General features: G+C 60.4%; 52 protein-coding genes, 1 tRNA gene and 1 pseudogene (2 of these 54 only partly in view). 24 read left to right on the forward strand and 30 right to left on the reverse strand.

Annotated elements, in window-relative coordinates:
- Both EFB14_RS22780 and EFB14_RS22785 read left to right on the forward strand, forming a co-directional pair.
- Positions 1-267: the end of a hypothetical protein gene (locus EFB14_RS22780; RefSeq protein ID WP_126828976.1), read on the forward strand. Its footprint begins 1,017 nt before the window's first position; only the last 267 of its 1,284 coding nucleotides appear in the window; the start codon falls outside the window, past its left edge; it ends in the stop codon at positions 265-267.
- Between the two features lie 256 nt (positions 268-523).
- Positions 524-844: a DUF6804 family protein gene (locus tag EFB14_RS22785; protein ID WP_126828977.1), complete on the forward strand. Its 321-nt coding sequence runs from the start codon at positions 524-526 to the stop codon at positions 842-844.
- A gap of 99 nt (positions 845-943) precedes the next feature.
- Here the strand turns inward: EFB14_RS22785 and EFB14_RS32990 are convergent, their stop codons facing one another.
- The 4 genes from EFB14_RS32990 to EFB14_RS22805 form a co-directional block, all read right to left on the reverse strand.
- The gene (locus EFB14_RS32990) at positions 944-1,972 is read right to left on the reverse strand and encodes an AbiJ-NTD4 domain-containing protein (protein WP_164737565.1); all 1,029 of its coding nucleotides are present in this window, start codon (positions 1,970-1,972) and stop codon (positions 944-946) included.
- Between the two features lie 165 nt (positions 1,973-2,137).
- Entirely contained in the window at positions 2,138-3,202 is a 1,065-nt protein-coding gene (locus tag EFB14_RS22795) for a hypothetical protein (protein ID WP_126828978.1), read from the reverse strand.
- Positions 3,203-3,591: 389 nt separating this feature from the next.
- Positions 3,592-3,667 (reverse strand) — tRNA-Ala (locus EFB14_RS22800).
- Positions 3,668-3,819: 152 nt separating this feature from the next.
- Complete coding sequence (locus EFB14_RS22805; RefSeq protein ID WP_125846734.1) at positions 3,820-4,203, reverse strand: TIGR02300 family protein; 384 nt, start codon at positions 4,201-4,203, stop codon at positions 3,820-3,822.
- Positions 4,204-4,479: 276 nt separating this feature from the next.
- Between EFB14_RS22805 and aroA the strand changes: the two genes are divergently transcribed.
- The 3 genes from aroA (at position 4,480) to rpsA (ending at position 8,399) form a co-directional block, all read left to right on the forward strand.
- Positions 4,480-5,838 (forward strand): 3-phosphoshikimate 1-carboxyvinyltransferase, encoded by a 1,359-nt coding sequence (aroA, locus tag EFB14_RS22815; protein ID WP_126828979.1) that lies wholly within the window; start codon positions 4,480-4,482, stop codon positions 5,836-5,838.
- A gap of 31 nt (positions 5,839-5,869) precedes the next feature.
- On the forward strand, positions 5,870-6,523 hold the full coding sequence (gene cmk, locus EFB14_RS22820; protein WP_126828980.1) for a (d)CMP kinase: 654 nt from the start codon (positions 5,870-5,872) through the stop codon (positions 6,521-6,523).
- A 172-nt stretch (positions 6,524-6,695) separates the two neighbouring features.
- Positions 6,696-8,399, forward strand: coding sequence for a 30S ribosomal protein S1 (gene rpsA / locus EFB14_RS22825; protein WP_125846737.1), 1,704 nt, complete (start codon positions 6,696-6,698; stop codon positions 8,397-8,399).
- Positions 8,400-8,475: 76 nt separating this feature from the next.
- Here the strand turns inward: rpsA and EFB14_RS22830 are convergent, their stop codons facing one another.
- From EFB14_RS22830 to EFB14_RS22840, 3 genes are all read right to left on the reverse strand, one after another.
- Positions 8,476-10,029, reverse strand: a complete 1,554-nt coding sequence (locus EFB14_RS22830; RefSeq protein WP_126828981.1) for a hypothetical protein — start codon at positions 10,027-10,029, stop codon at positions 8,476-8,478.
- A 227-nt stretch (positions 10,030-10,256) separates the two neighbouring features.
- Entirely contained in the window at positions 10,257-10,883 is a 627-nt protein-coding gene (locus EFB14_RS22835; protein WP_126828982.1) for a ribonuclease D, read from the reverse strand.
- Between the two features lie 121 nt (positions 10,884-11,004).
- Positions 11,005-11,811 (reverse strand): MerR family transcriptional regulator, encoded by an 807-nt coding sequence (locus EFB14_RS22840; RefSeq protein WP_126828983.1) that lies wholly within the window; start codon positions 11,809-11,811, stop codon positions 11,005-11,007.
- Between the two features lie 168 nt (positions 11,812-11,979).
- On the opposite strand from EFB14_RS22840, the gene EFB14_RS22845 reads away from it, so the two are divergent.
- Entirely contained in the window at positions 11,980-13,260 is a 1,281-nt protein-coding gene (locus tag EFB14_RS22845; protein ID WP_126828984.1) for a 4-aminobutyrate--2-oxoglutarate transaminase, read from the forward strand.
- Positions 13,261-13,426: 166 nt separating this feature from the next.
- On the forward strand, positions 13,427-14,908 hold the full coding sequence (locus EFB14_RS22850) for an NAD-dependent succinate-semialdehyde dehydrogenase (protein ID WP_126828985.1): 1,482 nt from the start codon (positions 13,427-13,429) through the stop codon (positions 14,906-14,908).
- Between the two features lie 48 nt (positions 14,909-14,956).
- Here the strand turns inward: EFB14_RS22850 and EFB14_RS22855 are convergent, their stop codons facing one another.
- Positions 14,957-15,166 (reverse strand): SlyX family protein, encoded by a 210-nt coding sequence (locus EFB14_RS22855; protein ID WP_126828986.1) that lies wholly within the window; start codon positions 15,164-15,166, stop codon positions 14,957-14,959.
- A 177-nt stretch (positions 15,167-15,343) separates the two neighbouring features.
- Here EFB14_RS22855 and uxaC point away from each other — a divergent pair, with 177 nt between their 5' ends.
- On the forward strand, positions 15,344-16,759 hold the full coding sequence (gene uxaC, locus EFB14_RS22860; protein WP_126828987.1) for a glucuronate isomerase: 1,416 nt from the start codon (positions 15,344-15,346) through the stop codon (positions 16,757-16,759).
- On the forward strand, positions 16,756-18,213 hold the full coding sequence (locus EFB14_RS22865; RefSeq protein ID WP_126828988.1) for a mannitol dehydrogenase family protein: 1,458 nt from the start codon (positions 16,756-16,758) through the stop codon (positions 18,211-18,213). The genes uxaC and EFB14_RS22865 overlap by 4 nt, the downstream gene beginning before the upstream one ends.
- A 10-nt stretch (positions 18,214-18,223) precedes the next feature.
- Here the strand turns inward: EFB14_RS22865 and EFB14_RS22870 are convergent, their stop codons facing one another.
- The 7 genes from EFB14_RS22870 to EFB14_RS22900 all read right to left on the reverse strand — a co-directional run bounded on the left by EFB14_RS22870 (position 18,224) and on the right by EFB14_RS22900 (position 26,941).
- Positions 18,224-20,674, reverse strand: a complete 2,451-nt coding sequence (locus EFB14_RS22870; RefSeq protein WP_126828989.1) for a GcvT family protein — start codon at positions 20,672-20,674, stop codon at positions 18,224-18,226.
- The gene (locus EFB14_RS22875; RefSeq protein WP_126828990.1) at positions 20,675-21,550 is read right to left on the reverse strand and encodes a choline/ethanolamine kinase family protein; all 876 of its coding nucleotides are present in this window, start codon (positions 21,548-21,550) and stop codon (positions 20,675-20,677) included. It abuts the gene before it with no gap.
- A 64-nt stretch (positions 21,551-21,614) separates the two neighbouring features.
- Positions 21,615-22,691 (reverse strand): ABC transporter ATP-binding protein, encoded by a 1,077-nt coding sequence (locus tag EFB14_RS22880; protein WP_126828991.1) that lies wholly within the window; start codon positions 22,689-22,691, stop codon positions 21,615-21,617.
- Between the two features lie 26 nt (positions 22,692-22,717).
- Positions 22,718-23,815: a Gfo/Idh/MocA family protein gene (locus EFB14_RS22885; RefSeq protein ID WP_183604900.1), complete on the reverse strand. Its 1,098-nt coding sequence runs from the start codon at positions 23,813-23,815 to the stop codon at positions 22,718-22,720.
- Positions 23,815-24,699: a carbohydrate ABC transporter permease gene (locus EFB14_RS22890; protein WP_126828993.1), complete on the reverse strand. Its 885-nt coding sequence runs from the start codon at positions 24,697-24,699 to the stop codon at positions 23,815-23,817. Before EFB14_RS22890 ends, EFB14_RS22885 begins: the two co-directional genes overlap by 1 nt.
- Entirely contained in the window at positions 24,692-25,651 is a 960-nt protein-coding gene (locus tag EFB14_RS22895) for a carbohydrate ABC transporter permease (protein ID WP_164737566.1), read from the reverse strand. The genes EFB14_RS22890 and EFB14_RS22895 overlap by 8 nt, the downstream gene beginning before the upstream one ends.
- 3 nt (positions 25,652-25,654) lie before the next feature.
- The gene (locus EFB14_RS22900) at positions 25,655-26,941 is read right to left on the reverse strand and encodes an ABC transporter substrate-binding protein (protein WP_125846750.1); all 1,287 of its coding nucleotides are present in this window, start codon (positions 26,939-26,941) and stop codon (positions 25,655-25,657) included.
- Between the two features lie 197 nt (positions 26,942-27,138).
- Between EFB14_RS22900 and EFB14_RS22905 the strand changes: the two genes are divergently transcribed.
- The 5 genes from EFB14_RS22905 (at position 27,139) to EFB14_RS22935 (ending at position 32,712) form a co-directional block, all read left to right on the forward strand.
- Positions 27,139-27,816, forward strand: coding sequence for a TetR/AcrR family transcriptional regulator (locus EFB14_RS22905; protein ID WP_126828994.1), 678 nt, complete (start codon positions 27,139-27,141; stop codon positions 27,814-27,816).
- Between the two features lie 401 nt (positions 27,817-28,217).
- Entirely contained in the window at positions 28,218-29,366 is a 1,149-nt protein-coding gene (locus EFB14_RS22920) for a Gfo/Idh/MocA family protein (RefSeq protein WP_125846752.1), read from the forward strand.
- 3 nt (positions 29,367-29,369) lie between these two features.
- Positions 29,370-30,533 carry a dihydrodipicolinate synthase family protein gene (locus EFB14_RS22925; RefSeq protein ID WP_126828995.1) on the forward strand — a complete coding sequence of 388 codons (1,164 nt, stop codon included), beginning with the start codon at positions 29,370-29,372 and terminating at the stop codon, positions 30,531-30,533.
- 29 nt (positions 30,534-30,562) lie between these two features.
- On the forward strand, positions 30,563-31,393 hold the full coding sequence (locus EFB14_RS22930; protein ID WP_125846754.1) for a sugar phosphate isomerase/epimerase family protein: 831 nt from the start codon (positions 30,563-30,565) through the stop codon (positions 31,391-31,393).
- 41 nt (positions 31,394-31,434) lie between these two features.
- Positions 31,435-32,712, forward strand: coding sequence for a Gfo/Idh/MocA family protein (locus EFB14_RS22935; protein ID WP_126828996.1), 1,278 nt, complete (start codon positions 31,435-31,437; stop codon positions 32,710-32,712).
- A gap of 19 nt (positions 32,713-32,731) precedes the next feature.
- Here the strand turns inward: EFB14_RS22935 and EFB14_RS22940 are convergent, their stop codons facing one another.
- From EFB14_RS22940 to EFB14_RS22950, 3 genes are read right to left on the reverse strand one after another with little or no spacing between them, the layout of a single operon-like run.
- On the reverse strand, positions 32,732-33,742 hold the full coding sequence (locus tag EFB14_RS22940; RefSeq protein WP_126828997.1) for a hydroxyacid dehydrogenase: 1,011 nt from the start codon (positions 33,740-33,742) through the stop codon (positions 32,732-32,734).
- Positions 33,739-35,595 carry a DUF2264 domain-containing protein gene (locus EFB14_RS22945; protein WP_126828998.1) on the reverse strand — a complete coding sequence of 619 codons (1,857 nt, stop codon included), beginning with the start codon at positions 35,593-35,595 and terminating at the stop codon, positions 33,739-33,741. Before EFB14_RS22945 ends, EFB14_RS22940 begins: the two co-directional genes overlap by 4 nt.
- A complete protein-coding gene (locus EFB14_RS22950; RefSeq protein ID WP_126828999.1) occupies positions 35,585-36,631 on the reverse strand; it encodes a LacI family DNA-binding transcriptional regulator in 1,047 nt (348 codons plus the stop codon). The genes EFB14_RS22945 and EFB14_RS22950 overlap by 11 nt, the downstream gene beginning before the upstream one ends.
- 147 nt (positions 36,632-36,778) lie before the next feature.
- Here EFB14_RS22950 and EFB14_RS22955 point away from each other — a divergent pair, with 147 nt between their 5' ends.
- Positions 36,779-38,068 carry an ABC transporter substrate-binding protein gene (locus EFB14_RS22955; RefSeq protein WP_125846759.1) on the forward strand — a complete coding sequence of 430 codons (1,290 nt, stop codon included), beginning with the start codon at positions 36,779-36,781 and terminating at the stop codon, positions 38,066-38,068.
- Between the two features lie 64 nt (positions 38,069-38,132).
- Here EFB14_RS22955 and EFB14_RS22960 read toward each other — a convergent pair whose 3' ends face one another.
- From EFB14_RS22960 to EFB14_RS22980, 5 genes are read right to left on the reverse strand one after another with little or no spacing between them, the layout of a single operon-like run.
- Positions 38,133-39,101 carry a glycoside hydrolase family 26 protein gene (locus tag EFB14_RS22960; RefSeq protein ID WP_126829000.1) on the reverse strand — a complete coding sequence of 323 codons (969 nt, stop codon included), beginning with the start codon at positions 39,099-39,101 and terminating at the stop codon, positions 38,133-38,135.
- A 3-nt stretch (positions 39,102-39,104) separates the two neighbouring features.
- Positions 39,105-39,626, reverse strand: coding sequence for a DUF995 domain-containing protein (locus tag EFB14_RS22965; protein ID WP_126829001.1), 522 nt, complete (start codon positions 39,624-39,626; stop codon positions 39,105-39,107).
- A gap of 36 nt (positions 39,627-39,662) precedes the next feature.
- Positions 39,663-41,528 carry a glycosyltransferase family 2 protein gene (locus EFB14_RS22970; RefSeq protein WP_126829002.1) on the reverse strand — a complete coding sequence of 622 codons (1,866 nt, stop codon included), beginning with the start codon at positions 41,526-41,528 and terminating at the stop codon, positions 39,663-39,665.
- A complete protein-coding gene (gene galE / locus EFB14_RS22975) occupies positions 41,525-42,508 on the reverse strand; it encodes a UDP-glucose 4-epimerase GalE (protein ID WP_126829003.1) in 984 nt (327 codons plus the stop codon). The genes EFB14_RS22970 and galE overlap by 4 nt, the downstream gene beginning before the upstream one ends.
- Before the next feature lies 1 nt (position 42,509).
- Positions 42,510-43,532, reverse strand: a complete 1,023-nt coding sequence (locus tag EFB14_RS22980; protein WP_126829004.1) for a UDP-glucuronic acid decarboxylase family protein — start codon at positions 43,530-43,532, stop codon at positions 42,510-42,512.
- A 385-nt stretch (positions 43,533-43,917) separates the two neighbouring features.
- Here EFB14_RS22980 and EFB14_RS22985 point away from each other — a divergent pair, with 385 nt between their 5' ends.
- Entirely contained in the window at positions 43,918-44,241 is a 324-nt protein-coding gene (locus EFB14_RS22985; protein ID WP_126829005.1) for a hypothetical protein, read from the forward strand.
- A gap of 15 nt (positions 44,242-44,256) precedes the next feature.
- Here the strand turns inward: EFB14_RS22985 and EFB14_RS22990 are convergent, their stop codons facing one another.
- Positions 44,257-45,039, reverse strand: a complete 783-nt coding sequence (locus EFB14_RS22990) for a helix-turn-helix transcriptional regulator (protein ID WP_126829006.1) — start codon at positions 45,037-45,039, stop codon at positions 44,257-44,259.
- Positions 45,040-45,587: 548 nt separating this feature from the next.
- A pseudogene (locus EFB14_RS22995) lies at positions 45,588-46,358 on the reverse strand (SDR family NAD(P)-dependent oxidoreductase).
- 69 nt (positions 46,359-46,427) lie between these two features.
- On the opposite strand from EFB14_RS22995, the gene EFB14_RS32995 reads away from it, so the two are divergent.
- From EFB14_RS32995 to EFB14_RS23005, 3 genes are all read left to right on the forward strand, one after another.
- Positions 46,428-46,586: a hypothetical protein gene (locus tag EFB14_RS32995; protein WP_164737563.1), complete on the forward strand. Its 159-nt coding sequence runs from the start codon at positions 46,428-46,430 to the stop codon at positions 46,584-46,586.
- A gap of 422 nt (positions 46,587-47,008) precedes the next feature.
- Entirely contained in the window at positions 47,009-47,398 is a 390-nt protein-coding gene (locus tag EFB14_RS33000; RefSeq protein WP_342635066.1) for a hypothetical protein, read from the forward strand.
- Positions 47,399-47,570: 172 nt separating this feature from the next.
- Complete coding sequence (locus EFB14_RS23005) at positions 47,571-48,395, forward strand: universal stress protein (protein WP_126829007.1); 825 nt, start codon at positions 47,571-47,573, stop codon at positions 48,393-48,395.
- Positions 48,396-48,514: 119 nt separating this feature from the next.
- On the opposite strand, the gene EFB14_RS23010 is transcribed toward EFB14_RS23005, so the two are convergent.
- Both EFB14_RS23010 and EFB14_RS23015 read right to left on the reverse strand, forming a co-directional pair.
- Complete coding sequence (locus tag EFB14_RS23010) at positions 48,515-48,883, reverse strand: hypothetical protein (RefSeq protein ID WP_245438284.1); 369 nt, start codon at positions 48,881-48,883, stop codon at positions 48,515-48,517.
- Complete coding sequence (locus EFB14_RS23015; RefSeq protein ID WP_126829008.1) at positions 48,880-50,499, reverse strand: MBL fold metallo-hydrolase; 1,620 nt, start codon at positions 50,497-50,499, stop codon at positions 48,880-48,882. Before EFB14_RS23015 ends, EFB14_RS23010 begins: the two co-directional genes overlap by 4 nt.
- A gap of 126 nt (positions 50,500-50,625) precedes the next feature.
- Here EFB14_RS23015 and EFB14_RS23020 point away from each other — a divergent pair, with 126 nt between their 5' ends.
- Positions 50,626-51,459 (forward strand): universal stress protein, encoded by an 834-nt coding sequence (locus EFB14_RS23020; RefSeq protein ID WP_245438285.1) that lies wholly within the window; start codon positions 50,626-50,628, stop codon positions 51,457-51,459.
- A gap of 53 nt (positions 51,460-51,512) precedes the next feature.
- Here the strand turns inward: EFB14_RS23020 and EFB14_RS23025 are convergent, their stop codons facing one another.
- Both EFB14_RS23025 and EFB14_RS23030 read right to left on the reverse strand, forming a co-directional pair.
- The gene (locus tag EFB14_RS23025; RefSeq protein WP_126829010.1) at positions 51,513-51,971 is read right to left on the reverse strand and encodes a pyridoxamine 5'-phosphate oxidase family protein; all 459 of its coding nucleotides are present in this window, start codon (positions 51,969-51,971) and stop codon (positions 51,513-51,515) included.
- A 119-nt stretch (positions 51,972-52,090) separates the two neighbouring features.
- Entirely contained in the window at positions 52,091-52,915 is an 825-nt protein-coding gene (locus tag EFB14_RS23030; RefSeq protein WP_126829011.1) for a universal stress protein, read from the reverse strand.
- A gap of 136 nt (positions 52,916-53,051) precedes the next feature.
- Here EFB14_RS23030 and EFB14_RS23035 point away from each other — a divergent pair, with 136 nt between their 5' ends.
- Positions 53,052-53,873: a universal stress protein gene (locus EFB14_RS23035; RefSeq protein WP_126829012.1), complete on the forward strand. Its 822-nt coding sequence runs from the start codon at positions 53,052-53,054 to the stop codon at positions 53,871-53,873.
- On the opposite strand, the gene EFB14_RS23040 is transcribed toward EFB14_RS23035, so the two are convergent.
- Positions 53,874-55,742, reverse strand: coding sequence for a heavy metal translocating P-type ATPase (locus tag EFB14_RS23040; protein ID WP_126829013.1), 1,869 nt, complete (start codon positions 55,740-55,742; stop codon positions 53,874-53,876).
- Between the two features lie 276 nt (positions 55,743-56,018).
- Between EFB14_RS23040 and EFB14_RS23045 the strand changes: the two genes are divergently transcribed.
- The 3 genes in view from EFB14_RS23045 to EFB14_RS23055 are tightly spaced (at most 3 nt apart) and all read left to right on the forward strand, a layout consistent with a single transcriptional unit that may run on beyond the window.
- On the forward strand, positions 56,019-56,285 hold the full coding sequence (locus EFB14_RS23045; RefSeq protein WP_126829014.1) for a PepSY domain-containing protein: 267 nt from the start codon (positions 56,019-56,021) through the stop codon (positions 56,283-56,285).
- Positions 56,286-56,288: 3 nt separating this feature from the next.
- Positions 56,289-56,855: a cytochrome b/b6 domain-containing protein gene (locus EFB14_RS23050; protein ID WP_126829015.1), complete on the forward strand. Its 567-nt coding sequence runs from the start codon at positions 56,289-56,291 to the stop codon at positions 56,853-56,855.
- Positions 56,852-57,074: the start of a response regulator gene (locus EFB14_RS23055; protein ID WP_126829016.1), read on the forward strand. The gene runs 455 nt beyond the window's last position; only the first 223 of its 678 coding nucleotides appear in the window; the start codon lies at positions 56,852-56,854; its stop codon lies beyond the right edge, outside the window. The genes EFB14_RS23050 and EFB14_RS23055 overlap by 4 nt, the downstream gene beginning before the upstream one ends.

Raw genomic sequence — 57,074 nt, forward strand, 5'->3', positions numbered from 1 at the left:
AGTCGGGCCGCACTGCTTTACGCAAAGTCTTCCAATTGGGATACAGCAAACAGTTTCGCCACGAAAGTTGCAGTCCCGCAGGCAGCAAAGTTTTCTGAAGCTGATTTGGACTTGATTTTCGACCATGTTAACAAAGGTCTGGGCGATCTTCGCAGCAGTCATGGCTTTCACGACTTCGTTGAGGCGCTCTACGACAACCACCCGCTGGGAGAGGTAGGCGTGTCCGCCTTGCTGGATAAGCATGAGCTTCAAGACTTCAAGCGTTAGCGCTATGCCGGGCGGAAGAAGCCTCGGGCATGGGTCCCATCAGGGGGTACCCGGGGGGAAACCGCGCGGCAACTGGCACGTAGATGGCCTCTGAGATGCGCGACCCCTAGTTTTATAGGGTTCCGTCCTGCTGGCCACGACATAGCCCGAAATTGCGGAAGCAGTGTATGGACGCTAATCAACCCTTGCTTGTGCGCCGACTAGCTAATAAGCTCTGGTTACGAAGATTAATGGGCTGATGATGCGCGGAGAGCCGATGCGAAACAATCTCATTTTGGTGCCGATCGCCTTATTGATCGTTGCGATATTGCCCTTGCCATACGGCTACTATTCCTTCTTGCGGTTAGCCATCACTTTGAGCGCTGCATATCTGGCATGGGAGGCCTACAGGGAGAAGTATGCATTCAATGGCTGGGCGCTTATTCTCTCGATGGTGGCGTTACTGTTTAATCCCCTAATCCCGGTGTACTTGGATCGCGGAAGTTGGTTCGTCATCGACCTTGCAGTAGCGGGCATCTTCGCGATGCGCTGGTATGTTAGTGCTGAGGGTGACAGCGAGGAGAATTCACGGGGTTAAGTATTCGCTTCGGATTAATATGGGCGCGTGATGGATTTCTGTGTGTCGCGAGTTCCCGCCGCCCGTCGTCCCCCTCAGGTCCTCTTCGGGACCGAGATATTAGAGCCGGTTAATGAGCGACTTTATCCAACTCATGCTTACTTCTATAGCCCAGCTTGCCTGCTGCGGGGTCATCGAGGGCATCGGGGCTGTCCCCGGGCCGTGACCGAAGGGGCTGCGGGCATCGCTGAAGAGCTTATGGAGGCTTTCTTGCTCCCATACCTCAATGAACCTGCCGTTGTTCTTGCTAACAAGATTATTGACGTAGTTCACCGGTCCTACCTCGTGCCCTGTCGTCCAGCCCTTCTTGTCGGAAATAATTTTGAGGGTGCTCTCCAGTGCCTTCGATGCATACAGGCTGGCGTCCCTTTTGTTGTTGTCTCGCAGGTCAACCGCCCTAGCCATGTCGATTGCAACATTCTCCCATAGAGGGGCCGAAACCAGAGCCCAGAATGGTTTCTCAACAATCGCCGCAACTGTTGCGTCGTTTGAGATCTGGATGAAGCCTCGATGGTAGGAAAGTGGGAAATGGGCCCGGAGCATTCGCTCGTTTAACTCGATCACCGCCTCCTCAAACATTTTGTTCAGTGATTGGGTTTGAGCTTCGAGCTTATTTAGTTGTGCTACGGTAGTTGCGATTCCGCCAGACGTTTTTGCAAAGCGCGCTTTAAGGTCCGCTTTGCGGGCCGGCAACGATTCCTTGAGGGCTGCGACTTGTTCTTCCCTTATCCGAAAAGCAAGCTCCACAACACTGATGCGGATTTTCATGAACAGGTCAGGCGAGAAGGCATCTTGAAAAGTATCCATCATGAAGCCAGAAAGCTGATCGGCGATAGTTCTCTTGTGCCATTGGTTGGAGAGTTGAATCCACGGTTGGCCAAGGTGCAGTAGACCGATTTCCGTCGCTACCCTGTCGTTCACAGTTTTGAGGGAGGCGTCTGCGTTTTCCGAATCTCCCGAATAAGTCCTCGGGAATAACTGCTCCGTGACAAGTTTGGCCGCCTGGACCAAAAATCTCCGGTCTCGCTCCGTGAACGCCGACCAAATTGGAGTATCTTCATAGCGAATCGAAAAAACGTCAGTGATCATGGCTTAGCTTAGGCAAAACGCGTAGATTTGACAGCAAGTTGCAGCTACCACTCCCCCGCCAGGATTTGCTTTTCCACTGGATTAGACTGCTTATAATGTCTCCCCTCAATGCTGGCGGTGTGACGCTGTGTATTCGGCCACTTCGAAGGTAGCCGTGCATCCCCCTCAAGTCCTATCTCTGGGCGCCTCTGTAAGCACCGGGCTAGTCGGAAGCGGTTGGGTCAGCGTTGAGGGTATTCTAAAGGTCCTGTGTCGCTTCCCACCCCGCATGATGGTAATCTGCCCGCGCTCATTGTGGACCGACACGCAGCCTTGCCAGCCGTGGGCCCTAAGGGACCAAGCGTTGATAAGTTTAAGGTTGTCGGCCTCCAGAAACGCGAGAAGCGCGGCAATATCGTCCAGAGCGGTGGTGACATTGACAACTGCATCTCGGATGAACATTTCCAGGCGGATAAGGTCCTCGTCCACCTGCTCACATAGCCAAAGGACTGCATCGTTTTCAGTCTGCCAGCTTACGTGCGTTAAGGCTGCCACGACGTTCGACACGTTAGCCTCTATAGAAATGCCTCTACTGCTGCCCCGAAGGATTGAGGCCCCACGAACCGGCTGATCACCATAGACTTGTTCAACGGTGGTTAGGCCCTTTGGTGTTTCTGCGTCGTCGGTCCCGGCTCGTAGCTGGACTTTGAGGAAGCCGCCGTCACGGATGGTTCGATGGATGTCTTTGCAGACTGCATGTCGAAGACCCACCCGAAGTGCCTTAAGTACCCGGTCAAGATCGCGAACAGCCGGCTTTAGCACCGCCCAATATGCAACCAGTTCACGGGGAAGGGTCCAGTTCGCTTCGACAAGTGTTTCGGCACGGCGTCGCCGTTCGGCTCTTGCATTTCGCGTGAGTGCCCTCGCGAGACTGCCAGAAGTAAAGAACCCGTGGCCGCAACAATGCCCTACAGCATAAAGCGACTTCGACTCACTGGACCACAGCAGGTGCCCCTTGACGTACTTCGGCTTGACCGGACTACAAATGGGACAAGGGGCAAGTCCGTCCCTCGCCAATACGTGTTTTGGTATCACGAAGTCCTGGAGGATGACCTCGATGCCATCCTTGGGAGGCGTCTCATGGGTGATAAACGAACAGGTATGCGGCAGGCCGCTTCGAATGTGGTCAAGGAAACTAGCCTTGAGGTATTCTGGCTTTGCATCAAAAACACGCCTGACATTCTGGACCATGCCGCCGCCCTTCGCCGTGAACAACCAGACTCGCGCCGGTTGAATGGAATCATTCCACACACGCAGCATAACAAGAGTCGATGGAGGCGGGAAGTGCAGACAAATACATAGAGAGAACAGAGGTGAACACTCGGCCAACCCAGTGAAACAAACAAGGACATCCACCGGGAGCCCCGCCTGTGGCTCCGTCTCAAAGGTCTCGACGTACTTCTGTTCGCGACTCGGCACACGTATTGTGATGGCGATTGTAGATTAGCGCTCGGGGATAAGGCGAGTGATTTTGGAAATGCACTGGGTACTTCCCGTGGGTACTTTCTTGGGTACCTCGGGAGAGGGCATCTCGCCTTATCGGTTTGTTTTCATTGCAAAAAAACAAATGAGGAGAAATTTGGTGGAGCTAAGCGGGATCGAACCGCTGACCTCTTGCATGCCATGCAAGCGCTCTCCCAGCTGAGCTATAGCCCCATCAAGGTGGTCCGGCTCAGGGCCGGTCCTGGGATGCTCCTCAAGGCGCGTGCCCTGCGGAGTGGCGGCTTATTACTTCCGGTTTTCGGAGATAGCAAGCCAAAAAAATCCGGCCCGAAGAATTTTTTCCTCACCGGGCCGAAATGCAGTCGTCAGACTTCGTCTTCGTCGCCGGTCACGCCGATGATGTCGCTCATATCATCGTCGTCATCGTCTTCGTCGGGTGTAAGGAAGGTATCGTCGTCGTCGTCGCCTTCGATTTCGACATCGTCGTCGCCGATATCGGGGATGTCGTCGCCGGCGGCGGCGTCATCCGCATCTTCCAGCGACACCAGTTCGACTTCGGTGTTTTCGGTATCGACTTCCGCGACCTCGTCTTCCTCGGCAACGTCGGCAATCGCCGAGGTTTCTTCGAAGAAGGACAGAGGGTAGGACTTGCCGGTATAAGGAGAGACGATCGGATCCCGGTTCAGGTCATAAAACTTCTTGCCGGTTTCCGGATCGGTACGCTTGGTTCCAAGTTCCGCTTTCGCCACTATAAGCCTCGTGAGAATGGCCGAATTCAAAATTCGGCAAATGCCGTTCAAGCCGGCGTTCCATCGGAATTTATAAGCCGGTCCCCTTAATCGCTGCTGCTTCCCATGTCAAAGCCAAACTTTATGATCGCCGCGCGGGGTTTTTCGCATGCCGGCGGATGACCGCCCGGCGCGTTTATGTTAACGAGCCGCGGCAGCCGCAAAACGGCAAGAAAATTGCCACTGCCCGGATCGGAACGGCGGAGGAAATACGCCGCATTTGCAAAGGATTACGCCATGTCGCACGGCTCTCGGCCAAGGCCCGTCACCGCCCGTAAATCCGCAAATCTTGCCGGCGTCGTCCGCATTCCCGGTGATAAATCGATCTCGCACCGCTGCTTCATGTTCGGTGGGCTCGCTTCCGGGCAAACGCGGATCACCGGCTTGCTTGAAGGCGAGGACGTGATCAATACCGGCCGGGCGATGCAGGCGATGGGCGCCAGGATCCGCAGGCAAGGCGCGGAATGGGTGATCGACGGCACGGGCAACGGTGCTTTGCTTGCACCCGAGGCGCCGCTCGATTTCGGCAATGCCGGTACCGGCGTGCGGCTGACCATGGGACTCGTGGGCGCTTACGATTTTTCCTCCACCTTCACCGGCGACGCATCGCTTTCGAAAAGGCCGATGGGTCGCGTGCTCGATCCGCTGCGTGAAATGGGCGTGCAGGTCAGCGCATCGGCGGGCGACCAGCTGCCGGTGACGCTGCGCGGCCCGAAAACACCGAGCGCGATCCGCTACCGCGTGCCGATGGCCTCCGCCCAGGTGAAATCTGCCGTCCTGCTTGCCGGGCTCAATACGCCCGGTATCACAACCGTTATCGAGCCGGTGATGACGCGTGACCATACCGAAAAGATGCTGCAGGGTTTTGGCGCCGCGCTTTCCGTCGAGACTGATAAGGGTGGCGTCCGCACGATCCGGCTTGAAGGGCGGGGCAGGCTCACCGGCCAGGTCATCGACGTGCCCGGCGATCCCTCCTCCACCGCCTTCCCGCTGGTCGCAGCACTGATCGTCCCCGGTTCGGACATTACCATCCACAACGTGCTGATGAACCCGACGCGCACGGGGCTGATCCTGACGCTGCAGGAAATGGGCGCCGATATCGAGGTGCTGAACGCGCACCTTGCCGGCGGCGAAGACGTGGCGGATCTGCGCGTGCGACATTCCGAACTCAAGGGCGTGACCGTGCCTGAAGAACGGGCGCCGTCGATGATCGACGAATATCCCATCCTCGCCGTCGCCGCCTGCTTCGCCGAAGGCACGACGGCCATGAAGGGGCTGGAGGAACTTCGCGTCAAGGAATCCGATCGTCTTTCCGCCGTCGCCGACGGGCTGAAGCTCAATGGCGCGGACTGCGAGGAGGGCAAGGATTTTCTCATCGTGCGCGGCCGGCCTGATGGCAAGGGGCTTGGCAGCGCTGCCGGCGGTGAAGTCAGGACGCATCTCGATCATCGCATCGCCATGAGCTTCCTTGTCATGGGGCTTGCCGCGGAGCATGCTGTGACGATCGACGACGCGGCAATGATCGCGACTAGCTTCCCTGAATTCATGACGCTGATGACCGGTCTCGGAGCAAGGATCGAAGAGGTTCTGGAATGAATAGTGGACCAGCCGCCGCAGGATTGATCGCATGACAACCAAGACTTTCATCATCGCCATCGACGGCCCGGCGGCAGCCGGCAAGGGCACTCTTTCGCGCCGCATCGCCGAGCAATACGGCTTTCATCATCTGGATACCGGCCTGACCTATCGCGCCACGGCCAAGGCGCTGCTCGATGCCGGCCTGTCGCTCGACGACGAGGCGGTAGCCGAAAAGATCGCGCGGGAGGTTGAACTTGCCGGATTGGATCGTGATATACTTTCCAGGCACGAGATCGGCGAAGCCGCGTCGAAGATAGCGGTCATGCCGGCGGTACGTCGCGCGCTTGTCGAGGCGCAGCGGCGGTTTGCGGCAAAGGCGCCGGGAACGGTCCTCGACGGACGTGATATCGGCACCGTCGTCTGCCCGGATGCGCCGGTGAAGCTCTATGTGACGGCGTCGCCGGAGGTGCGCGCAAGACGCCGTTACGACGAGATTCTCGGCAAGGGTACAACGGCGGATTTCGATGCGATCTTCGAAGACGTCAAGCGGCGCGACGATCGCGATATGAACCGGGCGGATAGTCCGATGAAACCGGCGGTCGATGCACACTTGCTTGACACGTCGGAAATGAGTATAGAGGCCGCGTTTCAAGCTGCTAAATCGTTTATCGATGCCGCCTTGAGCCGAAATGCCTCAAAATAAGCGGTTTTCCGTGCTTCGTGCGCGGGACGCTCATGCAAAGCAAGCCTGAAATTCCGTCCAAGCGCCGGATTGCCTTCTTGAAAGAGGGCGGACTGGGTTCAGGCCCATTCAACTCGAACCAACCGGCGCATACGTGAGCCTTGAAACTATCGAAGGCCACGCAGGAGATTTTATGTCAGTAGCAACTCCCTCTCGCGAGGATTTCGCGGCCCTTCTCGAAGAGTCCTTTGCCAAGAACGATCTGGCTGAAGGCTATGTTACCAAGGGTATCGTCACGGGCATCGAAAAGGATGTCGCCGTTGTTGACGTCGGCCTGAAGGTCGAAGGCCGCATCGCGCTCAAGGAATTCGGCGCACGCGCCAAGGATGGCCAGCTCAAGGTTGGCGACGAAGTCGAAGTTTACGTTGAGCGTATCGAAAACGCGCTCGGCGAAGCCGTTCTGTCGCGCGAGAAGGCTCGCCGCGAAGAAAGCTGGGTCAAGCTCGAAGCCAAGTTCGAAGCCGGCGAGCGCGTCGAAGGCGTTATCTTCAACCAGGTCAAGGGCGGCTTCACGGTCGACCTCGACGGTGCGATCGCCTTCCTGCCGCGTTCCCAGGTCGATATCCGTCCGATCCGCGACGTTACCCCGCTGATGCACAACCCGCAGCCCTTCGAAATCCTCAAGATGGACAAGCGCCGCGGCAACATCGTGGTTTCGCGCCGTACGGTTCTGGAAGAATCCCGTGCCGAACAGCGTTCTGAAATCGTTCAGAACCTCGAAGAAGGCCAGGTTGTTGACGGCGTCGTCAAGAACATCACCGATTACGGTGCGTTCGTTGACCTCGGCGGCATCGACGGCCTGCTGCATGTCACCGACATGGCATGGCGCCGTGTGAACCATCCGTCGGAAATCCTGAACATCGGCCAGCAGGTCAAGGTTCAGATCATCCGCATCAACCAGGAAACCCACCGCATCTCGCTCGGCATGAAGCAGCTCGAGTCCGATCCGTGGGATGGCATCCAGGCCAAGTATCCGGAAGGCAAGAAGATCTCCGGTACCGTCACGAACATCACCGACTACGGTGCGTTCGTCGAGCTGGAGCCGGGCATCGAAGGCCTGATCCACATCTCGGAAATGTCCTGGACCAAGAAGAACGTTCACCCCGGCAAGATCCTGTCCACGAGCCAGGAAGTCGAAGTCGTCGTTCTCGAAGTCGATCCGTCCAAGCGCCGTATTTCGCTCGGCCTCAAGCAGACGCTGGAAAATCCGTGGGCAGCATTCGCCCGCAGCCATCCGGCCGGCACTGAAGTCGAAGGCGAAGTCAAGAACAAGACCGAATTCGGCCTGTTCATCGGCCTCGACGGCGACGTCGATGGCATGGTTCACCTCTCTGACCTCGACTGGAACCGTCCGGGCGAACAGGTCATCGAGGAGTTCAACAAGGGTGACGTCGTCAAGGCTGTCGTTCTCGACGTCGATGTCGAGAAGGAACGCATCTCGCTCGGCATCAAGCAGCTCGGCAAGGATGCAGTCGGCGAAGCAGCAGCTTCCGGCGACCTGCGCAAGAACGCAGTCGTTTCCTGCGAAGTCATCGCGATCAACGACGGCGGCATCGAAGTGAAGCTCGTCAACCACGAAGACATCACTTCCTTCATCCGTCGCGCCGACCTCGCCCGCGACCGCGACGAGCAGCGTCCTGAGCGCTTCTCGGTCGGCCAGGTCGTCGATGCCCGCGTCACCAACTTCTCCAAGAAGGACCGCAAGATCATGCTGTCCATCAAGGCTCTGGAGATTGCGGAAGAGAAGGAAGCCGTCGCTCAGTTCGGTTCGTCCGACTCCGGCGCTTCGCTCGGCGACATCCTGGGCGCAGCCCTGAAGAACCGCGGCGGCGAATAAGCCTCGCAACGGTCTCTGAATTGAAGAACCCGCCGGAGCGATCCGGCGGGTTCTTCATTTTCAGGCTGTAAAAAATTTATTCCCAGCCGACCATGCGCTGATAGAGGGCATAGACCGGGTCGGCGGCCGCGCCTGCCGGCTGATGAGCCACCGGTTCGGCATCGATCATCCTCGGGGTCCTTCGCGCAGGTGCTGCGTCGGTTTCTTCGCCGTCTGGTTCGGCATCCTCGCCGCCGGACTGCGCCTGCTGCTGATCCTCAGAGGCGTCGTCGCGGTGGTGCTGGTGCTGGTGCTGGTGATGCGTTTCGCCTGCCTTTTCGTTCGGCAGCATATCCTTGGCGAACTGGTAAGGCACCTGGGTATAGGCAAGGCCCTCCGGCATCCTTGCCGCCAGCGGTACGTAGGAAGCTTCGGCCGTCTGGGGAACCGGCGTCATTTCGGGCTGCGCGGAGATCTCTTTCGGCTGACGGGCAGCCGCAGCCGCGATCTCTATATCCATCTGTGATGGGCGAGGCGCGGTGGACGGGCCTGCATCGGGCGCGGTGAACTCCGCCGGCTGACGGGTCAAGGTCTCGGTCGCGTCGCTGATGACGGCTTCATCGAGGATCGCATCGATCTCCACCGCCGCGTCGACGGGACCATCCTCCAGCACGGCCTCGATCTCCTGCTCGCGGATGATGGTGGCGATCATCTCCGAAGCCTCTTCGGTCATGGAGGCGACGATACCCGTCCAGTTCCTGGGGATGACCGGGTCGGCCTTTTCCGACGTCGCGCGCGGCTGGATGGCGGGCGGCTCCGCCATTTCTCCGATATCGTCTGCTTCTGCCGGCTCCGCCGACAGCACTTGCCGGGGTTCGATCTCCTGGGAGACGGATTTTTCCGGTGCAACATCCTTGGCCGTCACCGGAGCGGGTTCGGTGCGGTTTTCAGACTGCGGCCCTTCCGGATCGATAGCCTGCATGGTGTCGGCGATGATTGCTTCTTCGGCCGTGCCCAGCGTCGCGGTCTCGATCGGCGGCTCGCCCGGCGAGGGCATCTTTTCCGTCGACTGGCGCGCGGTGGCGGGGAGGCTGTCCTCGTGCAGCTGGATCTCAGGGCGGGCCTCAGTGCGCACCGGCGAAGCATCGTTCTGGCCGTAGGAGCGCACGACGGCGCGGGCGGCGAGATCGCGGTCCTTGTAGCGGACGATTTCCAGATAGGCGATGATACGGGCTGCCTGCGGCCCCGTCGGGTTCTTCAGGGCTTCGGCGATCGTCCGGAGCGGCAGGCTATGGCCCTCACCGGTCAACTGGCGCTCGACCTCGTCGATCCTGGCGGCCGGCAACCGCCGGATGGCATCGGCAAGCCGGGAGGCGAAGGCAAGATTGGTCTCGTCCTCGCCACGATCCAGCGAGATCGACCGGCCGGCCGCATCGATGACATCGAACAAAGCTTCGACCATGCGTTCGCGCGCGGCAAGGAGGAGAATATTGAGCTTGCCGGCAATGGCGGAATTCAGGTCAGTGGCTTCGACAGCGTTGACAGGGGTAGGCGCGACCACCGAACGTCCGAGACCTTCGGCGACGATCGCCGCAGCCTGACCTTGGGACGAAAAGCTTGCATTGGACGCTGCACGAACGGGAGACAACATGGCATGCCCTTTCGTAAAGTGACGATGAAAGCAGGCTCCATAAAAGGACCGCGCTCATCCGGCCCCTTGCATCCCAGCAGATCCTCCTGTCCGCATGACGCAATTCTGGCGTCATCGAATGCATAAAAATTGAATCAATTATTAAAAAAGAGACATTAATGAATCGCTAACGGCCGCAGACGAAGCTCGCCTACGGCCGTGAAAAACATCGAATGAAGGCAATTCGCTCAGCTGTGGGCGAAGATATCGGCCTCTTCCCAGCCGAGCAGGTCGAGCTTGGCGCGGGTCGGCAGGAATTCGAAGCAGGCCGTGGCGTGGTCGAAACGGCCGTCGCGGATCAAGCGCTCGGTCAGCTTGTTGCGCAGGGCGTGCAGATAAAGCACATCGGACGCGGCATATTCGAGCTGGGCAGGCGACAGCGTCTCGGCCGCCCAATCGGAAGATTGCTGCGCCTTGGAGACATCGACGTCGAGCATCTCCTTGAGATTGTCCTTGAGGCCATGGCGATCCGTGTAGGTCCGGCAGAGCCGCGAGGCGATCTTGGTGCAGAAGACCGGTGTTGTCGTGACGCCGAACGTATGGAAGAGCACGGCAATATCGAAGCGCCCGTAATGGAAGATCTTCTGATGGGTCGGATCTTCGAGCAAAGCGACGAGATTGGGCGCCTCTTTCTGGCCGGCGGCGATGCGGATGATGTCGGCAGTGCCGTCACCCGGCGACAGCTGGACGACGCAGAGCCGATCCCGCCGCGGCACCAGGCCGAGCGTTTCGGTGTCGATCGCGATCGCGCCGGTATAGCGGGCCGCATCGGCCGCTGATATATCGCCTTCGTGATAACGGATGGTCGCCGCCATGAGACTGTCTTTCGTTCGAATGCTTCCCATGGCGCTATAGCGCAAAGGCGCCGGGCGCGAAACCGCTTTCCCGGCCTGAAGCTGCAAGCGACCCCTAAGATCGCGCCCGCGCTTTGACGGTTCAGAATGTCGGCGGCGTGTTGATCCAGAGCAGCACGGTTTCACCGTCGTGGCGGTTTCGCCAGGAATGGTAGCGGCGGCTTTCGAAATACAGCGAATCGCCCGGGCCGAGGTCGAAGAACTGGTCGCTGTCGAGCACCAATTCGAGGCGGCCGGACAGGACATGCATGAATTCCTCGCCCTCGTGGCGATAGGCGCCCTCGCTTGTCGCGCCCGGCGCCAGCACGAAACGGTGGCAATCCATCATCCTGCGGCCGTCGGCGAGAATCTGCACCGTGACTCCAGGCGTCGTTTCCGGCCAGTTGCGCCATTCCCCGGCACGTACCAGCGCCAGCTCGTCCTCGTTTTCCTCGCCGGAAAGGCGGGAGACGGTGGTGCCGTAATAGTCGGCGAGATCGTGCAGCGTCTTGAACCCGACGCCCTGCGACGTGCGCTCCAGCGTCGAGAGCGTCGAAGAGGTGATGCCGATGTCGCCGGCCACCTGATCCAGCGTCTTGCCGCTCGCATGGCGCAGGCTGCGCAGCTTGCGGCCGAGACCGGAATCCTGGCTCGTTTCCGCGCCATCGGCGGAAGGCTCGCCCTCCAGCGCCTCGCGGATTGCCGCCGGATTGAGGCCGCGCTCGACACGATACCAGGAGATGCGCTTCAGGCGCGCCACATCATCGCCGCTATATTGCCGATGGCCGGTTTCGGAGCGCCCCGGAACCACGAGGCCCTGGCTTTCCCAGAGGCGCAAGGTCGAGGCCGAAACGCCTGCCAGCCGCGCGGCCTCCGCCACCTTGTAGCGTACAGGCCCGTTTTCATTCATCCGCCGATATCCCCGATTCACATCGCCCGAAGCATTCATCAAAAGGCGTGATGTTTGAAGCAAAAAATCCCACTTGTTTTCTTGCAGGAAAAATGTAGGAATTTTCTACACGTCTTGCAGAACTTATGCAAGATAGTTCTCAAGCCCTTTCAGCGCAGGAGCGTATCGATGAACGGAACAAGCCTTACCGACCGGAAAAATGCCGCGATTTCCCGCGGCGTCGGCGTGACGACCCAGATCTATGCAGATCGCGCAGAGAATGCCGAAATCTGGGACAAGGAGGGCCGCCGCTATATCGATTTCGCCGCCGGCATCGCCGTTCTCAACACCGGCCACCGCCATCCCCGGATCATCGCCGCGGTCAAGGAACAGCTCGATCGTTTCACCCATACCTGCCATCAGGTCGTGCCCTACGAAAGCTACGTGCATCTCGCCGAACGGCTGAACGTGCTCGTGCCAGGTGATTTCGAGAAAAAGACGATCTTCGTCACCACGGGTGCCGAAGCGGTCGAGAACGCCGTCAAGATCGCCCGCGCCGCAACCGGCCGCTCGGCCGTCATCGCCTTCGGCGGCGGCTTCCACGGCCGGACCTTCATGGGCATGGCGCTGACCGGCAAGGTCGTACCCTACAAGGTCGGCTTCGGCGCGATGCCTGGCGATGTCTTCCATGTTCCCTTCCCGGTCGAGCTGCACGGTGTCACCGCCGATCAGTCGCTTGCCGCGCTGAAGAAGCTTTTCGCCGCCGATGTCGATCCGCAGCGCGTCGCGGCCATCATCATCGAGCCGGTGCAGGGCGAAGGCGGCTTCTATCCAGCGCCGGCCGCCTTCATGAAGGCGCTGCGCGAAATCTGCGACCAGCACGGCATCCTGCTGATCGCCGACGAGGTGCAGACTGGTTTTGCCCGCACCGGCAAACTGTTCGCGATGAACCATCACGAGGTAGCGCCTGACCTGACCACGATGGCAAAGAGCCTTGCCGGCGGCTTTCCCCTTGCCGCCGTCACCGGCCGCGCCGCGATCATGGACGCGCCGGGACCGGGCGGGCTCGGCGGCACCTATGGCGGCAATCCGCTTGGTATCGCAGCCGCCCATGCCGTCCTCGACGTCATCGCGGACGAGGATCTCTGCAACCGCGCCAACCAGCTCGGCGGGCGGCTGAAGCAGCGGCTGGAATCGCTGCGCGAGAAGGTGCCGGAGATCGTCGATATTCGCGGACCAGGCTTCATGAACGCCGTCGAGTTCAACGACAAGGCGACGGGGTTGCCGACTGCCGAATTCGCTAACCGGGTGCGGCTGATCGCGCTCGACAAGGGACTGATCCTGCTCACCTGCGGGGTCCACGGAAACGTCATCCGCTTCCTCGCGCCGATCACCATCCAGGACGAGGTGTTCGGCGAGGCGCTCGATATTCTCGAAGCCTCGATGCTGGAGGCGAGCGCGGGCAAGTGACCGCGCCCTAGAGCGGTTCAGCTTTTCACGGAAGCGCAGAACCGCTCTAGCTTTTCGTTTTTACGCAATTCCGGACGGAAAACCGCTACGCACTTTTCCTGGAATTGCGCTAGCCGGATTTCAATGGCTGCCGGTAAACGGCAGCCGCACTCCCAAGGAGTATGACATGGCTTTCACCACCGCACTGACCAAGCACGTTCCCTTCTCCTCGCCTTTCCTGCGCGACGCCGGCTATATCAACGGCGCCTGGACATCAGGCGATGCCACGAAGACCTTCGACGTGCTGAACCCGGCAACCGGCGAACTGCTCGCCTCGCTGCCCGACATGGGCGCCACTGACACGCGGACGGCGATCGATGCGGCCCATGCCGCGCAGCCGGCCTGGGCCGCCCGCCCGGCCAAGGAGCGGAGCGCCATCCTGCGCAAATGGTTCGACCTGATGGTCGCCAATGCCGACGAGCTCGCGGCGATCCTGACCGCCGAAATGGGCAAGCCCTTCGCGGAAGCGCGCGGCGAGATCCTGTATGCCGCCGCCTATATCGAATGGTATGCGGAAGAGGCCAAGCGCATCTATGGCGAGACGATCCCCGCACCTTCGGACGATAAACGCATGATCGTCATCAAGCAGCCGGTCGGCGTCGTCGGGACGATCACGCCGTGGAATTTCCCGGCGGCGATGATGACCCGCAAGATCGCGCCTGCACTTGCCGTCGGCTGCACCGTTGTGTCGAAGCCTGCCGAACAGACGCCGCTGACAGCGATCGCGCTTGCGGTGCTCGCCGAGCAGGCCGGTATTCCCGCCGGCGTCTTCAACGTCGTCGTCGGTACCGACGGTCCGGCGATCGGCCGCGAGCTCTGCGGCAACGAAAAGGTGCGCAAGATCAGTTTCACCGGCTCGACCGAGGTCGGCCGTATCCTGATGCGGCAGTGCGCCGACCAGATCAAGAAGGTGAGCCTGGAGCTCGGTGGCAACGCGCCCTTCATCGTCTTCGACGATGCCGATCTCGACGCTGCCGTCGAGGGCGCGATCGCCTCCAAGTATCGCAATGCCGGCCAGACCTGCGTCTGCGCCAACCGTCTCTATGTCCAGTCGAAGGTCTATGACGCTTTTGCCGCAAAGCTTGCCGCGAAGGTCGCCGAGATGTCGGTCGGCGACGGCTTCAAGGCAGGCGTGGTGATCGGGCCGCTGATCGACGAGCAGGGCCTTGCCAAGGTGGAGGACCATGTCAGCGATGCGCTTGCCAAAGGCGCCAGAGTGCTGACCGGCGGCAAGCGCATCGAAGGCGCCGGCACGTTCTTCGCGCCGACGGTACTGACCGGCGTTGCCCGCGGCATGAAGGTGGCGCGCGAGGAAACCTTCGGGCCGGTGGCGCCGCTCTTCCGCTTCGAAACGATCGAGGACGTCATCGCCCAGGCCAATGATACGGAGTTCGGTCTTGCCGCCTATTTCTATGCCGGCGACCTGAAGAAGGTCTGGCGGGTGGCGGAAGCGCTGGAATACGGCATGATCGGCATCAATACCGGCCTGATGTCGTCCGAGACGGCGCCTTTCGGCGGCATCAAGCAATCCGGCCTCGGCCGCGAGGGCTCGCGCCATGGCGCCGACGACTATCTGGAAATGAAATATCTCTGCATCGGCGGCGTCTGACGCGCCCCCTTATGAACAGGAAAGCACGCGGCATTCCGCCGCGTGCTTTCAATAATGCGGCGGGCGGGTGATACCCGGCGCTTCCAGAGACTGCTCCTCGAGCGACAGGAAACGTTCCGTCAGCCGATCGAGCTTGGTGCGCATCTGCTCGACTGTCTTCCATTGTTCGGCGAGCTGTTCGGAAAGCTCCTCGATCGTCTTTGCCTGGTAGGCCAGCATCTCCTCCAGCCGGGTGATTCGGTTCGTCTCGTCGGACATCGATCCTCCTTTGCCGGAAGCGGCGGAACAGATGGTTCTGCAAAGCGGAAATAGGGCGTCTCGTCAATGATTTCGATGGTGGGAGAGCCATCGCAAAACTGTACCGTTTAGTTACTGAAAGACCTTGCCGTGCCTGATGTTGTGGGGTAGGCCCTTATCGATCAGGGAGGAATACTGATGGATGTTGGGAACGGCTTTCTTCATCCGGACCGGCTCTTTCCGGCCGATCCGGCGACCCGGAGCGTCGCGCGGGATCTCTACGAGACGGTGCGCAATCTTCCGATCGTCAGCCCGCACGGGCATACCGAACCGTCCTGGTTCGCCGACGACAAGCCTTTCGAAGACGCGGCCTCGCTGCTGGTCATTCCCGATCACTATCTCTTCCGCATGCTGCACAGCGTCGGCGTCGCATTGGACGATCTCGGCGTGCCCAGGCTCGACGGCAAGCCTGTTGCAACGGGGCGGGCGATCTGGCGGACCTTTGCCGCGCATTACCATCTTTTCCGCGGGACACCTTCGAGCCTCTGGGTCGACCACGCGATGTCGGCCGTGCTCGGCTGCACCGAGCCGCTGACGGCTGCGAATGCCGATGCGCTCTACGACCACATCAATGCCCAGCTCGCCCTTCCCGAATTCCGCCCGCGGGCACTGCATCAGCGATTCGGCATCGAAACGATCGCAACGACCGAAGGCGCGCTCGACCCGCTTGTGCACCACCAGAAGATGGCGGCGGACGGCTGGATCGGCAAAGTGCGTACCACTTACCGGCCGGACAGCGTCACCGATCCCGACGCGGTCGGCTTCCGCGACAATCTCCTCAAGTTCGGAGAGATTACCGGCACTGATGTGACGCGCTGGGACGGCCTGATCGAGGCGCATCGGCGCCGGCGCGCCTATTTCCGCCAGTTCGGCGCGACTGCGACCGATCACGGCGTGCCGACCGCCTTCACCGCCGATCTGCCCTCCATCGAAAAGCAGGCGCTCCTCGACAAGGCGCTGAAGGGTCCGCTTTCCCTTGGCGAGACCGAACTCTTCCGCGGCCAGATGATGACCGAAATGGCCGGGCTTTCGGCTGAAGACGGCATGGTGATGCAGATCCATGCCGGCTCGAGACGCAACACCGACCGCGCACTCTTTGCGACCCGCGGCGCCAATATGGGCGCCGATATCCCGACATCGACGGATTGGGTCGGCGGCCTGAATGCGCTGCTTTCCAAATACGGTCATGCGCCGGGCCTGCGCGTGCTGCTCTTCACTCTCGACGAGACGACCTATGCGCGCGAGATGGCGCCGATGGTCGGTCACTGGCCCTGCCTGATGATAGGCCCGCCCTGGTGGTTCCACGACAGCCCGCTCGGTATCCGCCGCTATCTCGACCAGGTGGTGGAGACGGCAGGTTTCGCCAATATGGCTGGTTTCAACGACGATACGCGCGCGCTGCTCTCGATCCCGGCGCGGCATGACGTCTGGCGGCGCGAAATCTGCCGTTTCCTCGCTCAGCTCGCCACCGAGCACCGGATTTCCAAGCGGGAAGCCGAGATCGTGGCGGGCGAGCTCTCCTATGGCAATGCGAAGAAGGCCTACAAGCTGTGACGGAACGACTGCAAACCCTTACCGGCCTCGCCCCGACGGCGAAGCTTCCCGCCTATGACCGCAGCCGGCTGAAAAGCGGCATCCTGCATCTCGGGCCGGGCGCATTTTTCCGCGCCCACTTTGCGCCCTTCACCGATGCAGCGCTTGCCGTTGGCGGTGGAGACTGGGGCATCGAGGTGGCAAGCCTGCGCACCGCCGATGTCGCCGATCACCTCAACGAGCAGAACGGCCTCTACACGATGCTGATCCGCGATACCTCAGGCACGACGGCGCAGGTGATCGGCCCCGTTCTGCGGGCGCATGTGGCGACGCGCGATCCGGCCGGCCTGCTGGCGCGGCTCGAAGACCCCGATATCCGCATCGTCAGCATGACGGTGACCGAAAAGGCCTATGGTTTCGATCCCGCAACAGGCGGCCTCGACCTGAAGCACCCCGATATTGTCGCCGACCTTGCCAACCGGCACGCGCCGCGCGGCGTCATCGGCTATCTCGTCGAAGGCCTTGCGCGCCGCCGGCAGAAGGGCATCCTGCCCTTCACGCCGCTGAGCTGCGACAACCTGCCGAGCAACGGCGCGGTGCTGAAGCGCCTCGTGCTGGAATTCACCTCCCGTATCGATCCCGAGCTGCATCGCTGGATCGAAACGAACGTGCCCTTCCCGTCCACGATGGTCGACCGCATCACGCCCGCCAGCACCGATGCAACCTATGCCGATGCCGAGCGGCTGACGGGCCGCACGGATATGGCGGCGATCGAGACGGAACCCTTTACGCAATGGGTCATCGAAGACCATTTCGTCAATGGCCGGCCGGCTTGGGAAAAGATACACGGCGCGCTGATGGTCGAGGAAGTCTCGGCCTACGAGAAGATGAAGCTGCGGATGCTGAATGGCGCCCATTCGCTGCTTGCCTATCTCGGTTATATCGGCGGCTATGAATTTATCCGCGACGTGATGGACGATGCCGGCTTGGCAGCCCTTGCCTATCGCCATATGCATGCGGCGGCGCGAACGCTGGACGCCGTGCCCGGCATTAATCTCGACGACTATGCCAGTGAATTGATAGCACGCTTTGCAAACAAGGCGATCGCGCACCGCACCTATCAGATCGCCATGGACGGCACGCAGAAGCTGCCTCAGCGGCTGCTGGAGCCGGCATGCGAGGCTCTGGCGCATGGCGACAGGGCGGAGACCTATGCAATCGCCGTCGCGGCTTGGATGCGATATGCGATCGGCGAGCGCGGCAATGGCGAGCACTACGAGCTGCGCGATCCCCGCGCCGCCGAAATCGCCGCCCTTATCGCCGATGTTCCCCGTACCGGTCCGGCGATCTCAGCGGCCCTTTTCACTCTTCCCGGCCTTTTCCCGACGGCCTTGACCGGACATCGGGCCTGGACGCAGGATGTCTCGGACAAGCTGGAGATCTTGATTCAGGACGACCGGCTGCCGCTGTTCTAGACGGCAGCCACTACGCCTTCACCCGCGCCATGTCGGGATCGTAAAGCGGCGCCAGCGACACCTTGCAGGGAATGCGTTCCCGCGCGACATCGAGCTCATACGTGCCGGAGAGAACGAAGTCCTCCGTCACGCCATCGGAATTGCGGACGTAGCCGTAACCGATCGGCTTGCCCAGCGTGTAGCCGAAGCCGCCGCTCGAAAGCCAGCCGACGCGCTTGCCGTTGCGATAGATCGTTTCGCGGCCGAGCAGTACGGTGTCGGCGTCCTCGGGGACAAAGCAGGCAAGGCGTTTCTTCACGCCGCCCGAAAGCTGCCCCTCGATCGCCTCACGGCCGCGGAAGGGAATATTTTTTCGCATCTTCACCGCCCAGCCGAGACCGGCCTCGATTGGCGTATGATCCGGGCCGATATCGGAGCCCCAGGCGCGATAGCCCTTTTCCAGGCGGCAACTCTCGATGGCGCGGTAGCCGGCATTGACGAGGCCGAGTTCGCCGCCAGCCGCCATCAGCACATCATAGACGGTCGTTGCATATTCAATGGGAATATGGAGTTCGTAGCCGAGTTCGCCGACATAGGTGATGCGCAGCGCCCGCACCGGGCAACCTGAAATGCCGATGGTTCTGGCCTGGCCGAAGGGGAAGGCTGCATTCGAGACATCGCTGCCGGTCACCTTTTCCAGCACGGCGCGGGAATTCGGCCCCATCAGCGACAGCACGGAATAAGCTGACGTGACGTCGACCAGTTCGGCATGCATCGCCGCCGGTATATTGCGTGCGATCCAGTTGAAATCATGGGTGGCAAAACCGGTGCCGGTGACGATGTAATATTCGTCCTCGGCGACGCGGGCGACGGTCACATCGCATTCGATACCGCCCTTGTCGTTCAGCATCTGGGTATAGACGAGCGATCCCACAAGCCTTGCGACATCGTTGGAAGCAATCCAGGAAAGAGTCGCCTCGGCGTCCCTGCCCTTCAACACGAATTTGGCAAAGGAGGTCTGGTCGAAGATGACGGCCGCCTCGCGCACCGCTTTGTGTTCTCGGCCGACGGCGTCGAACCAATTCTGACGGCCATAACTGTAAATATCCTTCGGCTCCTCATTGGCGAAGAGATCGGCAAACCAGTTCGGCCGTTCCCAGCCGAGCTTTTCGCCGAAGCAGGCCCCCTGCGCCTTCAGCCTGTCATAGAGCGGCGACTTGCGGCAAGGACGGCCGCTCGAATGCTCCTCGAAAGGCCAGGCCATGGTGTAATGCTTGCCATAAGCTTCGAGCGTGCGTGTGCGCACCCAGTCGGTATCGAAATGCGGACGGCCGAAACGGCGAATATCGACCGGCCAGAGGTCATATGGCGGTTCGCCCTTCGCCACCCATTCGGCAAGCGCCATGCCGGCGCCGCCGGCCGAGGCAATGCCGAAGGCGTTGAAACCGGCGCCGACGAAGAAATTCCTCAGCTCCGGCGCCTCGCCGAGAATGAAATTGCCGTCGGGCGTGAAGCTTTCCGGACCGTTCAACAGCTGCTTGACGCCGACATTTTCCAACGCCGGAACGCGGCCAAGCGCCTGCTCCATGATCTGTTCGAAATGGTCGAAATTGCTGTCCAGCAGCGTGTAGTGGAAACCGTCGGGGATTCCTTTTTCCGCCCAGGGAATGGGGTTCGGCTCGTAGCCGCCCATGACAATGCCGCCGACCTCTTCCTTGTAATAGGTCAGGCGGTCGGGATCGCGCAGCGTCGGCAGGTTGGAGGGCACGCCGAAGGATTCGGTGATGATATATTGGTGCTCGACCGAGACCAGCGGTACGTTGACGCCGAAGCGGGCGGCGAAGGCGCGCGTCCATTGGCCGGCGCAGACGACGACGCGCTCGCATTCGATACGACCTTGCGCCGTGACGACGGCGCGAATCCTTCCCTTGTCGATTTCGAGGTCGAGAACTTCGGTATCCTCGAAGATCGAAACTCCGGACATGCGGGCGCCTTTCGCCAGCGCCTGGGTGATATCGGAAGGATTGGCCTGGCCGTCTGTGGGAAGGAAGGCGGCGCCGACGAGATCGTCGATCGTCATCAGCGGCCAGAGATCGAAGGCTTCCTGCGGCGTCAGCAACTGCATTTCGAGGCCGAAGGACTGGGCCGTGGTCGCCTGACGCCTGACCTCCGTCCAGCGCTCCTCGTTGCAGGCAAGGCGCAGGCCGCCATTCATCTTCCAGCCGGTGCCGAGGCCCGTCTCCTCTTCCAGCCGCTTGTAGAGATCGACGGAATAGCCGAGCAGCTGGGTGATGTTGGCGCTGGTGCGCAGCTGGCCGACGAGGCCTGCGGCATGGAAGGTGGTGCCCGATGTCAGCTTCTTGCGTTCGAGCAGGACGGTGTCGGTCCAGCCGAGCTTGCCGAGATGATAGGCTGTCGAGCAGCCGATGATGCCGCCGCCGATGACCACGGCTTTTGCCGTCTTCGGTAATTCCTTCGTCATTTATTGGTCCTGCTCAAAGGCTTGATAGGCGCGTTCGAAGCGCGCGAGATTTTCGGCTGTATAGGCGGCGTAATCGAAATCGATGGTGGAATGGATTTCCGAAATCATGCTCCAGAGCGTCTCACGCAGCAGCGAGGCGCATTTCATCGCGCCGTAGCGCCTGCGGAGATCTGATGTCAGCGGCCGGTCGAAATAGATCTCCAGCATGGTGCGCTCTGCCGCTTCTGGAAGTTCGTTGTTGGAAGCCAATCCGCCGAGATCGAAAAGCGGCGTGTTGAAGCCGGCGTAGTCCCAGTCGATCAACCAGAGCCGGTTGCCGTCATCGAGAAAGTTGGCGGCCAGCAGATCATTGTGGCCAAAGGCGATCTCGAAAGGCCCTGCGGCTTCCTCCAGCGTCTCGCCCCTGCCGATCAGACCCGGCAACAAGGGAAGGTAGGGACTGCCTGACGCCCCCAGGCTGGCGGCGTAATCGCGGATGACGTGGAAGACCCAGAAGATCATCGCCTGACCGCGGAAATGCCGGGCGATGTCATGATGGCAGGCGCGGACGAGCGGAACGACTCGGGCCAGCATCTCAGGTGCCCTGATATCTTCCGGCGACAGTGCCCTCGCCTCGACATATTCGAGCACCAGCACACCAGGCGAATGATGGATGACGGCAGGCGATATGCCGGCGGCATGCGCCGCAAGGCTGGCGGCAAGCTCGTTCTGCCGGTTGATGTGATGAATGGGAATATCGGTGCCGAGCCTGACCACGCAGCGCGCGACGGCATCGCTGACCAGATAGTTCCTGTTGGTGATGCCGCCTGCTATCGGCGTAATTTCGATCGGGCCCTGCCAGATGCCAAGCGCATGAATCCTATCTTCAGGCGTCATGCTTGTTCCCCTTCAGCCCCTTGCGAAAGGATGGGGCAGAGGAGGATCTGATGTCAAGCAGCGCTTAGATCGTCTTGCCGGCGGCATCGAAGACGTGGCAGCGAGCCGGATCGAAGAAGGTCTTCACATTGGTGCCGCGCTCCACCTTCTGCTGGCCGTCGAGCGCAACGGTCAGAAGCTGGCTGTCCGGCGTCGTGGTGTAGAGCATGGTGGCGCCGCCGAGATTTTCGACGAGATCGACGTTGACGGTCGAGAGCGCGATGGCGCCCCCGGCAAGCGAAAGATGCTCGGGGCGGATGCCGAAAGTGACCTCCTGGCCGGCCTCGCCGTTCAGCCGGCGCGGCAGGCGGACGGAATTGCCGCAGACATGGATGCTGGTTTCCGCCTCGCCGACCTGCTCGATGCGCGCCTTCAGGAAATTCATCTTCGGGCTGCCGATGAAGCCGGCGACGAAGCGGTTGGCCGGGTTGTTGTAGAGATCAAGCGGGGCGCCGACCTGCTCGATGCGGCCGGAATTCAGCACCACGATCTTGTCGGCCATCGTCATGGCTTCGACCTGGTCGTGGGTGACATAGATCATGGTGTTGCCGAGCTGCCGGTGCAGGCGGGAGATCTCGACGCGCATCTGCACACGCAGTTCGGCATCGAGGTTGGACAGCGGTTCGTCGAACAGGAAGATGCGCGGCTCGCGTACGATGGCCCGACCGATCGCGACGCGCTGGCGCTGGCCGCCGGAGAGCGCCTTCGGCTTGCGCTCCAGCAGCTTTTCGATCTGCAGGATCTCGGCGGCGCGCTTCACCTTCGGCTGGATGTCGGCCTTCTTGTAACCCGCCGTCTCCAGGCCGAAGGCGAGGTTCTTGTAAACGGACATGTGGGGATAGAGCGCATAGGACTGGAAGACCATGGCGATGCCGCGCTTGGCGGGCGCCACCTCGTTCATGCGCTCGCTGTCGAGCAGCAGCGCGCCGCCGGAGATTTCCTCGAGGCCGGCGATCATCCGCAGAAGCGTCGATTTTCCGCAGCCCGAGGGGCCAACGAAAACGACGAATTCGCCGGGATCGATCGTCAGGTCGATGCCATGGATCACATCCATCGCGCCGTAGCGCTTCTCGACCTTCTGAAGAACGACACTGGTTGCCATCTTCTCAAAACCCTCTCTTTTGCCGGTTACTTCGTTCTTGCACGCCAATCGGCGTATTTCGGACTGTCGGGACCGACCGGCAGCGGCACTTCGGCGCCGCTGTCGGAAGACTGGTAAATGGCGGTGACGAGTTCCAGCGCGCGACGCGCATCCGTTGATGTCACCGGCAGCGGCCCGTGACCACTGAGGAAGGCGTGGAACTGGCCCATCTGGGTGGTGAAACGCGGCGCAACCGGCTGCCAGTCGCCGACCACCCGGTCGATCTTTTCCTGCACATCGTCATTGGCCGCGATGATCTTCCAGGGATCCTTGCCGGGCGTATAGGGCTCGTGCGTGCTTTCGAAGGTCACGTTCTCGAAGTGCAGCCTCAGCCGGCTGATCTGCTCTTGCGAACCCAGCGTGCAGGAGAGCGAGACGAAGGCCCCGCTTTCCATCAGCAGGCTGGCGGAGGCGCAATCCTCGACCTCGATATCGTTGACGCGGGTTGCGACGCGGCCGAAGACCCTCGTGGCCGGGCCCATCAGATGCATCAGCATGTCGTGCAGATGCAGTGCATGCGTGACGAGCACGCCGCCGAGCTCCGTCGCCCATTTGCCGCGCCAGGGCACGGCGTAATATTCGGGTTTGCGCAGCCAGAAGGTTTCGACCGAGGCCGTATAAGCTTTGCCGGCAATGCCGGCATCGATGATCCGCTTGGCCTTCTGAATGCCGTCGCCGTAGCGGTACTGGAAGATCGGCATCAGCACGCCTTTGGCGGTCTTTTCCGCTTCCATGATCGTATCGACCCCGGCCAGCGAGCCCGTCAGCGGCTTTTCGCAGACGACATGCTTGCCGGCGGCCAGCGCCGCGACCACCTGCTCCAGATGAATGCTGGGCGGGGTACAGATATCGATGATGTCGATCGTATCGTCGGCAAGCAGCTCCGCGAAGGAGGTGGTGCGGCGCTCGATGCCGAACTCGTCTCCGACCTCCGCCAGGCGTTGTTCGTCGAGGTCGCAGATCGCCACGACCTTGAACTTGTCGGAATGCGGCAGGTAGCCCTCGACGATGTGGGAGCGGCCGATGCCGCAGCCGACGATCGCGACCGTCTTGATGCTCATGTCACTCTTTCCCGTTGCCGCCATCAACGTTTCATACCCGTCGTGGCGATGCCCTCGATCAGCAGGCGCTGGAAGAACAGGAAGAAGAAGAACACCGGCACCAGCGTGAGGGTCGACATGGCGAAGAGGCCGCTCCAGTCCGAGGCGCTCGTCGAGTCGACGAAGGTGCGCAGGCCTAGCTGGATCGTGTAGGTGTTCATGTCGTTGAGGTAGATCAGCGGCCCGAAGAAATCGTCCCAGGTCCAGATGAAGGAGAAGATCGCAGCCGTCGCCAGCACCGGCAACGACAGCGGCAGCATGATCTTCCAGTAGATGCGGAAGGCGCTGCAGCCATCCATCATCGCCGCCTCGTCCAGCTCACGCGGGATGCCGCGGAAGAACTGCACCATCAGGAAGATGAAGAAGGCATCGCTTGCCAGGAACTTCGGTACGACGAGCGGCAGGATGGTATTCACCCAGCCGAGGTTGAGGAAGAGTACATATTGCGGGATCAGCGTCACGTGATAGGGGATCATCAGCGTGCCGAGCATGATCGCGAACCAGAAATTGCGGCCGGCAAAACGCAGCCGCGCGAAAGCGTAGGCGGCAAGCGAACAGGCGACGACGTTGCCGGTCACGGTCAGTACCGAGATAACAAGCGAATTCCAGAAGAAGCGGCCGAAGCTGATATCGAGGCCGAACCAGCCACGCACATAGGAGGAGAAATCCACCGATGACGGGATGAGCGAGGTGGAAGAGAAGATTTCGTCTTGCGGTCGGACGGAGGCCGAGACCATCCACAGCAGCGGATAGACCATGGCGATCGATGCGATGATCAGCATGGCATGCAGGATGATCGAGCCGGGAAGGCTGCGTTTGTTGATGTCGCTCGGCGGCTTCGGGGCGGTGACGGTCATCATCTCAGTCATCGTAGTGCACCCAGTAACGCGAGGTCAGGAAGGAGAAGGCGGTGAAGACGGCGATGATCAGCACCAGGATCCAGGCGAGCGCCGAGGCATAGCCCATGCGGAAATTGCCGAAGGCCTCCTGGTAGAGATAGAGGGTGTAGAACAGCGTCGAATTGATCGGCCCGCCGGTGCCGCCTGATATGATGAAGGCCGGCGTGAAGGCCTTGAAGGCATCGATCGTCTGGACCACGGCATTGAAGAAGATGACGGGCGTCAGCAGCGGCAGCGTGATCTTGTAGAACTGGCGGAATTTCGATGCACCGTCGAGGCTTGCCGCTTCATACATGTCTTGCGGAATCTGGCGCAGGCCGGCGAGGAAGATGATCATCGGCGAACCGAATTGCCAGACGGACAGCGCCACCAGCGTATAGATCGAATAGCTCGGATGCGAGATCCAGCTCGGCCCCTCGATGCCGACCGTTGCGAGGGCCGCATTGATAAGGCCGTCGCTGGCAAAAAGCTGGCGCCATAGTACGGCGATCGCCACGCTGCCGCCGAGCAGCGATGGCAGATAGAAGATCGCCCGGTAGATCGGCAGGCCCCGCACGCCACGGTTCAGCGCCATGGCAACCAGCAAGGCGAAGGTCAATTTGAACGGCACCGACAAGACGACATAGGTAAGCGTGACGCGCATGGCGGCCGAGAATTTCGGATCCGCAGTGGCGATGCGCACGTAGTTCGCAGCTCCCACCCATCCCGGCGACCGTAGCATGTCGAAGTCGGTGAAGGATAGGTAGAGCGAAATCAGGGCCGGCCCGAGGGTCAACCCGAAAAAGCCGATGAGCCATGGCAGAAGGAAGAGATAGCCGGGAGCATTGGCGTTCCAGAGGCGCCGGAAGCGTCCTTCGGCCACGGCCCCCTGATATCTTTCCACTGATATGGCCCCTGCGGGCGTGCGCATCGCATTGCTCATTGATCAGCCCCGCGCGAGGAGTCGCGTGATTTCATCGACAAGCTGCTTGCCGGCATCGGCCGGAGTCAGCTGACCGAAGGCCACCTGCTCGGAGATCGTACGGAGAACCACCTGGCCTTCGCCGGCACCCGTCGGCGGCGGGGGCGGCAGCGGGCCGGCGAGATCGCCGAGACCGCTGACATAATCGAGCGGAACCTTGCCGGTTTCGTCGAGCTTGGTGGCGACGACATCGCGCATCGCCTTCGATTCCGGAATGCCGCGCTCGACATCGAGCGCCAATGCGGCATCAGGATTCTTGACGAAGAAGTTGATGTAGTCGACCGCCTGATCCATCACCTTCGACTGCGCGGAGACGGAGAAGAACATCGACGGCTTGCGGTAATGGCCGCCCTTCGAGTCCGGCTTGATGCGCATGTAGTTGGTCAACGCCAGCTTGTCCTTGACCATAGCCTGAAAGCCAACGAACTGGTTGCTGTGCGCATAGTCGCAGGCAGCCTTGCCGACGGTAAGCGGGCTGGTATCGATCGAATCCTTGTAAAGCGCCTGGATATCAGGGGTGACGCAAGCTCCGGCTTCGCGGAACTTCGCCCACATATCGAACCATTCGGCAGCTTCCTCGGGACCGAAGGCGATCTTCGAATCCGCCGTGTAGAGCGCCTTGCCACGCTGGCGGAGGTAGTTCTCAAAGAGCGGTTCGGCACCGCTGCCATCGGCAAAGCCGAAATAACCCTTGCGCTTGCCGGCCTTGGTCATCTCGGCACCGATCTTGCCGAACTCCTCCCAGGTCGTCTTCTGCGTCGGCATGTCGATGCCGGCTTCCTTGAAGGCGACAGTGTTCAACACGGTGGTGGCTGAATTGGCACCGAGGCTGACGCCGTAGAAATGGCCATCGACCTTGCCGCCTTCGATCTGCGCCGGATCGAAATCATCGAGCTGCAGCTTCGACGGCATGTAGGATTCGAGCGGCGCAAGCGCGCCACGCCGGGCATATTCGACGATATAGCGGTAGTCCATCTGGATAATGTCGGGGGCATTGCGGCCGGCGACCTGGGTCGCCAGTCGCGGCCAGTAATCGGCCCATCCGAGAAACTCACCGGTGATGGTGGTGCCGGCGTTCTTCGCCTTGTAAAGCTCCGACACCTTGTTGGTGCGATCGGCGCGCGGCTGAGAGCCCCACCACAGGAGACGCAGGCGCGTTTCCTCTGCCAGCGCGCTGCTTCCCAGCGCGGAGAGCGACAGAAGTGCTGCCCCTCCCGCAACGAAATTACGTCTATTTACACGTAGATCCATTTTTTCCTCCTCCAAAGGGAAGCGCCTCCACACGCTTCCGTATCAGTTACGCTTGCGCAAATAACCAATTAGTTACAAGCTACGAGCAAAGCGGCAAGCGTGTCAAGCGGTCGGCTCGCGGGCCGCCTTTCAAATTCGGTTTTTACAATTTCGCACCGAAGGCTTATGAGCGCAACATTTGAGAGGGAGGTGGAGCGATGAACGACGGCGGGGATAATGCGGGGAAGAAGAGGTCTCGACGTCCATCTGCAGAGCGGACGAGCCAACGCGATCCGGAGCGGACACGCGCCGCGATCCTGGAAGCGGCCACCCGGGAATTTGCCGAAAACGGCATGGGCGGCGCCCGCGTCGATGCCATCGCCGAGCGGGCCGGCACCAACAAGCGCATGCTCTACCATTATTTCGGCGACAAGGAGCAGCTTTACCTCAGGGTGCTCGAAGAAGCCTATGTCGGCATTCGCACCGCCGAGCGCGCGCTGCATATCGGCGATCGCAGCCCCGAGGAAGGCATCGGCGAACTCGCGCTCTTCACCTGGCGTTACTTCCTCCAGCACCCTGAATTCCTGAGCCTGCTTGGTACGGAAAACCTGCACCGCGCCCGGTGGCTTCGCCAGTCCGTCCGGCTCAAGGAGCTGCATTCGCATCTGATCGGCGAGCTTTCCCAAGTGCTAGAGCAGGGAAAGAAGCAGGGCGTCTTCATCGAGACCGCCGATCCGCTCCATGTCTACCTGACGATCGCCTCGCTTGGGTATTTCTACCTCTCCAACCAGTACACGCTCTCGACGATCTTCGGCCGCGACCTCATCGAGCCGATCCATCTCAATGCCTGGGAACGGCATATCGTCCATGTCACGCTCGCCTCGATCAAGCGTTAGAGCCTTTCCGGGTTAGATTACAGCATTCTGCCGGAGCAGGTTTTCGTCAGGGCAAAGGCGATCGGCGATGGGCATACCCCAAGGTACGTCCGAGCCGATCGCCTTTGATCCTGGCGGAAATATGCCCGGCCCTTCGGGTTGGCTGAAACGGGCCGCCTGATCGACCGGCCGGCTTGGCCGTAGAGCTGGGCTACGATGCGCGCCGGCCGGTCGACCATTCGACTCCGTTTGAGCCAACAGAATGCTGCAATCTAACCCGAAAAGGCTCTGATCCCGAAAGCAGGATTTGACTCTTGACAGGCTCGCTGCTCTTCTGTCATCAAGTAACTGTTTAGTTACCGGCTTGGGAGGGCCGGGCCACGACGCCCGCTCCCGCCGCAAAGGATCGCAGGGAGGAAAAAATGGCACGCTTGGGGATCATCTTGCACGGCGTCACCGGCCGCATGGGTTACAACCAGCACTTGGTGCGCTCGATTCTGGCCTTCCGCGACCAGGGCGGCATCACGCTGAAATCCGGCGAGAAACTGGAGATCGACCCGATCATTGTCGGCCGCAACGGCGCCAAGATGGAAGAGCTGGCGAAGAAGCACAACATAAAGCGCTGGTCTACCGATCTCGATGCCGCTCTCGCCAATCCCGACGACACGATCTTCTTCGACGCCGGCACGACGCTGATGCGCGCCGAGCTGCTGTCCAAGGCGCTCGATGCCGGCAAGCACGTCTATTGCGAAAAGCCGATTTCCGACGATCTGCAGGTGGCGATCGATCTGGCCCGCAAGGCGCGGCGCTCCGGCCTCAAGCACGGAGTCGTGCAGGACAAGCTCTTCCTGCCCGGCCTGCGCAAGCTGGCGCTGCTGAAAGATTCTGGTTTCTTCGGCAAGATCCTCTCGGTGCGCGGCGAATTCGGCTACTGGGTCTTCGAAGGCGATTGGGGCGTGCCCGCCCAGCGCCCCTCCTGGAACTACCGCAAGGCCGATGGCGGCGGCATCATCCTCGACATGCTCTGCCACTGGCGCTACGTACTCGACAATCTGTTCGGAGAGGTCAAGGCCGTTTCCTGCCTCGGCGCCACCCATATTGGCCGGCGCATCGACGAGCAGGGCAAGTCCTATGATTGCGACACCGACGATGCGGCCTATGCGACCTTCGAACTCGAAGGCGGCGCGATCGCGCAGATCAATTCCTCCTGGGCGGTGCGCGTGCGCCGCGATGACCTCGTCACCTTCCAGGTTGACGGCACGCATGGCTCTGCCGTCGCCGGCCTGACGAAATGCTGGAGCCAGCACCGCGTCAATACGCCAAAGCCGGTCTGGAACCCTGACCAGCCCCAGACCATCGACTTCTACAAGACCTGGGACGAGGTTCCGGATACGCAAGCCTTCGACAACGGCTTCAAGGCGCAGTGGGAAATGTTCATCCGCCACGTCGTCGAAGATGCTCCCTGGCCCTACGGCCTGGAAGCCGGTGCCAAGGGCGTCCAGCTTGCAGAACTCGGACTGAAATCCTGGGCTGAGCGCCGCTGGCTCGATGTTCCCGCGCTGGAGTTCTGAGCCGTGACGACGATCAATCTTCCCCTCGACGGCAAGATCGTTTCTTATACGCTAACCGGCACGCCGATCGAGCTTAAAAAGCGGGACGCCAAGAGCTTCCCGCGCATCGCCTTTGCGGCGGCCCATGTGGTGGCCGATCCGCTCGCCGACAATGATCCGTGGCTGACACCGGCGATCGACTGGAAACGGACGCTTGCCTTCCGCCATCGGCTTTGGGACCTTGGGCTTGGCGTGGCCGAGGCGATGGATACTGCACAGCGCGGCATGGGCCTCGGATGGCCGGAAGCCCGTGATCTTATCCGACGCGCGCTTGCCGAGGCGGCCGGCCGCAAGGATGCGCTGATTGCCTGCGGCGCCGGCACCGACCATCTGACGCCCGGCCCCGACGTGACCATCGACACGATCATCAAGGCCTATGAAGAACAGATCGAAACGGTGGAAGCCGCTGGCGGACGCATCATCCTGATGGCGAGCCGGGCGCTTGCCGCAGCCGCCAAGGGACCGGACGACTATATCAGAGTTTACGACCGGATCCTTCGCCAGCTAAGGGAACCCGTCATCATCCATTGGCTCGGCGAGATGTTCGATCCAGCGCTCGAGGGATACTGGGGCTACGGCGACCACCTGAAGGCGATGCAAACCTGCCTCGAGGTGATCGAAGCTAATGCCGCAAAGGTCGATGGCATCAAAATCTCGCTTCTTTCCAAGGAGAAGGAAGTGACGATGCGCCGGCAGCTGCCGAAGGGCGTGCGCATGTATACCGGCGACGACTTCAATTACGCCGAACTGATCGCCGGCGACGAACAGGGCCATTCCGACGCGTTGCTCGGCATCTTCGACGCCATCGCGCCGGCAGCTTCCGCCGCGCTCGATGCGCTCGGCCGCAAGAGCAACGGCGAGTTCTTCGATCTGCTTGAGCCGACCGTTCCGCTGTCTCGCCATATCTTCAAGGCGCCGACGCGCTTCTACAAGACCGGTGTTGTCTTCCTCGCCTATCTGAACGGCCTGCAGGATCATTTCACGATGATCGGCGGCCAGCAGAGCACGCGCTCGCTGACGCATCTGGCCGAACTCTTCCGGCTGGCCGACAAGGCCCGCGTTCTCGCCGATCCGGAACTCGCGGCGACGCGCATGAAACAGGTGCTTGCCGTCCACGGCGTCCACTGAACGCCGACGCGGCAATGGGAGGAACTGGCATGCAGGTCGAGGGACTTTCGATCAATCTCGCGACGATCCGCGAGCAATGCGGCTTTGCCGAAGCCGTCGATATCTGCCTGAAGCACGGCATCACTTCGATCGCGCCCTGGCGCGACCAGGTCGCCAGGGCCGGTCTCGATGAAGCCGTGCGCATCGTCAAATCGAACGGCATCAAGCTGACCGGTCTCTGCCGCGGCGGTTTCTTTCCGGCGGCAAATGATGCCGACTGGCAGAAGAACCTCGACGACAACAGACGCGCAATCGACGAGGCGGCCGCGTTTTCCGCCGATTGCCTCGTGCTCGTCGTCGGCGGCCTGCCTGATAGTTCGAAGGATATCGTTGCGGCCCGGAAAATGGTGTTCGACGGTATTGCCGCCGTGCTGCCGCATGCGCGGGCTGCCGGCGTGAAGCTCGCCATCGAACCGTTGCATCCGATGTATGCGGCCGACCGGGCCTGTGTGAACACGCTCGGCCAAGCGCTCGACATGTGCGAACAGCTCGGCGAGGATGTCGGCGTTGCGATCGATGTCTATCATGTCTGGTGGGATCCCGACCTTGCCAACCAAATTGCCCGCGCCGGGCGCATGAACCGCATCTTCGCCCATCACATCTGCGACTGGCTGGTGCCGACCAAGGACATGCTGCTCGACCGCGGCATGATGGGCGATGGCGTCATCGATCTCAAAGGCATAAGACGGATGGTCGAGGCCGCCGGCTTCTTCGGCGCGCAGGAGGTGGAGATCTTTTCGGCCGAAAACTGGTGGAAACGCCCGGCCGACGAGGTGATCGCCACCTGCGTCGAACGGTTCAGAAGCTGTTGCCAGGCCTGATTTCAGTATTCGTTTCATCGCGCATGCAGGAGGATCATTCAATGGAGAAACGCCGTTTTGCCCTGATCGGCACCGGGAACCGCGGCACTACCATGTGGGGCAAGGATCTGCTTGCCGGCTGGCGCGAACATGTTGACCTCACAGCCATCGTCGAGAAGAATTCGCTGCGCGGCGAGCGCGCCCGCAACATGATCGGCAGCAATGCTCCGCTCTATGAAAACATAGATTCCATGCTCGCCGAACAGAAGCCGGATCTGGTCATCGTCTGCACGCCCGACCAGACGCATGACGATATCGTCGTGCGGGCGCTGGAGTCCGGCATCGACGTCATTACCGAAAAGCCGATGACCACCTCGGTCGAGAAAATTCGCCGGATTCTCGACGCCGAAAAGCGCACCGGCCGCCGGGTCGATGTCTCCTTCAACTATCGTTATGCGCCGACCGCCGCCAAGATCAAGGAATTGCTGAATGCCGGCGAAATCGGCCGGGTGACCTCGGTCGACTTCCATTGGTATCTCAACACCAAGCACGGCGCCGACTATTTCCGCCGCTGGCATGCCTATACGGAAAATTCGGGCAGTCTCTTCGTTCACAAAGCTACCCACCATTTCGATCTTCTGAACTGGTATCTCGACAGCGATCCCGAATCCGTCACCTCCTTCGCCGACCTGCAGAACTACGGCCGCAAGGGCCCGTTCCGTGGTCCCCGCTGCAAGCTCTGTCCGCACACGCAGGAATGCGACTACCATCTCGATCTCGAGACTGATCCATTCCTCGATCAGCTCTACGAGGATCCCTCTGAGATTGACGGCTACTTCCGTGACGGCTGCGTCTTCCGTGAGGATATCGACATTCCCGATACGATGGTGGTCTCGCTCCGCTACCGCAACAACGTTCACGTCTCCTATTCGCTGAATACCTTCCAGCCGATCGAAGGCCATCACCTTGCCTTCAACGGCACCAAGGGGCGCATCGAGCTTCGCCAATACGAGGCCCAGCCTTGGGAAGAGCCGAAGGAGGATGCGATCCTGCTCATCCGCAATTTCCCGAATGGCAAGGAAGCGGTGGAACGGATCGTCGTCCCGCATTTTACAGGCGGCCACTACGGCGGCGACGACCGGATGCGCAACATGATCTTCAAGCCCGGCATGGACGACGGCCTCGGCCAGCGCGCCGGCACGCGGGCAGGCGCCATGTCCGTGCTCTGCGGCATCGCCGCGCTGACGAGTTCGCGCACTGGCAAGGTGGTCGACATCGCCGACCTGATGCCCGAGCTTGCCAATGACGGCTCACCGAATTCGCTGAGAACATCGCGCTGATCGCTCGCCACGGCATGCGTCAGGCGATGATTTCAAGATCCTCCCGGCGGATCTGGTAGAATAGCGGCCGACCGGCTGTGAAACGCTCGATCTCATCCGCCGCCATCTTGCCGAGGCGGGCCCGCTCCAACCCGATGGCGCCGGCAATATGCGGCGTCAGAAAGACGTTCGGCAGATCGTAGAAGGCCGAATCCGCCTCCGGGATCTCCGGATCGGTGACGTCGATGACCGCGTCGATACGGCCGGTCTTCAACACCGAGAGCAGGGCGTCTTCATCGATAAGAATGCCGCGCGCCGTGTTGATCAACGTCGCGCCGTCCTTCATCAGCGAAAGCCTCCGCGCATCGATCATATGCTGCGTCGACGGCAGCGAGGGCGCGTGCAAGGAAACGATGTCCGCCTGCCGCATCAAATCATCGAGATCGACCTTTTCGGCTCCGAGGCCGGCCGCTTCCGCAGCATCGAGCGTGGGATCGGACAGCAGCAGCCTGTAGTCGAAGGGCTTCAAGAGCTCGATCACGCGCCGACCGATGCGCGAGGCGCCGATGATGCCAACGGTGCGGCCATAATTTCCGATCGCTTCGCGCTGCATCGGATGGGTCCGGTCGCGGTTGCGATCGGCGACGTAGAGATCCCGGAACCGGAAGGCGCGCTTGCCGGCGAAGATGATAGCGGCAAGCGTGAATTCGGCGACCGGCACCGCATTGGCCTCGGCCGCATGGCTGACCGTTATGCCGGCTGCGAAGACGGCGTCGTCGATGACGCCCTTTACCGTGCCCGCCGCATGGACGATGAGACGAAGCTGCGGCGCGGCGGCGGGAATCTCCGGCCCGATATAAGGCGCCCCCCAGCCGGTAATCAGGATTTCGGCTTCGGCAAGCAGGCGGCTTGCCCGCGCGTCGTCCAGGCGCTGCAGCGGCTCGGCGTCGAGCAGGCGGCCGACGGTGTTGAGCCGGCGTAGGATCTCATCCGGCAGGACATGCTCTGTGCGCAATGGTTGCATGGCAAGGACGATGGCCGGACGGCTCATGGCATCTGTCCCGGCGCTTCGATGGCGCTGACGGTCACGCCCTTTTCCCTGACCAAGGCCTCCAGCACCGCAAGATCCGGCGCTTTCGGCGGTTTCGTCCAGGCGGACGAGACGGCAGCGGGATCGTCGAGCGCCAGCACTGCCGTCACCAGGATGGTCTCGCCGGCCGGAATCTGACCGCGCAATTGCGGCACAATGGTTTTTGCAACGATCACATTGGTGTTGGGCTGCGCCTTCTGGGCGAGCCCGCTGCGCTTGACCGAAGAGCCGAGATCGACAATGCCGGTGAAATCGGCTTCGCCGATCGCATAGGCAGCCCCATCCGAAGCCGACAGCCTGTCCAGCTCGAAATCCCGGCGGCCGATGGCAAAGCCGCCTTCGGCAATACGCAGCGGCCGGCCGGCCCTGATCCGGTGGAGGCGGATATGCCAGGGGGCTTGCGGCACGAGCCAGGTTTCGACGCCGACATCGGGGAAAGGCGACCATTTCGCATAAAGCACATCGTCGGCGAGCCTGGCTTCCTCATTCGTCTCGCGCACCCGATAATGCAGGCCGTCCTCGCTGAAGGCCAACATCGAATCGAAGGCCGCAAGCGCAAAGGCGCGCTCATCGGACTCGACACTGAAGCCGTAGCGGGTCGAATAGGCGAATTTCGCATATTTTTCCGTGCCGAAACGCATCTGCAGGTTTTCCTGACCGGAAGACAGCGCCACGACATCGCCGCCTGTCCGCATGAGCACCATGCCGGGATGACGCTGGGGAACGACCTCGGGCGCCGGCACCGGCGGCTTCTCGCCGGCGGTCCAGAAGGGATGATCCTCTGCGATCGCGAGCGGCAGGAAAGCCTTGAGAGCCCAGTAGGGCGAACCGGCGGAATTGTAGCTCTCCGACATCAGCAAGTTCGGATAGCCGAATCCGATCGACAGCACGCCGTCGCGATCGGCGATCGGCTTATCCCTCCACCAGCGCAGATGCTGCAGGCAGAGATGCTTGACCTCGCCCCAGGGCAGAGCCTCGACATCGGCAAAGGCGAGCGCCGACCAGAATCCGGCACAGGCAAAGCGATAGGTCAGGCTACGGCCGAAGGGGATCGTCGCCCCATCGGCGGCGAACCAATGCCGGAAGTCCCGGGCGAAGAGGACCGCACGCTCGCGGTAGCGTTTTGCATAATCGTCGTCGACGAGCTTCGAATAGATCAGGCCATAAAAATGCATGGCGAAGGGAATGTAATGGTCGATACGCCGCACATTTCCATCGCGATACCAGCCGTCGCCGATATAGAAGCCTTCGAGTTCCTCCAGATATTGCCGCGTCAGGCTGCGGTCGAAATCGACGCCAAGGCGATCGAGCGCGATATCGACGAAGATGCGGAAGAATTTCCAGTTGTTGTCAGCATATTCGAATTGTCTGGCATGCTTGAGATAGGCGACGACATTGCCGCGGGCGCGCGCGTCGAGTGGCTCCCAGATATTTTCCGGTACCAGCGCCAGGGCAAAACCGAGAGCGGCAAGCTCGACCATGCGCTGATCGCGGCCATTGACCGTGCCCCAATATTCCGGATGGGCGGGATCGGTACCGTTTGCGAGACCTTCGGCAAAACGATGCCAATGGGCGAAGTCTCCCTTACCGGCGCCGAGCGGCGCCAATCCCCAGAGCGGCCGGGCGAAGCCTTCGAGATCGGCCGCCGCCCTGTCGAAATGGGCGGCGGCGCCATTGAGCCTGACGCGGGCATTGCCTTTCGAGAAACAGCCAAGCAGCGGGTCGAAAAGGGCGAGCAGGGCCCGGCTCATATCCGCGCGGGTTTCCAGCGGATTGCCGGCAAGCGGGTTGGCGCTGGCGGGATCATAGGTCATCGGCATCTCTCACGGGTTCGGCATTTGGAACGGTCCCTCCCGGGACGGGAACGACCGCCTGGCAGATGTGGCGCGCAGGGGCTGTCCTGTCGCGGAAACGCGACAACATCAGCGACACGGCTTCGCGCCCGAGGGCGGCGCGGTCGACGCGCATGGTGGAAAGCCGCGGATTGGTCATCAGCGCGCAGGGCAGATCGTCGAAGCCGACGATCGCGAAATCCTCCGGCACGCGCAGGCCGGCCTCGTTGGCCGCTTCGAGCACGCCGACCGCGATGAAATCGTTCATGCAGAAGGCAGCGGTGAAGCCGGCATTCTCGGCAAGTGCTGCGAGCGTCAGCTCATGTGCCTCGCGGCTGGCGCTACTCTGGAAGGTCATGGGCAGGAGACGGCCCTCGGCGCCGGGGACGGCGGCGATCGCCGCCTCGAAACCGCGGATACGCTCCCGGATCGTGTGCCGATGCGATCCTGTCAGATGCAGGATGCGACGATGGCCGGCTTTCAAAAGGCGGTGGGTCGCTTCATAGGCACCGAAGAAATTGGCTGGCGAAACGCCGTCGAACTGCATCCGGGGATCGGTGCCGTTGACGAGAACGGTCGGCGTCATGCTGGCTTGCAGCCAGTCGCGCAGCGTCTCGTTCGGATCGATGCCGACGAGAAAGAGGCCTTCGGCGCCGGCGGCCTGCATATAGTCGCGCACCGCATCCGGCGTGGTCCGATCCTCGCGGACCAGCCGGATATCGAAGGGCATGCCGGCATCGGCGGCTCCGGCGCGCAAGCCGTCGACGATCGCTTCATAGAAAATGCTGAGCCCGCCCGTGACGCCGTCGCTCGCAATCAGCGCCAGCCCGCCGGCAACGGTCTCGATGGCAGGCTTGACGGGGTAGCCATGTTCGGCCGCCACCTTCAATATCTGGCGGCGGACGGTCTCGCTGATGCCGGGTTCGTTGGCGAGCACGCGCGACACCGTGGAGACGGAGACGCCGGCCAGAGTGGCTATGTCGGCCTGTCGAGGCCGTCTGGTTTTCGGATCGTTCATGGGGGCAAACACTATGCAAATAATGCAAATTTGCAAGACATTCATTAATTCTTGCAAAGAAAATTTTTTTGCGTAATCTGTCCGTCGAAATGCCCCGGCACGCCGTTGGAGGATGGCAGAGGGCATATTGGGAACAAGGAGGATATCATGCAGGTCAATCGCCGTTCATTCCTGACGGGTTCTGCCGGCGTCGCCGCCGGCCTCGCCTTCGGCGCGGGGAGCGCCATTCCGGCCTTTGCGGAAGACACGCAGCTCAGGGCCATGTGGTGGGGGTCCAACGACCGCGCCAAACGCACGCTCGATGTCGCCAAGCTCTACCAGGCCAAAACACCCGGCGTGACCGTGGTCGGCGAATCGCTTTCCGGCGACGGCTACTGGACGAAGCTCGCGACCCAGATGGCCGGCCGCGCCATCGCTGACGTCTTCCAGCTGGAGCCGAGCACGATCTCGGACTATTCGAAACGCGGCGCCTGCCTGGCGCTCGACGAATTCGTGCCCGCGACGCTGAAGGTCCAGTCCTTCGGCGCCGACATGCTGAAGCTCACCACCGTCGACGGCAAGCTCTACGGCATCGGGCTCGGCCTTAATTCATTCGCGATGTTCTTCGACACCGTCTTCTTCGAAAAAGCCGGGCTGCCGCTGCCGACACCCGACCTCACCTGGGACGAATATGCCAAGCTTGCCGTCGAGCTGACGAAGGCTGGCGGCAAGCAAGGTTTTGCCGGCGGGCCCTATGCCGCGCGCTATGCCTACGTCTTCGACGCCTGGCTGCGGCAGCGCGGCAAGAGCCTCTACAAAGACGGCACCCTCGGCTTTGCCGCCGACGATGCCAAGGAATGGTTCAGCTACTGGGAGGACCTGCGCAAAAAGGGCGGCACGGTCGCCGCCGACGTGCAGACGCTCGACCAGAATACGATCGACACCAATTGCCTGGCGCTCGGCAAATCGGCGATCGGCATGGCTTATTCCAACCAGATGATCGGCTATCAGTTGATCATCAAGAACAAGATCGGCATCACCACGCTGCCGCGCGAGAAGAAGGGCGGGCCGTCCGGCCACTATTATCGTCCCGCGCTGATCTGGAGCATCGGCGCCACGACGAAGAATGGCGAAGCCGCCGCGAAATTCATCGACTTCTTCGTTAACGACGTCGAAGCCGGCAAGATCCTCGGCGTCGAGCGCGGCGTGCCGATGTCCCCGACGGTGCGCGAAGCCATCCTGCCCCAGCTGAATCCGACGGAGCAGGAGACGGTCAAATACGTCAATCTTCTCAAGGATCAGGTCGGTGAGTATCCGGCGCCGGCGCCGATGGGATCGACGCAGTTCGACCAGCGCGTGCTGCGCCCGCTCTGCGACGAAATTGCCTTCGAACGGATCTCGCCCGCCGATGCGGCGACCCGGCTCATCGAAGAGGGCAAGGCGACGATCAAGGGATGATCGGCTGCCTGGCATGAGAGGAGAGGCCCGCAAACCCCGGCGGGCCTCTCCCTTTTCAAAGACGTCAGTTGGCCAGACTTTCGACCACGCGCCAATCCGGCCGGCCGAGATCGAACGGCCATGCATTCACATCCCGGTCGTTGAAGTAGACGACCTCCTGCAGGTTCGGAAAAGCGCTCTGCTTCAGCGTGGCGGTTTCGATCCAGGGCTTCATGTAGGCGTCGCCGCCTTGATAGCCGAGTTCCGCCACCCAGACGGGCTTTCCGTAGCCGGCGACGAGATCATAGCCCTGCTTCAGCGCCTCGGAGAATGTCCGTTGCTTGTTGTAGGCAAGCTCGTCGTAGCGCTGCAGGCCGAAGACCGAGAGCCCGACGACGTCGACATATTTGTCGCCGGGGTAGTAGGCGTCGAGACCGGGCTCCCCCTTCGGCGACCACATGAGCTCCGTGCCGGGCGCCTCCTCGCGGACGATGTCCATCATCCGCTTGTAGGCCGCGATATAGTCCTGCGGGTTCCAGCCGGACCATGAGAACCGCCCGGATTTGTCCTCCATCTCCTGTCCCCAGCGGACGATCACCGGGCTTTTCAGCTGGGATATCATCTGGGCGATCGCACGCATGTTGACATCATAGTCGCCGCGCAGGACCTTTCGACGAAGCTGGTCGGAAGTCAGCCGCCAGTCGACGTCCCAGGACCAAGGCTCCACCGTGATCAGCAGGTTGCGGCCTCTCGCCTGCGCGTAGGCATCGGCGGCCCGCAGCGTTTCCAGGTCGACGTCTTCCCAGGGCAGGAACAGGGCCTCGGTCGCGACATTCGCCTGCGCGCCGAAATCGCCGTTCGGATCGTAGGCGCCGAACTTGATGCCGTCGGCATGCAGGACGGGGCGTTTGTCGATGATCGTCCTGACACTCGCCGCAGGGTTCGGGATCATGCCGGCATATTGCACTTCGCTTTGGCCCGGCAGATCGGCGGCCGACAACAACAGCAGCGCGATTGCGGCGGTCGAGAGGTTTTTTTTCATCAGCTTCTTCATGGCTCACCCTCCTTTTCGGGCGACTTCCTGGCTCAGCAGGACCTGCTTCAGTTCGCGCGCCTTCGCGCTCACGGTGTCCACAGGAATGAGCTTGCGGAATTCGTCATCATCCCGCGCCGTTGCATGGCGGAACACGTACCAATTGCCGTCCGGTTGGCGCCGCTGGTAGATGACCTTGCCGATCTTCTGGTGGCCGAAGCAGGTGCTGGCGCGGCCAGCACCCTCGGCATTCGTCCAGGTGGCGCGCATGCAGAGCTGGCCGAAATCGTCGACCACCCATCTACCTTCGGCGAAAGACTGCTTGCCCTTGTCGTTGGTCCAGGCGACGAACCGCCGGCCGTCATCGAAGAAATGGCCGCCGCCGGTGCCCCAGGTCCAGGTCCTGTCGCCGTAGATCCGATAGAGCTCATAGGCGCTGAGTGGCGTCGGCGCCTTCTTCCCCGCCGCCTCGGCGCCGTGTGCCGCCACAGGCAAGCACAGGCTGAGGGCGAGGGCCGCTCCATATAATCTCGATCCGATACTCATTACATTCTCCTACCCGACACCGCCGGTTCCGCCGGCTCAGACACCTTGTTCATCCCGCCCCGTGCTTCCGAACCCGTTCCATTTCAGGCGGAATTTCGCGATCCTGGTCTTGCCGCCGAGGCCGGCACCGGCCACGGTAAATTGCGATTGGCTGAAACTGACGAGCGTCTGGCCATGGGAAAGGGCCTCGAGGCTGCGCAAGCCATGGCTGCCCGCCTGCATGCCACCGGTCATGCAGATTGCAAATCCGGTAGCCGTCGCAAGCCAAAGCCCGCGCGACTGCGGCAGCAGCGGCAGATCGTTTTCGATGGCATGGCGAAGGACGATCAGCACCGTCAGCGACAGATAGATCGCAAGATTCATCGCGGCGAAGATATAAAAGCCCTGGGCGGCAGCGGCATTGCTGGCGAGCGCCATGGCGACGGTGCAAAGCCCGGCGAGCCCGATATAGGGCGCGATGACCCGCAGCGGCAAAGACCGCTGTTCCTGCCGCCCCTTCGGTGTGATGCGAAAGTCGACGAAGGAGCCGCAGATATGATCGCGCACGGCGGCAAGACTGCCGGCGAGCGACCAAGGCCAGCGCACGAAGATGAAGGCCAGCCCCTCCCAGCCGAACAGTTTCGCGTTGTACGGCCTGAAGGTGCCTGTCGCCCGCCAGAAGAAGGCAAACAGCGTCAGCACGATCGATATCGGCGTGAAATGCAGCAGGAAATCCGGATAGGTGACATCGACGAAAACATGGCCCGTCAGCAGGGCTGCTACCGGCAGCAGGAACATCACGGCCATGAACGCCGAAAAGAGCGGATACCAGAGCTGCGAGAATACGAACTGAAATCTCAGCCGCCAGGGCAGACGCGTGATGTAGCGGCTGGAATATTGCAGCAGGATCATGACGAGGCTGCGCGACCACTGGAATTCCTGGACGACGAGATCGGCGAAGTTCGCAGGCCCGTCGCCATGGGCGATTGCATCGACGGCGTGCACGCCGCGCCAGCCGCCGGCATTCATCATCAGCGTCGTCGAATGGTCTTCGGCAAGCTCGGGGCCGAGGCCGCCGATCTGGCGAAGAGCCGATGTGCGAACCGCATAATGCGAGCCGATGCAAAGCGGCGCCCAGCCGTTGTTGTAGCCCGTCTGCAGCGAACCGTGCAGGCTTGCCTCCGCATAGAGCCTGCCGCGCGCCGCCCAGCTTGCCCCGGCATTGGAGTCGCAGATGCTGGGAGCCGAGACATAGCCGACCTCAGGATCGGCGAAGGGCCGCAGCACTTCGCGGAGATAGGTCGGCGTTGGAACATGATCGGCATCGAACTGGGCGACGAAATCGTAGCGCGCATAGCCGAAATGGTCGTAGAAGTAGGCGAGGTTGCCCTCCTTGCAGCGCGTCCGGCGCGGCCAGGCGGTGCGGTGATACTCGGCAACACCCTTTCGGGTGGAGATCAGCACGCCGTGCTCCGCGCACCAGCGCCTTGTTTCTTCCGACGGATCCTCGTCGGCCAGCCAGACATCGAAATCGACGCCGACCTGGTCGAGCATCGCCTGAAGCGTGGCGCGGACGACGGCGAAAGGCTCGGACGGCGCCTTGGTGACGACCATCGCCACCCGACCCTCCGGCAGGCGTGCCGCGGGACTGACCGTCCTCGCGTCGAGAAAGATTAGGATGAAATAGGCCGGTACGAGCGTGATCCAGGCAACGACGAGGGTGATCAGCACGAAGGCCGTCCAGGAAATGATATGGGCGGATTGGCACCACCAGATCCAGAAATAGCCGAGTGCGGCCAGCCAGCAGAAGATGCCGAGACCATAGACGGCACGCTTCCAGCCGGTGAAGACAGGATCGAAGGTGTCCACAGCAGCGGTTTTCGCCGTCCTGACGCCGCAGCCGATCTGCGAAGTCTCGCTCATGCCCTTACCTCCAGCCCGAAGGTGGGACCGGCGGTGCGGATGATCGTATCGATATCCGAGAGAGCGGGTGCGAAACCGAGTTCCGCCTGCGCCCTTGCCGTATTGGCAAAGAGGATCGGCGGGTCGCCGGCGCGACGGGAGCGATAACGGACGGGAACTTCGCGGCCGGTCGTGCGGTAGATCGCTTCGAGAATCTCACGCACAGAGGTGCCCCGGCCGGAGCCGAGATTGACGCTGAGCGATTCCCCGCCCGCGATCAGATGATTGACGGCGGCAAGGTGCGCCTGCGCGAGATCACTGACATGGACATAATCGCGAACGCAGGTTCCGTCCTCCGTCGCATAATCGGTGCCGAAGACATCGAGCCGGTCCAGTCTGCCGGCGGCAGCGAGAAGGGCGCGCGGAATGAGATGCGTCTCGGGTTGATGACGCTCGGCAAGCTCGCCCTCCGGATCGGCTCCGGCCGCGTTGAAATAACGCAGCGCGGCGAAGCGGATGCCATAGGCGGCCGCAAAATCTTCAAGCGCCATTTCGAAGATCAGCTTGGTGCGGCCATAGGGATTGACCGGCTGCTGCAGGCTTTCCTCCCGTATTGGCAGCGAGTCGGGAATGCCATAGGTGGCGCAGCTGCTCGAAAAGACGATCCGGTCGATATCCTGGTCGAGGCAGGCTTCCAGCAAAATGAGGCTGCCAACGACGTTGTTCCGGTAGTATTTCCTGGGCATTTCAACGGATTCGCCGACATAGGCATTGGCGCCGCAATGGATCACGCATTCGGGGGAAAATTCCGCGAGCGTTCGGCGCAGCGCGACGGCATCGCCAAGTTCGGCCCGAATGAGTGGGCCCCAGCGGACGCTGTCGGCATGTCCGGTAGAGAGATTGTCGTAGGTAACCGGGATCATGCCGGCGCGCGACAGAGCTTTGCAGATATGACTGCCTATGAAACCGGCGCCGCCGGTGACGAGAATGTAGCGGGGCATCTCATACGACCTCCGCCTTCTTCTCGCTGGAAAGCAGCACGTCGAAATAATCGACGGTGCGTGCCAGGCCGGTTTCGAGCCCGACGAGGGGCAGCCAGCCCAGATCGGCCATGGCGCGGGAAATATCCGGCCGCCGCTGGCGGGGGTCATCAGTGACCCTGGGCAGGTGGACGATCCGCGAGCGCGAGTTCGTCAGCTCCAGAACGATTTCCGCCAGGCGGCGAACAGTGATCTCAGCCGGGTTGCCGAGGTTGATCGGGCCGATGCAGGCGCTGCCGGCGGCCGAGAAGCGCAGGAAACCCTCGACGAGGTCGTCGACATAGCAGAAAGAGCGGGTCTGCTCGCCATCGCCGTAGATCGTCAGGTCATCGTTGCGCAGCGCCTGCACGATGAAATTGGAGACCACCCGACCGTCGTCCTGGCGCATGCGCGGCCCATAGGTATTGAAGATGCGGCCGACCTTGATATCGACGCCATAAGTTCTGTGGTAATCGAAGAACAGGGTCTCGGCGCTGCGCTTGCCTTCGTCGTAGCAGCCGCGCGGCCCGATCTGGTTGACATTGCCGCAATAGGATTCGTGCTGCGGATTCTGGTTCGGATCGCCGTAGACCTCCGATGTCGACGACTGAACCACGGTCGCACCGGTCTTTCTCGCGCAATCCAGAGTGTTGACCGCGCCGAGCACATTGGTGAGCAGCGTGCCGACGGGATCCCGCTGATAGTCGGGCGGAGAGGCGGGAGAGGCGAAATTGAAGATAAGTGACGCTTCGATATCGAAGGGCTGACGAACATCATGATCGATGACGTGGAAACGGGCGTTCGATAGAAGATGCTGGACATTCGAACGACGGCCGGTGGAAAAATTATCGAGGCATGTGACGCGGTGGCCGCGTTGCAGAAGCCTTTCACAGAGATGCGAGCCAAGGAACCCGGCCCCGCCATTTACAAGAGCGGCGCCCTGCCCCTGGAGCGCCGGTATGCCTGCCACTTCAGAAGTGCCTTCGTTGGGAACGAAACTACGCATTACAAACTCCCTCCCATGTGTTTAGTCTTTTTGTTTGGTGCGCAACTTATGCCTTGGTTATCCCGCTGGATATTCATAGATCAAAGAATACATCCATAAACAACTTTTGGAATTATTCTTCGAATAACCGGATTACTATTAAAATGATAGGACTATTAGCGCTAAGGTCAACTTTAAAAATTCCAGGTATCCAAAATAATTACGCAACTATTCTTCAAATTAACAAATGATTAATCATTTTTAATACTCTGCCGCCAAAATGCCCGCCTTTGCTGCTCAAGCTTCGCTCAATGAAGCTAATATACGAGGGAACGGGAGAGGCTGGTCGCGCTCGATTGCACGGCCGGACTTGTATCGGAAGCGCCATATGCGAGGGGGTTTGGCTATGTGGAAAAAACAAGATGCAGCGGAGCTGAAAGGCTGGCGCCCGTTCCGTTCTGTTATGTTTGTCTGGGGAACGACGCTTCTTGCGATCGGACAGACGGCCTGCACGATCGCCGGCGACGATATCGCTGCCGTCGCGAAGAAGAACGTCGTCGTGGTCGAGGCGCCGCGCGTCTCGAAGGCCTACGCCTATCCGGCCAGTGCGACCGAGCGCCCGGCCTCCCCACCGGTCCGCGCCGTCGCCTATCACGGCTCGGCGCCTTATATCTGCTCCCCAAGCGGCTTCGGACAGAAGTCGCACTGCTTTGCGCGTCCCTCGATCTGAAGCAGCTGCGTCAGATCAATTGCGCCAACGGCCGGACATATCGTCTTCGCCGACAGGGTGCTCATTGAAGAAGCGGGACGCGGCTTCCGTGCGGTTGCGCACATTCATCTTCTTATAGATGTTGCGGACGTGAACCTTTACGGTGTTTTCGGAAAGGTGCAGCTTGTCGGCGATGATCTTGTTCTGCGTCCCCTTGCAGATGAGATCCAGGATCTGAACTTCCCGGGTCGTCAATGAGGAGATGCTGTCGCGTCTCAGCTTGAGCGCATTGTTGCGTGCCGCGTCGACCGATTTCGTCTGATAGAGCGAAGGCTCCAACTGGTCGTTCTTGTTGGCGAGGCGATTGAGGAGCGCGGAAGGGAAATGCTCGCCGCCCTTCATCAGCAGATCCACCGCCGCCATGAAGACATCGAGCCTAAGGTTGAGCGGCAGGACACCGTCGATGATTCTTGCCTCCACCAGCCGGCGGACATAGGGTTCGAGCATATCGATTGCTTCGACGACAAGTCCGATCGAGGTTTCGGGATGATTTTCACGGACGGCCTGCAGCGCCTCATGGAGCTCCGGACCGGGTATATGATAAAATAAAACGAGCTTCGTATCGCTGGTATCCTTTTCCAGCATCGGTTTTGTACTCGTTATACTAGATACTTCACAGTTCGGAAATTTCTTTGCAAGTGCTTCAACCATGCATTCTGAAAACAAATCCGCCCTGGCTACGACCATTATAGTATCTGCGGACACACCCAACTTCCGCCCTTGGTCCGTATTCTCCACTCCTGAGCCTGTCATGAACATATACGCCTCCCCTTGCGTTACACTTTACTCAGACGTTTAGCGATGGCGGGTACTGGATATTGTGAAATGCCGGCCCCTGATGTCACCGCTTTATTTTTTAGACATTTCTTAATTATGTTAATACGGATTTAGAAGGAAGGAAATGGCCCAAAGTAATTAGTTTTAGGGAGTGAAAACCAAGATTTACCACATTTTGGTTGTATTTTTACTGGAATGAATACTTTAACGTTACTCCTTCCTCCGTTATAGGCAATTCAAGAAACGTAATATTTCAGTACATTTTGCCATGAATCCGTCACGCGCGACGATACTTGAATATTAGACAGAAAAGCATTCGAGATAGTTCTACGACCGGGCGATGACTGCGATATACCACATCGCTCGCGCCTGCCGCGTGCCGCGGAAGTGTCCTTAGCGGCAGGATTATTCTGCTGTTGCGGATCTACCTTCGCCCGAATTGATATCGATCGAGTCCGCATGAGCGATCCTTATCTGGAGAGACTGCCGTTCTCGTCTCTATCAGACTACGCTACAGGTGCGCCTCGACCTCAGGCGACGGACCATCCACCGTCCACCAGCAGGTTTGCGCCGGTGATTAGGCTCGCAGCCAGCGATGCAAGGAAGACTACGGCACCCACTACATCATCGGTTTCACCGATCCGGCCAAGTGGGATGTGACCGAGTGTCGCTTTGCGATTGTCGGCATCGGATAGAAATGGCGCTGTACCATCCGTGTGGATGAACGTCGGCGATACGGTATTTACGGTGATATCATAGCGTGCCCATTCGGCTGCAAGGCAGCGCGTGAGATGATTGATCGCCGCCTTGCTCATGCAGTAGATTGCCTCGCCACGCAGTGCCACAGTGCCGGCCTGTGAGCTGATGTTGATGATCCGGCCCCCGTTGCGCGCGATCATGTGACGGCCTACTGCCTGCGTCATCAGAAAGGTGCCTTTGATGTTGACATCAAGTATCTCGTCAAGGTCCTTCTCATCAACAAGCTCCGCGAGATTGCCCGGCGCCACGCCGACATTGTTGACGAGGATGTCTATCCGTCCGAACGCAGTGAGCGCCGCGTCGACGGCTTGGGCGATATGAGCCTTGTTGGGAAGGTCCAGTTCAACCGGGAGAATTTTTCGTCCCGTGCCCTCGAGTTCGGCAACCAGGCCCGCCGACGCCGCGACATCGCGGACCCCCAAAACAATATCTCAGCCAGCTGCGGCGCAGGCGAGTGCGCAAGCTCGACCGATACCACGGCTTGCTCCCGTCACCAAAGTCACCTTGCCCACAAGGCTGAAGTCAGGCGCATTCTTCTGCATCATGGTGCCTCCCTCGATGAAGCTCATTTATGGCAGCGTCGGCGTGCGGATGCCAGATGGGAAGCCGCGATGATGACAGGGAAGCGGTTCGAGGCGTTGCAGCGCCACGATCATCTGGAGAAGCTGCACGCCGGCGAACTGGACACTGCGCAGAAACAAAAAAAGCTCCTCGACGCTTACGCGGAGGAGCTTTCTGTGAAGCGACTTGAATGGCTATCTGTCTTTTAGCTTGGGAAAGATTTGGTTTTGGAGGCATGCTTTGACGTTCTGTCCCGCTGGGTCGGCTTCGGCTTTTTTCGGGCCTCTGATTAGGCGGTTAGATCGTCGACCCGTTACCAGATACACAAAAGCCCGCACGAGGCGGGCTTTGTGTATTTGGTTGCGGGGGCGTGATCGCACAGAGATTTGTAAAATTGGTCGAGATTCGAGGTGTTGTGAGCCGTAACACCATTTATGAAACTGTGTAGTCAGGGGCGCGTCGCTGGAGCGGGACGATGGACAGGCTGTGCTTTTGGGTCGCCCTTTTTGGGCTGAGTGCCGTACGTGTAGCTCCCTAACCCTGCAGCACCAACGCGAGGCGTTCATTCGGCAAGCCATTTCCTTGATATGTATCAAGGTATGCTTTTCATGCTGGGATAGGTTTGCAGCGCTTGCCCCCGATAGTCCAAGAACTTTTCTGCGGCAGGTTTTCCATAGAAATCAACCTGCCCGGAGATAAGGCAATGTCATTAAAGCTAATCAGTGGAATGATGAAATCATCCGGCGACGAAGCGTTGCTTGCGATGGATGCCGGCGGCGCAAGTCAGATGGTCGTCATTGACAAGGAAGCCCTTCTCGATGTTGCAGAACCACAACGTTGCGACGAGAGCCGGCTTCAGGAGAATATCGATCTGTTCAGCCAGATCGCTTCGGCGAAATATGATCGCGGCGATGTCGAACCGGATGGGCGCATCCGAATTGGCGCAGATGATCTCCATGCATGGCGGCAAGGTGTTTATGTCGAAAGCAAGCCGGCAAGAGTTGCGCGGGTTTCGGAGTAAGAACCCGGAACTGTAGCCAGCGCACCGAGATGGCCGCCGTCCACAGCAACTCCGTGAACAACGACGCCCCACCGAGAAGGCGTCATCTTTGATGCACGTCAATTCATAATTCCAGGGCAATGCGAGACTGCGGCGAATATCAGGTTTCACCTCTTTCCGTTTGGAGATTCGCATGAAGCAACACCTCTTTCTTCCGCTGCTCACCTATCCGGATGCGACTTCGGAATTCATGATCGCCAATGCCGTCGCACTTGCGCATCATATGCAGGCGACGCTTACCGTCTGTGCGGTGGAGATTACCGTTCCCGACGTCTCCAATGCACTGTCGTCGCTGATCATCGACGCTGCAAAGATGGCGCGAGATGCCGGGGCGCTGAGCCGCAAGAACGCCGCGGCGCTGATCCGGATGACAGTCGATGCGGCAAAAGCCGCTTCCGTGGATGTGCGCACACGCGAGATCAAGACGGCGGAGCCTTTCGTCGTCGAGGTCCTTTCGGAAGCATCGCGCGCCTACGATCTCGTGCTTCTGGAATCGGCGGGGATTTCCCGCCCGATCATCGAGGCAGTGCTGTTTGGATCCGGTCGGCCGCTCATCCTATATCCGCCGGCACCTTTCGGTGGCCGGATAGATCACGTCGCCATCGCCTGGGATGGCAGCCGCACTGCCGCACGGGCAGCACATGATGCCTCGTTTTTCCTGGAGCGGGCCGCCAAGGTCTGCCTGCTCTCGGTCATCGACGAGAAGCCGGTGAAATACGAGACGGGCGATTATCTCATCGAGAATCTGCTGAAGAGCGGCATAATAGCGGAGGTAACACGCGTGCGTGCGCGCGGCGAACCGGTCGGCGAAGTGCTACAGACCAAGGCCTTCGAATTGCGGGCAGACCTTCTCGTCATGGGCGGATTTGGCCATTCGCGGCTGCGCGAATTCGTCCTCGGCGGCGCCACCCAAACCGTGCTGACCAATATCAGCCTACCGGTCCTGCTGTCGCATTGAGCGTCGACAGACCATTTTCAAAGACCGAATTCGGGCAAACGGCACCAAATTCCTATAGCAAGGAGAGCCTGGGAAGCAGGCAACATATGCGCGCCTCATACATATTCTCTCGTTTCAGCCTAACTACGCGAAGGACCATGCATTGCCCTCAACCGACGAATTGTCTCGCAGCCGCCGGGCTTCGATGAAACTGCCGTCTTCCTACCTGCCGCTTCGGCCGCCGCCTCCACCAGTTGAAAAGCATATTCCACCGCCGCTTCCGTATCATCGTGGCAGAGTTTTTCCGCGTGGCAACGCGTTTCAAGCAATCGTCTGATCCGGCGCTTGAGTGAGGGCACTGCAGTATCGTCCGAGTGAGCGAAAAGCTCTCGCAAACAGGCGATTGCGATAGCTTCGGAAACCAGAAGTTTTCCCTCGATTTCGCCGAGCGTCGGCACGGCAAATCGCGCTCCTCCACTTTGGCAGTCACGATCTGTAACCAACATCATTGTTCTCCTGTCACTTCAGCTTCCATCGGTTCATCTTCAAGCGCTCTTTTCACCCGCCGCAGGATTAGCGCTCGTCCCTTTCGATCGGCTCGACGACGCAACCGCTCTTCCAAATCGAGAACGATCGACTGGTACTCATTGTGCCAATCGGGGTGCCCAACCTCGTGCCCGGTAAGACGCGGGCGCTGCGAAACTGGAGCTACGAGTTCCGCGCCTTGCCCCGTCAGACGGTAGCAGGCGTCGAGCGACGGCGTGAGGACCGCGATACCCGGCTGCTCCAAAGCCAAGCGGGACTTCAACTGGTCGCGTGCGGCCACTTCGCCATGGGCCAGAAACAGTCCTGTTCGAACAGGGGTGCGCGCAGCCACCCACTGCATCAACTCCGTTGCGTCGGCATGGCCGCTGTATGCCTCCAGAGAGTGGATCGCGGCGCGCACCACGATTTCTTCGCCTTGGATCCTGACTGTTCGGGCTCCATCCTGCAGAATCCGTCCGAGCGTTCCCTCCGCCTGGAAACCGACGATGAGAACGCTGCCCTCGTCACGCCAAAGCCAGTTCTTGAGACGGTGGCGAATACGCCCGGCCTCGCACATTCCGCTCGCCGCGATGATAATGTGGAAGCCACGCAGAAGGTCGAGCGCCTTCGATTGCTCCGCTGTTTCCGTGAAGCGCACGTTCTTGGAGTTTAGCGCTTTCACCAGCAAGTTGCCATTCGCCATGAATCGGGCGTGGCGCTTGAAAATCGCCGTGGCGCGCGAGGCAAGCGGCGAGTCGATCACGATTGGGCAGCGCGGCAGCTTACCCTCGTCCATCAGAGTGTTGAGGTCGGCCAGAAGCTCCTGGGTTCGTTCGACTGCGAAGGATGGGATCAGCAAAGCACCGTTTGGATGATGAGCCTTCAGCACGATCTCGCGAAGCATCCCGCGCCGTGCTTCATCCGAAACCTCCGCCCGCTCACGATCACCATAGGTACTTTCGCAGATGACATAGTCGAACCCCTGCGGCGCTTCGGGTGCCGCCTCCAGCAATTTATGCTGTGGGCCGATATCGCCTGAAAACAGCATCCGGATCGGTCTATCCGTTCCCTGAAGTTCGATCTCGACCGAGGCAGAGCCGAGTAGATGACCGGCGTCCCAGAACCGAAAGCGGAGACCGCCTGAAAGCTCCTGCCATTCTTTGTAGGCAACGGGTCGAAATTGCGTCATCGCCACTCGCGCGTCATCGGCGTCGTATATCGGCTCTATGACGTCCCGTGATCTCCAACGATTGCGGCGATTGAGCTGCTCGACTTCCGATTCCTGGATATGGCCGGAGTCCTGGAGCATGATCGTGCAAAGGTCCAAGGTGGCAGCGGTGCAGTAAATATGTCCTGCAAACCCCGCCTTCACCAGCTTGGGGACAAGACCCGAATGATCGATGTGCGCGTGGGTCAAAATGACCGCGTCAACAGCAGCCGGCTCGAACGGGAAGGACCGATAGTTCAGCTCCTTCTCCGTTTTCGACCCTTGGAACATGCCGCAATCGATCATGGTTCGAACGCCACGAGATTCCAGCAGAAAGCAGGAGCCGGTGACTGATCCGGCTGCACCGTGGAAATACAAGACTGGATCCGACATGGCCTGCCCTCGATTGTTCATGCATGCTAACCGGCGGGAGCACCGTCCGCTTTGCGTCAGATCAATGAAGGGTGAGGGCGAGAAAGATTAGGGTTGCCCATCTCCAGCAAGAAAGGCGATCTGGCCATGACCATCAAAACCGTCTTGAGTGTCCTCGGCGTCAATCACTTCGATGAAGACTTGAAGGGCGCCATAGACTTTTGTGAAACCCACGGCGCCCATCTCACCGCAATGGTGATTTCGATGGGCGCAGCTCCCCCTATCGGTTCTTCCGAGGTTATCTCGACCGTCTGGATCGAAGAACGTCAGCGCGAAATCGACAGCCTGGCCGATAAGACTTCCGATATCAAAGCGATCCTAGCAAGGAGCGAGACCTCCTTCGACGTCCAGGAGATCTACACCGAATTCGCCTGGGCGGATGAAGATATAGCAGAGCGGGCGCTATACGCCGATCTCGTCCTGGTCGGCCCCCAGGCTGCCCGTGACCAGGAACTTCGGCGCAGAGTTATCGATGGCGCCTTGTTCCGGTCGCCGACGCCGATGCTGATCAATCCCAAAAAGACGAATGTCGGGCTTGCCCCGAAGGCAATCTTGCTGGCTTGGGACTCCAGCGACGAAGCTTCGCGCGCAGCACGTCAGTCGATCGAATTCCTGCAGGCTGCCGAATCCGTGCACGTTACCCTCGTCGACCCACGGGCCTCATCATCCGAGAATGGCGAAGAACCAGGCGCCGACGTTGCCACCTTTCTGGCGCGCCACGGGGTGAAAGTTGATGTGGACTGCGTCGCAAGCGGCGGCCGGCGCGTCGATGAGGTGCTGCGCCAGCATGCCATCGATGTCGCTGCCGACATGATCGTCATGGGCGCATACAATCATTCCCGCCTGCAGCAGCGTCTTTTTGGTGGTGTGACGCGGTCGATGCTGGAGGAAACAAAAGTTCCGCTGTTCCTCGCCCATTGAGCAAGATGCCCGGGGGCAATCCCCTCCCCGGGCACCGTTCGTCGGTGTTTCCGTCAATCGACCGGAAGCGCCGTTCGGCCGGTAACGGCTCGGACAAATATGCCGTAAAAAATGTGTTCAGACGCCGTGTCCGTTGGCTGCGACTGCGGCTTGAGAGCGCCGATTTCCCACCAGTCGGAATGCTTTTGCAGTAACGACCAGGCGTGCAACCTCTCACTGCGCCAAGTATCCGAATCCGGAAACTCCTCGAACCGCCCGTCGACGACGACACTGGTCCAACCCTTGCCGGCGCTACGCTGATCGATCTGCAAACAGACGTTTTCGTTTGCGCGCATCCAGTCGACCTTCTGGCCGGGCATAGAAAAACTGTAGATCGCACCCTTCGCATAAGCGAAGTAGATCGGCACCACGTAGGGCTTGCCATCCTTGCAACAGGCCAGGTGGCCAAACCGAGACTGCTCAAGAACGGCGAAGCATTCTGCTTGCGTCAGGTCTTTCAGGATGTAGCTCATCGGTAACTCTCCTTGCAGCGACAAGTTCACATATTACCATCCGCTCACACCCCGTCGTTGATAGAGCGCAATGACTGAAACTCCACAGAGGCTCGACTCTCTCCATCTTCGAGACGCGATTAATTCGACAAAAGCCGGTTGATGGCGTTGTGATGGAGCAGCGTGTGGGTGACCCCTCCAAAGGCCCATTCGCGAAAGCGGCTATGGCCATAGGCGCCGGCGACAATCAGATCTGCCTCGAGCCTGACCGCAGCTTCGATGATCGTCATCCCTATCTCGCCCGCCTGTCGGGGCTCGATGATGCTCCGGGCTCGAACCGCATGGCGGGTGAGGAACCGAACAATATCAGCCGGCGCTTTCTCGCCGACCGGGTCGCTCTCCTCGATCGAAAGAACGACAACATCCTCCGCCGAGATCAGGAGAGGCATCGCATCGACGATTGCCCGCCGCGATTCCTTGGCGTCTTTCCAGGCGATCACAATCGTCCGGGCCTCGAGAGGGGTCTTTGCGGCCGAAGGCAGTAGCACCGGCCGTCCCGCGGCAAGGAGGACGTCGGCTATGTTGACCGTTCGCCGGTAATCGAGAGCCTGGCCTTTTTCGACATCAAAGAGGACAATGAGGTCGGCTGTTCTTGCACTTTCGAGAACGAAAGTTGCCGGGTCCGCAGCCTTGGTTTGCCAGGAGACATGGTTCCTGAACGGCGCATGCCGCATGATCTCCTCGTGGAGGTCGCGTTGACGCGCCTCGATTGCTTCAAGCTCTTCGTGCATGATTTTCGTACCGGATGTCGGCCCGGTGCTCGGCTCAATCATAAAAAGCGGCTGGGCCGCCGATAGACAGGCGAGTGCAGCATCGAAGCGATCCGCGAGGTTCAAAGCGAACGCCAATCGAGGATCGGGCCGGGCATCGATATCGAAATGCGTGAGGATGGATTTGAAGGTCACCGCCGTTTCCCTCCTTGATGAGGACGTTCGATATCACGCTCGCGCTTTTGCGATCATGCAACCTTGATCTTCGTCAATGCGCGGGCGCACGATCACGTAATGGTTGCTCCAATCATCTGGAGGAAGGATCTCAGCCATGAAAGCGCAATTTCATCTCCCCCTGGTTACTTATCCAGACGCGAGTTCCTTTGCGCTCCTTCAGAATGCCGTCAATGTTTCCCTTCACCAAAAGGCTGATTTGACGGCAAGTTTACCGCTGGTCAGGATAGAACCCATTCAGCCGCGATTTCCAACATTCCTCGACGTCAAAAAAATGCGTGCGGAGGCAGAGCGCTTCAGCAAACACAATGAAGCCGCTCTGGAGCAGACGCTCCGTGATTATGGCAAGAAAGCCGACGTCGAGGTGGAGATCCATCCATTCGACGCGAGAGAGCAGTTCGTCGCACAAACTCTTGCCGAACTGTCGCGCGCCTACGATCTTTCCATTTTGGAAGCATCCGAAGCGATGAGACCGTTGATCGAGAGCGTGCTGTTTGAAAGCGGAAGACCGGTCCTGCTTTTTCCCACGGACAATTTCTGCGGTCGTATCGATGCCGTCGCCATCGCCTGGGATGGGGGAACCACTGCCGCAAGGGCGCTGACCGGAGCAAGACTCCTTCTGGAACATGCCTCGCGCATTGTCCTGATTTCCGTCACCGACGACAAGCAGATTGACGAGCGCAGCCGAGACTACCTTGCGGCTGTGCTGCGCAAGGCTGATCTTGCCGTCGAAGTCGTGGCTGCGCAAGCGAACGGAGACTTGCCAGCCAGCGTCATTCAATCTGCGGCCCTGGAACGCAAGGCGGATCTGCTCGTCGCCGGCGCGTTCGGTCATTCGAGGCTGCGTGAATTCGTCCTGGGAGGGGTCACACGGTCGCTGTTGACGCGCCTTGAGATGCCCGTTCTTCTCTGCCATTGATTACAACGCGCGCAATGCGTTGCCGATGACCGCAACATCGATCACTTCCTGAAGAAGAGCGCCCTGCACGGGTGCCAAGTAGCCAAGGCTCGCACAAACCATAGCGATCACCGAAAGACCGATGCCGCACCCGACGCTCTGAAGAGCGATAGCGCGGGACCGCCGAGCGGTCTGCAGCAAAGTACCAATCTGCCTCATGTCATCCCGCAGCAACACGACATCCGCCGCTTCAGCGGCCGCGGCAAGATTGCGCCGGCCAACGGCAACGCCGACGTCGGCAGCAGCCAGTGCAGGTGCATCATTGACGCCATCACCGATCATCATGACGCGCCCGTAGGATCTTTCCGCCGTCACCCTCTGAACTTTCTCGGCCGGCTCAAGCTCGGCACTAATCTCATCAAGACCAAGAGCAAGACCGACAGCGTCTGCGACTTCGGCCCGGTCGCCGGTCGCAAGGCTAAGCCGCTTGACGCCCAAACGTCGAAGATCCGCGATCGCCGGGACGGCATCCTTGCGAACCGGGTCGGCCATGACGATCGTACCGGCGAGGGCGTCATCGATCGCGACATAGGCTGTGACCGTACTGTTGTCCTTCGGGCCAGGGCGAGTAGCGGATTTTGTCTTGCCGGCAATGAAATCCCATCCGCCGACGGCTACCTTGTGCTGACCGACATATCCCTCGATGCCTTCTCCCGGCACTTCTGCGAGTTGGACAGGCTTGGCAAGCCTCAGGCCACGTCGCTTCGCTTCTTCGACTATCGTTTGACCAATCACGTGAGCAGAAGCTTGATCCACGGATGCGGCGAGACGCAAAATCTCCTCGACATCCCGATCCGTCTCGATTCTGACAACAGCAGGTTCTCCAGTCGTCAACGTGCCGGTTTTGTCGAAGACGACGACTGAGATCGTCGCAAGAACTTCAAGAACATGCGCTCCTTTGACCAGGACGCCTGCGCGGGCAGCTTTCGACATTCCCGCCACGAGTGCGACGGGAACGGCGAGGATCAGCGGGCAAGGCGTCGCGACGACGAGAACCGCAACAATCCGCGTGGGATCGCCCGACAACCACGCAGCTAGGCCGGCGATCACCAGGGTCATCGCCAGGAAGGCGAGAGAGAAGCGGTCGGCCAATCTCGATATTGGCGCTTTTGAGCTTCGGGCCTGGCTCACCATGCGGATAATTCCGGCATATGTACTTTCGTTCGCCGAGCCGGAGGCGATCATTTCAAAAGCATCGCCGAGATTGGAAGACCCGCTCATGATCAATTCACCGCCTTCCCGCCGCGCCGGCAGCGGTTCACCGGTGAGAGCCGCCTCGTTCAACAGCGCGCGACCCGCTATAACCTTGCCATCGACAGGGACCACGTCGCCTTTTCGGACGAGCAGCTTGTCTCCGGGGAGAAGGGCAGCGATGGGAACCTCGGATAGGCCGGATCCGGTGATACGAACAGCGCTACGCGGTGCGCGAGACAGAAGTTCGCTCATGCCGCTCTCCGCGCGCCTTTGAGCAAAGCTTTCGAGAAACTGCCCACCTGCATACATGACAGCAACGATGGCGCCGGCAATATATTCGCCAAACCAGAGCGCGGCGCTCATGGATAGGGCAGCGATGAGATCCAGGCCGATGTCGCCCCGTCTCAAACTGAGTGCGACGTCAACAAAGAGCGCGACTATGACGATGACCGTCGCGCTGACCAGAGCGGTGGTGGACCAGAAAAGTAAACCTGCGTACCACCATCGCAGCAGACAGCCAGCAATTAGGCCTGTCATTGCAACAACCGCAAGCAAAGAGGGCCAAACGCGATGGATAAGCGCCCAGATCCCAGCGTCTGAAGCCTCGGGCAGAGCGACGGTCTCAGGCACCGACATATTCGACACCGGTCTGTTTGACTAAGGCACATATTGCCACATGCGCCGGGGTAAGTGGCGCCGGCGGACGGACGGGCCAGTCGACAGCTTTCGTGCGTTGAACCATGGGAAAGTCTCTCATACCAACGATATCATCCTCAAATCGGACGAGGAGGCATTGATCCACGACAATGACGCCACTGGCTGTTCCCTCTTAATTCGGACAGCAAACTGACAGCTTTGTCGCCCTAAGCATTCGGTCGTCGCCTCACGGGGCAAATGCAAAAGGACCAACTCATGAAGCTGAAACTGATTGTCGCCATCGCAATCGCAGCCGCAACTCCGGCGCTGGCACTTGCCAGCCCCAGCTGCACCAAAGAACCGCAGTCAAAGTGGCTCCCCGAAGATGCCATGAAGGCGAAGATCGAGCAGATGGGCTACAAGGTGAGGACATTCGAAATCACCGGGAACTGCTACGAAATTTACGGCAAGGACAAGGTCGGCAATCGCGCTGAAGTCTATTTCAATCCGGTTTCCGGCGACATCGTCCAGAAAGGCGACTGAGCCATGACGGCAATTTTGTCAAAGAAGGAGGGCCCTCGGCCCTCCAACGCTCCTCGCGAAACCATTAAAGTGTGGGACCCGATCGTCAGACTGTTTCACTGGACCATCGTGACGGCGTGTACGCTCAACTTGTTTTTCCTGGAGGAAGGAAAATACTGGCACCGCGTCACCGGCTATGTCGTCGCCGCAGCCATTGCCTTGAGAATCGTATGGGGTTTTGTCGGGACAAAACATGCGCGGTTCAGTGACTTCTTTCCAACGCCGACAAAGGTCGTGTGCCAGATAGTCGACATCCTTCGTGGCGCCGAGCAACGATATATCGGGCATAATCCCTTGGCATCGGTCATGATGCTGTGTCTGATGGCGCTTCTTATAGCAACCGCGCTGACCGGCTGGATGACGACACTTGATGCGTTCTGGGGTGAGAAGTGGCTCGAGCGATTGCATGGTACCATCGCAAACGGCATCATGGCTCTCGCCTTTGTTCACGCCGGCGCGGCGATCTTGGAGAGCTGGAGACACAAGGAGAATCTGGTCTGGTCGATGGTGACGGGTCGGAAGAAGGCATGAGAATTCTTCTTATCGAAGACAGCGCACGGCTTCGCGAACTTCTTTGCGAGGCCGTGAGGGAGGCTGGATGGCGAATTGACGCCTTTGCCAGTGCAGAAGAGGGGCGACTGGCCCTCGAAACAGTCAGCTATGACCTTCTCCTTCTCGATCTTGGCTTGCCGGACGAAGACGGCCTCAACGTTTTGAAGTCGCTCCGGCTTGCGAAGAACCAGATACCCG

It is taken from the genome of Rhizobium fabae, from assembly GCF_003985135.1.
Lineage (GTDB): Bacteria > Pseudomonadota > Alphaproteobacteria > Rhizobiales > Rhizobiaceae > Rhizobium > Rhizobium pisi.

Bases quoted from the DNA above. Each gene is read 5' to 3' on its own strand.
- EFB14_RS22785 (WP_126828977.1), top strand. From the start codon at position 524: ATGCGAAACAATCTCATTTTGGTGCCGATCGCCTTATTGATCGTTGCG.
- EFB14_RS32990 (WP_164737565.1), bottom strand. From the start codon at position 1,972: ATGATCACTGACGTTTTTTCGATTCGCTATGAAGATACTCCAATTTGG.
- EFB14_RS22795 (WP_126828978.1), bottom strand. From the start codon at position 3,202: ATGGTCCAGAATGTCAGGCGTGTTTTTGATGCAAAGCCAGAATACCTC.
- aroA (WP_126828979.1), top strand. From the start codon at position 4,480: ATGTCGCACGGCTCTCGGCCAAGGCCCGTCACCGCCCGTAAATCCGCA.
- cmk (WP_126828980.1), top strand. From the start codon at position 5,870: ATGACAACCAAGACTTTCATCATCGCCATCGACGGCCCGGCGGCAGCC.
- rpsA (WP_125846737.1), top strand. From the start codon at position 6,696: ATGTCAGTAGCAACTCCCTCTCGCGAGGATTTCGCGGCCCTTCTCGAA.
- EFB14_RS22830 (WP_126828981.1), bottom strand. From the start codon at position 10,029: ATGTTGTCTCCCGTTCGTGCAGCGTCCAATGCAAGCTTTTCGTCCCAA.
- EFB14_RS22835 (WP_126828982.1), bottom strand. From the start codon at position 10,883: ATGGCGGCGACCATCCGTTATCACGAAGGCGATATATCAGCGGCCGAT.
- EFB14_RS22840 (WP_126828983.1), bottom strand. From the start codon at position 11,811: ATGAATGAAAACGGGCCTGTACGCTACAAGGTGGCGGAGGCCGCGCGG.
- EFB14_RS22845 (WP_126828984.1), top strand. From the start codon at position 11,980: ATGAACGGAACAAGCCTTACCGACCGGAAAAATGCCGCGATTTCCCGC.
- EFB14_RS22850 (WP_126828985.1), top strand. From the start codon at position 13,427: ATGGCTTTCACCACCGCACTGACCAAGCACGTTCCCTTCTCCTCGCCT.
- EFB14_RS22855 (WP_126828986.1), bottom strand. From the start codon at position 15,166: ATGTCCGACGAGACGAACCGAATCACCCGGCTGGAGGAGATGCTGGCC.
- uxaC (WP_126828987.1), top strand. From the start codon at position 15,344: ATGGATGTTGGGAACGGCTTTCTTCATCCGGACCGGCTCTTTCCGGCC.
- EFB14_RS22870 (WP_126828989.1), bottom strand. From the start codon at position 20,674: ATGACGAAGGAATTACCGAAGACGGCAAAAGCCGTGGTCATCGGCGGC.
- EFB14_RS22875 (WP_126828990.1), bottom strand. From the start codon at position 21,550: ATGACGCCTGAAGATAGGATTCATGCGCTTGGCATCTGGCAGGGCCCG.
- EFB14_RS22880 (WP_126828991.1), bottom strand. From the start codon at position 22,691: ATGGCAACCAGTGTCGTTCTTCAGAAGGTCGAGAAGCGCTACGGCGCG.
- EFB14_RS22885 (WP_183604900.1), bottom strand. From the start codon at position 23,815: ATGGCGGCAACGGGAAAGAGTGACATGAGCATCAAGACGGTCGCGATC.
- EFB14_RS22890 (WP_126828993.1), bottom strand. From the start codon at position 24,699: ATGACTGAGATGATGACCGTCACCGCCCCGAAGCCGCCGAGCGACATC.
- EFB14_RS22895 (WP_164737566.1), bottom strand. From the start codon at position 25,651: ATGAGCAATGCGATGCGCACGCCCGCAGGGGCCATATCAGTGGAAAGA.
- EFB14_RS22900 (WP_125846750.1), bottom strand. From the start codon at position 26,941: ATGGATCTACGTGTAAATAGACGTAATTTCGTTGCGGGAGGGGCAGCA.
- EFB14_RS22905 (WP_126828994.1), top strand. From the start codon at position 27,139: ATGAACGACGGCGGGGATAATGCGGGGAAGAAGAGGTCTCGACGTCCA.
- EFB14_RS22920 (WP_125846752.1), top strand. From the start codon at position 28,218: ATGGCACGCTTGGGGATCATCTTGCACGGCGTCACCGGCCGCATGGGT.
- EFB14_RS22930 (WP_125846754.1), top strand. From the start codon at position 30,563: ATGCAGGTCGAGGGACTTTCGATCAATCTCGCGACGATCCGCGAGCAA.
- EFB14_RS22935 (WP_126828996.1), top strand. From the start codon at position 31,435: ATGGAGAAACGCCGTTTTGCCCTGATCGGCACCGGGAACCGCGGCACT.
- EFB14_RS22940 (WP_126828997.1), bottom strand. From the start codon at position 33,742: ATGAGCCGTCCGGCCATCGTCCTTGCCATGCAACCATTGCGCACAGAG.
- EFB14_RS22945 (WP_126828998.1), bottom strand. From the start codon at position 35,595: ATGACCTATGATCCCGCCAGCGCCAACCCGCTTGCCGGCAATCCGCTG.
- EFB14_RS22950 (WP_126828999.1), bottom strand. From the start codon at position 36,631: ATGAACGATCCGAAAACCAGACGGCCTCGACAGGCCGACATAGCCACT.
- EFB14_RS22955 (WP_125846759.1), top strand. From the start codon at position 36,779: ATGCAGGTCAATCGCCGTTCATTCCTGACGGGTTCTGCCGGCGTCGCC.
- EFB14_RS22960 (WP_126829000.1), bottom strand. From the start codon at position 39,101: ATGAAGAAGCTGATGAAAAAAAACCTCTCGACCGCCGCAATCGCGCTG.
- EFB14_RS22965 (WP_126829001.1), bottom strand. From the start codon at position 39,626: ATGAGTATCGGATCGAGATTATATGGAGCGGCCCTCGCCCTCAGCCTG.
- EFB14_RS22970 (WP_126829002.1), bottom strand. From the start codon at position 41,528: ATGAGCGAGACTTCGCAGATCGGCTGCGGCGTCAGGACGGCGAAAACC.
- galE (WP_126829003.1), bottom strand. From the start codon at position 42,508: ATGCCCCGCTACATTCTCGTCACCGGCGGCGCCGGTTTCATAGGCAGT.
- EFB14_RS22980 (WP_126829004.1), bottom strand. From the start codon at position 43,532: ATGCGTAGTTTCGTTCCCAACGAAGGCACTTCTGAAGTGGCAGGCATA.
- EFB14_RS22985 (WP_126829005.1), top strand. From the start codon at position 43,918: ATGTGGAAAAAACAAGATGCAGCGGAGCTGAAAGGCTGGCGCCCGTTC.
- EFB14_RS22990 (WP_126829006.1), bottom strand. From the start codon at position 45,039: ATGTTCATGACAGGCTCAGGAGTGGAGAATACGGACCAAGGGCGGAAG.
- EFB14_RS32995 (WP_164737563.1), top strand. From the start codon at position 46,428: ATGATGACAGGGAAGCGGTTCGAGGCGTTGCAGCGCCACGATCATCTG.
- EFB14_RS23005 (WP_126829007.1), top strand. From the start codon at position 47,571: ATGAAGCAACACCTCTTTCTTCCGCTGCTCACCTATCCGGATGCGACT.
- EFB14_RS23010 (WP_245438284.1), bottom strand. From the start codon at position 48,883: ATGATGTTGGTTACAGATCGTGACTGCCAAAGTGGAGGAGCGCGATTT.
- EFB14_RS23015 (WP_126829008.1), bottom strand. From the start codon at position 50,499: ATGTCGGATCCAGTCTTGTATTTCCACGGTGCAGCCGGATCAGTCACC.
- EFB14_RS23020 (WP_245438285.1), top strand. From the start codon at position 50,626: ATGACCATCAAAACCGTCTTGAGTGTCCTCGGCGTCAATCACTTCGAT.
- EFB14_RS23025 (WP_126829010.1), bottom strand. From the start codon at position 51,971: ATGAGCTACATCCTGAAAGACCTGACGCAAGCAGAATGCTTCGCCGTT.
- EFB14_RS23035 (WP_126829012.1), top strand. From the start codon at position 53,052: ATGAAAGCGCAATTTCATCTCCCCCTGGTTACTTATCCAGACGCGAGT.
- EFB14_RS23040 (WP_126829013.1), bottom strand. From the start codon at position 55,742: ATGTCGGTGCCTGAGACCGTCGCTCTGCCCGAGGCTTCAGACGCTGGG.
- EFB14_RS23045 (WP_126829014.1), top strand. From the start codon at position 56,019: ATGAAGCTGAAACTGATTGTCGCCATCGCAATCGCAGCCGCAACTCCG.
- EFB14_RS23050 (WP_126829015.1), top strand. From the start codon at position 56,289: ATGACGGCAATTTTGTCAAAGAAGGAGGGCCCTCGGCCCTCCAACGCT.